57 protein-coding genes and 1 pseudogene (2 of these 58 cut by a window edge) are annotated in these 54,999 nt (G+C 59.6%); 17 read left to right on the forward strand and 41 right to left on the reverse strand.

Features of this window, described 5'->3' with window-relative positions:
- On the reverse strand, positions 1-151 hold the 5' end (the start) of the coding sequence (locus tag B9Z49_RS09345) for a MerR family transcriptional regulator (RefSeq protein ID WP_158273465.1). The gene continues 833 nt to the left of window position 1, outside the view; the window shows 151 of its 984 coding nt (coding positions 1-151); the start codon lies at positions 149-151; its stop codon lies beyond the left edge, outside the window.
- A gap of 119 nt (positions 152-270) precedes the next feature.
- Here B9Z49_RS09345 and B9Z49_RS09350 point away from each other — a divergent pair, with 119 nt between their 5' ends.
- Positions 271-762 (forward strand): Rrf2 family transcriptional regulator, encoded by a 492-nt coding sequence (locus tag B9Z49_RS09350; protein WP_158273466.1) that lies wholly within the window; start codon positions 271-273, stop codon positions 760-762.
- Between the two features lie 36 nt (positions 763-798).
- On the forward strand, positions 799-1,422 hold the full coding sequence (locus B9Z49_RS09355) for a bifunctional 2-polyprenyl-6-hydroxyphenol methylase/3-demethylubiquinol 3-O-methyltransferase UbiG (protein ID WP_108353175.1): 624 nt from the start codon (positions 799-801) through the stop codon (positions 1,420-1,422).
- Positions 1,423-1,563: 141 nt separating this feature from the next.
- On the opposite strand, the gene fba is transcribed toward B9Z49_RS09355, so the two are convergent.
- The 9 genes from fba to B9Z49_RS09400 form a co-directional block, all read right to left on the reverse strand.
- Entirely contained in the window at positions 1,564-2,604 is a 1,041-nt protein-coding gene (fba, locus tag B9Z49_RS09360; protein WP_108353176.1) for a class II fructose-bisphosphate aldolase, read from the reverse strand.
- 37 nt (positions 2,605-2,641) lie between these two features.
- Positions 2,642-3,838 (reverse strand): phosphoglycerate kinase, encoded by a 1,197-nt coding sequence (locus B9Z49_RS09365; RefSeq protein ID WP_108353177.1) that lies wholly within the window; start codon positions 3,836-3,838, stop codon positions 2,642-2,644.
- Positions 3,835-4,851, reverse strand: coding sequence for a type I glyceraldehyde-3-phosphate dehydrogenase (gap, locus tag B9Z49_RS09370; RefSeq protein WP_108353242.1), 1,017 nt, complete (start codon positions 4,849-4,851; stop codon positions 3,835-3,837). Before gap ends, B9Z49_RS09365 begins: the two co-directional genes overlap by 4 nt.
- A 134-nt stretch (positions 4,852-4,985) precedes the next feature.
- The gene (gph, locus tag B9Z49_RS09375) at positions 4,986-5,651 is read right to left on the reverse strand and encodes a phosphoglycolate phosphatase (protein ID WP_108353178.1); all 666 of its coding nucleotides are present in this window, start codon (positions 5,649-5,651) and stop codon (positions 4,986-4,988) included.
- A gap of 29 nt (positions 5,652-5,680) precedes the next feature.
- On the reverse strand, positions 5,681-7,777 hold the full coding sequence (gene tkt / locus B9Z49_RS09380) for a transketolase (RefSeq protein WP_108353179.1): 2,097 nt from the start codon (positions 7,775-7,777) through the stop codon (positions 5,681-5,683).
- 17 nt (positions 7,778-7,794) lie between these two features.
- A complete protein-coding gene (locus tag B9Z49_RS09385; RefSeq protein ID WP_108353180.1) occupies positions 7,795-8,679 on the reverse strand; it encodes a phosphoribulokinase in 885 nt (294 codons plus the stop codon).
- A gap of 42 nt (positions 8,680-8,721) precedes the next feature.
- The gene (locus B9Z49_RS09390) at positions 8,722-9,819 is read right to left on the reverse strand and encodes a class 1 fructose-bisphosphatase (protein WP_108353181.1); all 1,098 of its coding nucleotides are present in this window, start codon (positions 9,817-9,819) and stop codon (positions 8,722-8,724) included.
- A gap of 50 nt (positions 9,820-9,869) precedes the next feature.
- Positions 9,870-10,556, reverse strand: coding sequence for a ribulose-phosphate 3-epimerase (gene rpe / locus B9Z49_RS09395; RefSeq protein WP_108353182.1), 687 nt, complete (start codon positions 10,554-10,556; stop codon positions 9,870-9,872).
- Positions 10,553-11,278 carry an HAD-IA family hydrolase gene (locus tag B9Z49_RS09400; RefSeq protein ID WP_108353183.1) on the reverse strand — a complete coding sequence of 242 codons (726 nt, stop codon included), beginning with the start codon at positions 11,276-11,278 and terminating at the stop codon, positions 10,553-10,555. The genes rpe and B9Z49_RS09400 overlap by 4 nt, the downstream gene beginning before the upstream one ends.
- 262 nt (positions 11,279-11,540) lie before the next feature.
- On the opposite strand from B9Z49_RS09400, the gene B9Z49_RS09405 reads away from it, so the two are divergent.
- Complete coding sequence (locus B9Z49_RS09405; protein ID WP_108353243.1) at positions 11,541-12,842, forward strand: DUF3422 family protein; 1,302 nt, start codon at positions 11,541-11,543, stop codon at positions 12,840-12,842.
- A gap of 73 nt (positions 12,843-12,915) precedes the next feature.
- Here the strand turns inward: B9Z49_RS09405 and B9Z49_RS09410 are convergent, their stop codons facing one another.
- The 4 genes from B9Z49_RS09410 to B9Z49_RS09425 form a co-directional block, all read right to left on the reverse strand.
- Positions 12,916-14,649: a SulP family inorganic anion transporter gene (locus B9Z49_RS09410; protein WP_108353184.1), complete on the reverse strand. Its 1,734-nt coding sequence runs from the start codon at positions 14,647-14,649 to the stop codon at positions 12,916-12,918.
- Positions 14,646-15,524 carry an MBL fold metallo-hydrolase gene (locus B9Z49_RS09415; protein WP_108353244.1) on the reverse strand — a complete coding sequence of 293 codons (879 nt, stop codon included), beginning with the start codon at positions 15,522-15,524 and terminating at the stop codon, positions 14,646-14,648. Before B9Z49_RS09415 ends, B9Z49_RS09410 begins: the two co-directional genes overlap by 4 nt.
- A 93-nt stretch (positions 15,525-15,617) precedes the next feature.
- A complete protein-coding gene (locus B9Z49_RS09420; protein ID WP_090140118.1) occupies positions 15,618-16,244 on the reverse strand; it encodes a peroxiredoxin in 627 nt (208 codons plus the stop codon).
- A 206-nt stretch (positions 16,245-16,450) separates the two neighbouring features.
- Positions 16,451-16,915, reverse strand: a complete 465-nt coding sequence (locus B9Z49_RS09425) for a rhodanese-like domain-containing protein (protein WP_108353185.1) — start codon at positions 16,913-16,915, stop codon at positions 16,451-16,453.
- Positions 16,916-17,003: 88 nt separating this feature from the next.
- Between B9Z49_RS09425 and B9Z49_RS09430 the strand changes: the two genes are divergently transcribed.
- Positions 17,004-17,864 (forward strand): energy transducer TonB, encoded by an 861-nt coding sequence (locus tag B9Z49_RS09430; RefSeq protein WP_108353186.1) that lies wholly within the window; start codon positions 17,004-17,006, stop codon positions 17,862-17,864.
- 36 nt (positions 17,865-17,900) lie between these two features.
- On the opposite strand, the gene B9Z49_RS09435 is transcribed toward B9Z49_RS09430, so the two are convergent.
- The 5 genes from B9Z49_RS09435 to B9Z49_RS09455 all read right to left on the reverse strand — a co-directional run bounded on the left by B9Z49_RS09435 (position 17,901) and on the right by B9Z49_RS09455 (position 23,337).
- Positions 17,901-18,218, reverse strand: coding sequence for a hypothetical protein (locus B9Z49_RS09435; RefSeq protein ID WP_199225025.1), 318 nt, complete (start codon positions 18,216-18,218; stop codon positions 17,901-17,903).
- Positions 18,219-18,231: 13 nt separating this feature from the next.
- Entirely contained in the window at positions 18,232-20,589 is a 2,358-nt protein-coding gene (locus B9Z49_RS09440; protein ID WP_108353187.1) for a nitric oxide reductase activation protein NorD, read from the reverse strand.
- A gap of 13 nt (positions 20,590-20,602) precedes the next feature.
- Positions 20,603-21,406 (reverse strand): CbbQ/NirQ/NorQ/GpvN family protein, encoded by an 804-nt coding sequence (locus B9Z49_RS09445; RefSeq protein WP_108353246.1) that lies wholly within the window; start codon positions 21,404-21,406, stop codon positions 20,603-20,605.
- 126 nt (positions 21,407-21,532) lie between these two features.
- On the reverse strand, positions 21,533-21,886 hold the full coding sequence (locus tag B9Z49_RS09450) for a ribulose bisphosphate carboxylase small subunit (RefSeq protein WP_062402883.1): 354 nt from the start codon (positions 21,884-21,886) through the stop codon (positions 21,533-21,535).
- Positions 21,887-21,915: 29 nt separating this feature from the next.
- A complete protein-coding gene (locus tag B9Z49_RS09455) occupies positions 21,916-23,337 on the reverse strand; it encodes a form I ribulose bisphosphate carboxylase large subunit (RefSeq protein WP_089952944.1) in 1,422 nt (473 codons plus the stop codon).
- A gap of 171 nt (positions 23,338-23,508) precedes the next feature.
- Here B9Z49_RS09455 and B9Z49_RS09460 point away from each other — a divergent pair, with 171 nt between their 5' ends.
- A complete protein-coding gene (locus B9Z49_RS09460) occupies positions 23,509-24,405 on the forward strand; it encodes a LysR family transcriptional regulator (RefSeq protein WP_108353188.1) in 897 nt (298 codons plus the stop codon).
- Positions 24,406-24,445: 40 nt separating this feature from the next.
- Entirely contained in the window at positions 24,446-25,381 is a 936-nt protein-coding gene (locus B9Z49_RS09465) for a LysR family transcriptional regulator (protein ID WP_108353189.1), read from the forward strand.
- Between the two features lie 13 nt (positions 25,382-25,394).
- Here B9Z49_RS09465 and B9Z49_RS09470 read toward each other — a convergent pair whose 3' ends face one another.
- The 6 genes and pseudogenes from B9Z49_RS09470 to B9Z49_RS09495 all read right to left on the reverse strand — a co-directional run bounded on the left by B9Z49_RS09470 (position 25,395) and on the right by B9Z49_RS09495 (position 29,114).
- Entirely contained in the window at positions 25,395-25,718 is a 324-nt protein-coding gene (locus B9Z49_RS09470) for a hypothetical protein (RefSeq protein WP_108353190.1), read from the reverse strand.
- 28 nt (positions 25,719-25,746) lie between these two features.
- Positions 25,747-27,090, reverse strand: coding sequence for an NAD(P)/FAD-dependent oxidoreductase (locus B9Z49_RS09475; RefSeq protein ID WP_108353191.1), 1,344 nt, complete (start codon positions 27,088-27,090; stop codon positions 25,747-25,749).
- Between the two features lie 99 nt (positions 27,091-27,189).
- Positions 27,190-27,509: pseudogene (locus tag B9Z49_RS09480) on the reverse strand (type II toxin-antitoxin system YafQ family toxin).
- Positions 27,481-27,762: a type II toxin-antitoxin system RelB/DinJ family antitoxin gene (locus B9Z49_RS09485; protein WP_233254574.1), complete on the reverse strand. Its 282-nt coding sequence runs from the start codon at positions 27,760-27,762 to the stop codon at positions 27,481-27,483. Before B9Z49_RS09485 ends, B9Z49_RS09480 begins: the two are co-directional and overlap by 29 nt.
- Before the next feature lie 122 nt (positions 27,763-27,884).
- Positions 27,885-28,586, reverse strand: a complete 702-nt coding sequence (locus B9Z49_RS09490) for a Crp/Fnr family transcriptional regulator (RefSeq protein WP_108353192.1) — start codon at positions 28,584-28,586, stop codon at positions 27,885-27,887.
- A gap of 48 nt (positions 28,587-28,634) precedes the next feature.
- On the reverse strand, positions 28,635-29,114 hold the full coding sequence (locus B9Z49_RS09495) for a thioredoxin fold domain-containing protein (RefSeq protein WP_233254575.1): 480 nt from the start codon (positions 29,112-29,114) through the stop codon (positions 28,635-28,637).
- Positions 29,115-29,235: 121 nt separating this feature from the next.
- On the opposite strand from B9Z49_RS09495, the gene B9Z49_RS09500 reads away from it, so the two are divergent.
- Both B9Z49_RS09500 and B9Z49_RS09505 read left to right on the forward strand, forming a co-directional pair.
- A complete protein-coding gene (locus B9Z49_RS09500) occupies positions 29,236-30,300 on the forward strand; it encodes a YeeE/YedE family protein (RefSeq protein WP_233254576.1) in 1,065 nt (354 codons plus the stop codon).
- Between the two features lie 82 nt (positions 30,301-30,382).
- The gene (locus B9Z49_RS09505) at positions 30,383-31,480 is read left to right on the forward strand and encodes a YeeE/YedE family protein (protein WP_228763310.1); all 1,098 of its coding nucleotides are present in this window, start codon (positions 30,383-30,385) and stop codon (positions 31,478-31,480) included.
- A 64-nt stretch (positions 31,481-31,544) separates the two neighbouring features.
- Here B9Z49_RS09505 and B9Z49_RS09510 read toward each other — a convergent pair whose 3' ends face one another.
- The 9 genes from B9Z49_RS09510 to B9Z49_RS09550 form a co-directional block, all read right to left on the reverse strand.
- Entirely contained in the window at positions 31,545-32,165 is a 621-nt protein-coding gene (locus B9Z49_RS09510; protein WP_228763311.1) for a cytochrome c, read from the reverse strand.
- A 101-nt stretch (positions 32,166-32,266) separates the two neighbouring features.
- Complete coding sequence (locus B9Z49_RS09515) at positions 32,267-33,541, reverse strand: FCSD flavin-binding domain-containing protein (protein ID WP_108353193.1); 1,275 nt, start codon at positions 33,539-33,541, stop codon at positions 32,267-32,269.
- 11 nt (positions 33,542-33,552) lie between these two features.
- A complete protein-coding gene (locus tag B9Z49_RS09520; RefSeq protein WP_108353194.1) occupies positions 33,553-33,858 on the reverse strand; it encodes a c-type cytochrome in 306 nt (101 codons plus the stop codon).
- 52 nt (positions 33,859-33,910) lie between these two features.
- Positions 33,911-34,321, reverse strand: a complete 411-nt coding sequence (locus tag B9Z49_RS09525) for a DsrE family protein (RefSeq protein ID WP_108353195.1) — start codon at positions 34,319-34,321, stop codon at positions 33,911-33,913.
- Between the two features lie 85 nt (positions 34,322-34,406).
- Positions 34,407-34,736 carry a helix-turn-helix transcriptional regulator gene (locus B9Z49_RS09530; protein WP_108353196.1) on the reverse strand — a complete coding sequence of 110 codons (330 nt, stop codon included), beginning with the start codon at positions 34,734-34,736 and terminating at the stop codon, positions 34,407-34,409.
- A 209-nt stretch (positions 34,737-34,945) separates the two neighbouring features.
- Positions 34,946-35,521 carry a dCTP deaminase gene (gene dcd, locus B9Z49_RS09535; protein ID WP_108353197.1) on the reverse strand — a complete coding sequence of 192 codons (576 nt, stop codon included), beginning with the start codon at positions 35,519-35,521 and terminating at the stop codon, positions 34,946-34,948.
- A 77-nt stretch (positions 35,522-35,598) separates the two neighbouring features.
- Positions 35,599-36,696 carry a BMP family ABC transporter substrate-binding protein gene (locus B9Z49_RS09540; RefSeq protein ID WP_108353198.1) on the reverse strand — a complete coding sequence of 366 codons (1,098 nt, stop codon included), beginning with the start codon at positions 36,694-36,696 and terminating at the stop codon, positions 35,599-35,601.
- 92 nt (positions 36,697-36,788) lie between these two features.
- Entirely contained in the window at positions 36,789-37,838 is a 1,050-nt protein-coding gene (locus tag B9Z49_RS09545) for an adenosine deaminase (RefSeq protein ID WP_108353199.1), read from the reverse strand.
- Between the two features lie 2 nt (positions 37,839-37,840).
- Complete coding sequence (locus B9Z49_RS09550; RefSeq protein ID WP_108353200.1) at positions 37,841-38,077, reverse strand: hypothetical protein; 237 nt, start codon at positions 38,075-38,077, stop codon at positions 37,841-37,843.
- 191 nt (positions 38,078-38,268) lie between these two features.
- Between B9Z49_RS09550 and B9Z49_RS09555 the strand changes: the two genes are divergently transcribed.
- Together B9Z49_RS09555 and B9Z49_RS09560 are read left to right on the forward strand one after the other, a co-directional pair.
- Positions 38,269-39,246 carry a tripartite tricarboxylate transporter substrate binding protein gene (locus tag B9Z49_RS09555; protein ID WP_233254577.1) on the forward strand — a complete coding sequence of 326 codons (978 nt, stop codon included), beginning with the start codon at positions 38,269-38,271 and terminating at the stop codon, positions 39,244-39,246.
- A 7-nt stretch (positions 39,247-39,253) separates the two neighbouring features.
- On the forward strand, positions 39,254-39,790 hold the full coding sequence (locus B9Z49_RS09560) for a carboxymuconolactone decarboxylase family protein (RefSeq protein ID WP_108353201.1): 537 nt from the start codon (positions 39,254-39,256) through the stop codon (positions 39,788-39,790).
- Here B9Z49_RS09560 and B9Z49_RS09565 read toward each other — a convergent pair.
- The 5 genes from B9Z49_RS09565 to B9Z49_RS09585 form a co-directional block, all read right to left on the reverse strand.
- Positions 39,780-40,733, reverse strand: coding sequence for an NAD(P)-dependent oxidoreductase (locus tag B9Z49_RS09565; protein ID WP_108353202.1), 954 nt, complete (start codon positions 40,731-40,733; stop codon positions 39,780-39,782). The two genes, B9Z49_RS09560 and B9Z49_RS09565, sit on opposite strands and share 11 nt — an antisense overlap.
- Before the next feature lie 4 nt (positions 40,734-40,737).
- Positions 40,738-41,163, reverse strand: coding sequence for a heme-binding protein (locus B9Z49_RS09570; RefSeq protein WP_108353203.1), 426 nt, complete (start codon positions 41,161-41,163; stop codon positions 40,738-40,740).
- A gap of 129 nt (positions 41,164-41,292) precedes the next feature.
- A complete protein-coding gene (locus B9Z49_RS09575; protein WP_108353204.1) occupies positions 41,293-42,576 on the reverse strand; it encodes a malonyl-CoA decarboxylase in 1,284 nt (427 codons plus the stop codon).
- Positions 42,577-42,756: 180 nt separating this feature from the next.
- A complete protein-coding gene (locus B9Z49_RS09580) occupies positions 42,757-43,983 on the reverse strand; it encodes a benzoate/H(+) symporter BenE family transporter (protein WP_108353205.1) in 1,227 nt (408 codons plus the stop codon).
- 35 nt (positions 43,984-44,018) lie between these two features.
- The gene (locus B9Z49_RS09585) at positions 44,019-44,819 is read right to left on the reverse strand and encodes an IclR family transcriptional regulator (protein WP_108353206.1); all 801 of its coding nucleotides are present in this window, start codon (positions 44,817-44,819) and stop codon (positions 44,019-44,021) included.
- Positions 44,820-44,931: 112 nt separating this feature from the next.
- Between B9Z49_RS09585 and B9Z49_RS09590 the strand changes: the two genes are divergently transcribed.
- The 7 genes from B9Z49_RS09590 (at position 44,932) to B9Z49_RS09620 (ending at position 53,060) form a co-directional block, all read left to right on the forward strand.
- Entirely contained in the window at positions 44,932-46,374 is a 1,443-nt protein-coding gene (locus tag B9Z49_RS09590) for a carotenoid oxygenase family protein (protein WP_108353207.1), read from the forward strand.
- Positions 46,375-46,376: 2 nt separating this feature from the next.
- Positions 46,377-48,125, forward strand: coding sequence for a class I adenylate-forming enzyme family protein (locus B9Z49_RS09595; protein ID WP_108353208.1), 1,749 nt, complete (start codon positions 46,377-46,379; stop codon positions 48,123-48,125).
- Entirely contained in the window at positions 48,122-48,817 is a 696-nt protein-coding gene (locus tag B9Z49_RS09600) for an alpha/beta fold hydrolase (RefSeq protein WP_108353209.1), read from the forward strand. Before B9Z49_RS09595 ends, B9Z49_RS09600 begins: the two co-directional genes overlap by 4 nt.
- A gap of 28 nt (positions 48,818-48,845) precedes the next feature.
- Positions 48,846-49,823 carry a tripartite tricarboxylate transporter substrate binding protein gene (locus B9Z49_RS09605; protein ID WP_108353210.1) on the forward strand — a complete coding sequence of 326 codons (978 nt, stop codon included), beginning with the start codon at positions 48,846-48,848 and terminating at the stop codon, positions 49,821-49,823.
- Between the two features lie 11 nt (positions 49,824-49,834).
- A complete protein-coding gene (locus B9Z49_RS09610; protein WP_108353211.1) occupies positions 49,835-50,530 on the forward strand; it encodes a flavin reductase family protein in 696 nt (231 codons plus the stop codon).
- Positions 50,517-51,527, forward strand: coding sequence for a tripartite tricarboxylate transporter substrate binding protein (locus B9Z49_RS09615; RefSeq protein ID WP_158273467.1), 1,011 nt, complete (start codon positions 50,517-50,519; stop codon positions 51,525-51,527). Before B9Z49_RS09610 ends, B9Z49_RS09615 begins: the two co-directional genes overlap by 14 nt.
- Before the next feature lie 75 nt (positions 51,528-51,602).
- Positions 51,603-53,060 carry a carotenoid oxygenase family protein gene (locus tag B9Z49_RS09620; RefSeq protein ID WP_108353213.1) on the forward strand — a complete coding sequence of 486 codons (1,458 nt, stop codon included), beginning with the start codon at positions 51,603-51,605 and terminating at the stop codon, positions 53,058-53,060.
- 82 nt (positions 53,061-53,142) lie between these two features.
- Here B9Z49_RS09620 and B9Z49_RS09625 read toward each other — a convergent pair whose 3' ends face one another.
- Complete coding sequence (locus tag B9Z49_RS09625; protein WP_108353214.1) at positions 53,143-54,276, reverse strand: BMP family ABC transporter substrate-binding protein; 1,134 nt, start codon at positions 54,274-54,276, stop codon at positions 53,143-53,145.
- 45 nt (positions 54,277-54,321) lie between these two features.
- Positions 54,322-54,999, reverse strand: the 3' portion of a protein-coding gene (locus B9Z49_RS09630) for an ABC transporter permease (protein ID WP_108353215.1). 243 nt of this gene lie beyond the right edge of the window; only the last 678 of its 921 coding nucleotides appear in the window; its start codon lies off the right edge, out of view; its stop codon occupies positions 54,322-54,324.

Raw genomic sequence — 54,999 nt, forward strand, 5'->3', positions numbered from 1 at the left:
CAAACAAGCGTTGGTTGCCTTCCGTCTTGACCGGGGTGAAGGCGCCATAACGGGTTTGCCAGATGCGCAAAGTGGAGACCGGAACCTCGGTAGCCTTGGAGACGGCGCCGATGCGGTAGAGCGGTGACTGAGCGTTTGGGGTGTTGAGCACACAGATCTTTCTTTGTTCAGGTATTGCGTAGATTTTATGTCGAAATGTCTTATTCGATTAAAAATTAAGATATTTGAGGAGTTATTTATCGCAAAATCCTACTCATGGAGGGTTTACACATGATTTCCAACAAAACCATCAATGCCATGGATGTGTGCGTGCTGATCGCTGCACAACAAAATCTGGGCCGCGTCTCCACCACCGAGCTGGCCCGACGCCTGCATCTGTCGATCTCCAACCTGGAAAGCATTCTCAAGCCCCTCAAAGACCATCAGATCGTGTCGTCACGCAAAGGCCCGGGCGGCGGCTACGAAATCAGGGGCGACTTGGCGATGATTTCCATGTGGGACATTGCCGCCGTGTTCGAGCCCACCTTGGCGCAGCAGAGCAGCGAATCGCTGCCGCTTGAAGCAGCTGACTTCGAGTGGGGACTTGAGCGGGTGATCATCGACACCTTGAGTCAGTCTGCTTTGTCCGATTTTGTGGTGCTGCAAGCGATGGACATCCCGATTGAAGCGCCCATGGTCAACCGCTTCAAGTTCAAACCCCTGACAGCGCCCTTGGTGCCCAAGGCCCCTAACTCGGTGTTTCAGTTGCACATGGCCTTATAGGCTCTGCTAGCCTCTCGGGTTTGAAGGAGTCACCCGATGAGCACATTCAACAATCCCCTACAAACTTGGAACCAGCGCTTTGCCGCCGAACACTATGTGTTTGGCCAAGCGCCCAACGCGTATTTGGAGTCTCAAGCGGCCCATCTGACACCCGGGAACGTGCTCGCGGTGGCCGATGGCGAGGGCCGAAACGGCGTATGGCTGGCCGAGCAAGGCTTGCAGGTCGATGCCTTTGATTTCTCGGACAACGCCATTCGCAAAGCCCAAGCCTTGGCCCAAAGCCGACAAGTGAAGGTGAGTTTTGTGTGCAGCGATTGGCAGTCTTTTGACTGGCGGCCTGAGCATTACAACAACGTAGTGGGCATCTTTTTCCAGTTCGCCACGCCCGATGAACGCAGTGTCATCTTCACGCGCATGCTGGGCAGCCTCAAACCCGGCGGCACCCTGATCATTCAGGGCTACACGCCACGTCAACTGGACTTCAACACGGGCGGCCCTGGCAAATTGGCGCACCTGTACGACGAAGCCCTGATGCTGGACGCCTTCGGCGAACTGGATATCCTGGACCTGCGCACCTATGAGGCAGAGGTTTCCGAAGGCACGGGCCACCAAGGCATGTCGGGCCTGCTGGGCCTAACGGCACGCAAGCGCCTGGGTTGACTTGCAACTGGCGGCATTGGGGAGGTTGAAAAAAAGGGGGCTCCTGTGACAGAGCCCCCAATCAGGGTGTATGTACCAAACACACCCTAAACCACAATGCCTCAACCATAGAAGAAATCACTTCATAGGCTTTGATCTGCCTCAATTCGTGTAACGCGCGGCCATGTCGTCGAGGCTGACAGGGCGGATTTTTTGGGCTTGACCGGCGCAACCAAAGGCTTCAAAGCGGGCTTTGACGATGCCCGCTGCCGCCTTTTTGGCAGCCGCCAAGGCTTTGCGTGGATCGAACTCCGAGGGCTGCTGGGCAAACACCTGGCGCATGGCACCGGTCATGGCCAAGCGGATGTCGGTGTCGATGTTGACCTTGCGCACACCGCTTTGGATGCCGCGCACAATCTCTTCGACCGGCACGCCATAGGTTTCCTTGATGTCGCCGCCGTATTGGCGAATGATCTGCAACCACTCTTGCGGCACGCTCGAGCTGCCGTGCATCACCAAGTGGGTGTTGGGAATGGCGGCATGGATGGCTGCAATGCGGTCCATGGCCAAAATATCGCCTGTGGGTGGACGGGTGAACTTGTAAGCACCATGGCTGGTGCCAATCGCAATGGCCAGCGCATCCACACCAGTTTGGGCCACAAAATCCTTGGCCTGTTCTGGGTCGGTCAGCATCTGATCGTGGCTGAGTTTGCCCTCAGCACCCACACCGTCCTCCTCGCCAGCTTCACCGGTCTCCAAAGAACCCAGGCAACCCAATTCGCCTTCGACGGACACACCCACCGCGTGGGCCATCTCGCAGACCTTTTGCGTCACACCCACGTTGTACTCGTAGCTGGCAGGCGTCTTGGCGTCGGCCATGAGCGAGCCGTCCATCATCACGCTCGAAAAGCCCGAGCGGATGGACTGCTGGCACTGCGCGGGCGTGGCGCCGTGGTCTTGGTGCAAAACAACGGGAATGTCAGGGTGCGTCTCGATGGCGGCTAACACCATGTGGCGCAGATAGGCCTCACCTGCGTACTTACGGGCCCCTGCAGATGCCTGCAAGATGACCGGGCTGCCCGTGGCTTGCGCCGCTTCCATGATGGCCTGTACTTGTTCGAGGTTGTTGACGTTGAAAGCGGGAATGCCGTAACCAAACTCGGCCGCATGGTCGAGTACCTGGCGCAATGAAACCAATGCCATGAGGGGCTCCTTGAAAAATTAAAAAGTTAAAAAAAGGTCATTCCGCCGCAGCGCGACCGCTCAAAATTTCGATGGCAGGCAAAGTCTTGCCTTCCAGAATTTCAAGGAACGCGCCACCGCCTGTGGAGATGTAGCCCAGCTGTTGCTCGATGCCGTACTTGGCAATCGCGGCCAAGGTGTCACCACCGCCCGCAATGCTGAAGGCGTCGGATTCAGCAATCGCCTGGGCGATCACTTTGGTGCCGTTTTCAAAAGCCGCAAATTCGAACACGCCCACCGGGCCGTTCCACACAATGGTGCCTGCCTGCTTGAGCTGCGCGGCCAGTTTGGCGGCGGTCTCGGGGCCAATATCCAAAATCATGTCGTCGTCGGCCACCTCAGTGGCTTTCTTCACCGTGGCCACGGCATCGGCTGCGAAAGTCTTGGCCACCACCACATCGGTCGGGATCGGCACTTCGGCACCCCGGGCCTTCATGGCCTCAATCACGGCTTTGGCCTCGCCCACCAAGTCGGGCTCGGCCAGGCTCTTGCCAATCTTGAGGCCCGCGGCCAGCATGAAGGTGTTGGCGATGCCACCACCCACGATCAAACCGTCCACGTTTTTGGCCAGGCTTTGCAAAATGGTCAGCTTGGTGCTCACCTTGGAGCCGGCCACGATGGCGATCAGTGGGCGTTTGGGCGCGGCCAAAGCCTTGGAGATCGCGTCCATCTCAGCAGCCAGCAAAGGGCCGGCGCTGGCGATGGGCGCAAAGCGGGCGATGCCGTGCGTCGTACCCTCGGCGCGGTGGGCGGTACCAAAGGCGTCGTTTACATAGATGTCGCACAGCGCGGCCATTTGGCGCGACAGGGCTTCGTCGTTTTTCTTCTCGCCCTTGTTGACGCGGCAGTTCTCGAGCAAGACCACTTGGCCGGGCTGCACGTCCACACCACCGACCCAGTTGGCCACCAGTGGGACATCGCGGCCGAGCAACTCGCTCAGTCGCTTGGCCACAGGAGCCAGCGAATCCTCGGGCTTGAACTCGCCCTCGGTGGGGCGGCCCAAATGGCTCGTGACCATCACGGCCGCACCGGCGTCCAAAGCCATCTGAATGCAAGGCACGCTGGCGCGGATGCGCGTGTCTTCGGTGATCCTGCCGTCGTCGGCTTGCGGCACGTTCAGGTCGGCGCGGATGAACACGCGGCGGTTTTCGGCAAAGCCGCTTTTGGCCACATCGGCAAAACGCAAGACTTTCATCGCGCACCTCCTGCTTGACCAGACACCACGCGGGCCATTTCCAGGCACTTGTTGGAGTAACCCCACTCGTTGTCGTACCAGGCCATCAGCTTCACAAAGGTGCTGTCGAGCGCCATGCCCGCTTCGGCGTCGAACACACTGGTGCAAACCTCGCCCCGGAAATCCGTGGACACCACCTTGGCTTCGGTGTAACCCAACACGCGCTTCAAAACCCCCTGGCTTTGCGTCTTCATTTCGGCGCAAATTTCGGCATACGTGGCGGGCGTGGCCAACTCCACCGTCAAGTCGACCAGCGACACATCGCTGGTGGGCACCCGCACCGACACGCCCGTGAGCTTGCCCTTGATCTCGGGAATCACCACACCCACGGCCTTGGCTGCGCCCGTGCTGCTGGGGATGATGTTTTCCAGAATGCCGCGCCCGCCACGCCAGTCCTTGTTGCTCGGGCCGTCCACGGTTTTTTGGGTGGCGGTGGCCGCGTGCACGGTGGTCATCAGGCCGCGCCGGATGCCCCATTTGTCGTTGAGCACCTTGGCCAAAGGGGCCAATGCGTTGGTGGTGCAACTGGCATTGCTGATGATGGCTTGGCCCGCATAGCTGGTGTGGTTCACACCAAACACAAACATGGGCGTGTCGTCTTTCGACGGGGCCGAAATCACCACCTTTTTGGCCCCTGCAGCCAGGTGCTTGCCCGCACCTTCTTTGTCGAGGAACAAGCCTGTGGCTTCGATCACCACCTCTGCGCCGACCTCGTTCCACTTCAGATTCGCAGGGTCGCGCTCTTGCGTCAGGCGGATGCGTTTACCGTTCACGACCAGGGTATTGCCTTCAACGCTCACGTCGCCGTCAAAACGGCCATGCACACTGTCGTACTGCAGCATGTAGGCCAGGTACTCGGGCTCCAGCAGGTCATTGATGGCGACGATCTCGACGTCGTCAAAATTTTGCACCGCCGCTCGGAACACCATGCGGCCAATACGGCCAAAACCATTGATGCCAATTTTTGTGCTCATGTCAGTCTCTTTCATTCTTCAAACAGTAATTTCGAATGTGCAGGCAGTGCGATTTCTGTAGGCGCTCGCCTTGTGGGTGATGGTTTAAAGGGCGTGTGCCACGCACATCGCCCACGGGGTGGGCTCCTACAAAATCACAGCAGCGCCGAAAAATCCTCGATCACGCGGTCCGGCGCACAGGCGTGCACCGACTCACCCATGTTGTAGCCATAAGGCAGCAACCAGACCGGCACACCCGCGTTGCGGGCGGTGGCCGCGTCGATCGACGAATCCCCCACAAACAGCGCTTGGGTGGCCTTCAGGTCCCAACGCTTCAAGCAGTCCACCACGCTGGTGGGATCGGGTTTTTTGACCGGAAAGGAATCGCCACTGACCACCACGTCGAAAGCTTCGTGCAGCCCGTGCACCCGCAGTACGGTGTCGGTGTAGCGGCCTTCCTTGTTGGTCACCACCGCCAGCTTGCAGCCGCGCCCGCGCAGCGCCGCGAGCACTTCGCGCACCTGTGGATACAAGTTACTGCGTGTGCCACAACGGGCTTGGTAGTAACGGTCAAAGATCGGCAGCGCCTGCTTCAGATCGGCCCCTTGCCGCACCGCGGCCACTGGAGTCTGGGTGACGCTGGCCAGCGCCTGGATCAGCAGCTCTTTGGTGCCGTGACCGATCCAGTCGTTGACTTGCTGCTGCGATACCTCGGGCCAATCGAAGTAGCGCAAGGTGTCGTTCACAGCGTCGGCAATTTCGGGCGCGGTTTCGACCAAGGTACCGTCGAGGTCAAAGAAATAGGCTTGTGGTGTTGGCATTTTTTCTCTCATTGCAACGGGGTCGCGACTCAGTTATCCGAGGGCACGATGTGCTCGGGCAGGGCTTGGGCTTGGCGGTGGGCGTGGCGGTGCACCAGGGTGCGCACGGCTTCACACACGCGCTCGCTGGTGATGCCAAAGTGCGCGTACAAAGCCGGGGCCGGGGCCGATTCGCCAAAGCTGGCGATGCCGATCACCATGCCCGTGCGGCCCACGTATTTGCGCCAGAAGTCGGGGTGAGCGGCTTCCACCGCCACGGTGGGCAAACCCAGCGGCAAGACCATGTCCTGGTAGGCCTCGCTTTGCCGGTCAAACACATTGGTGCAGGGCATGGACACCACCCGTGTGGCCACACCTTGCGTAGCCAGTTCGGCCTGCGCTTTCAAGGCCAAAGAGGTCTCGGACCCTGTGGCCACGATGATGGCTTGGGCGCCCGGCATGTCGCTCAGGATGTAGCCACCCTGGCGCACCTTGGCCGCGTCGGCGGCGTCGGTCAGCAGCTGCGGCAGGTTCTGGCGCGACAGCGCCAAGGCGCTCGGGCCGTCGCGGCGCTCCACCGCACAGGCCCAGGCCACGGCGGTTTCCAAGCCATCGGCGGGCCGCCACACATCCAGCCCCGGGATGATGCGCAAGCTGGGCACATGCTCCACGCTTTGGTGCGTGGGGCCGTCTTCGCCCAAGCCAATCGAGTCGTGCGTGAAGACATGGATCACGCGCTTTTTCATGAGCGCGGCCATGCGGATGGCGTTGCGCGAATAGTCCGAGAACGTGAGGAACGTGCCGCCATACGGGATGTAACCCCCGTGCAGCGCCATGCCGTTCATGATGGCGGCCATGCCAAATTCGCGCACGCCATACGAGAGGTGGTTGCCCCAGGTGTCGCGGCCGGCCTTGGTACAGGTCTTGAAGTTGGTCAGGTTGGAGCCCGTGAGGTCGGCGCTGCCGCCAAAAAACTCGGGCAACAAGGGGGCCAACACATCGAGCGCGTTCTGGCTGGCTTTGCGGGTGGCCACGGCATCGGGCTTGGCCACGATGGCGGCCAGGGCTTTTGCCAAGCCTTGGGCATAGGCCTCGCTCAAATCGCCTTTCATGCGGCGCTCAAACTCAGCCGCCTCTTGCGGGTAGCGGCTTTGGTAGGCGGCAAAGCGCTCACGCCATTGGCTTTCGGCTCGTGTGCCACTGGCGCGGGCATCCCAAGCACTGGCCACATCGGCAGGCACCTCAAAGGGGGCATAGGGCCAGTTCAGCGCTTCGCGGGTGGCGGCAATTTCGGCAGCGCCCAGCGCTGCGCCGTGCACATCGTGCGTGCCCGCTTTGTTGGGTGAGCCCATGCCGATCACGGTTTGGCAGCAGATCAGTGTGGGTTTGCCATTCGCACTGTGGGCTTGCGCCTTGGCTGCTTCGATGGCGGCGTTCACCGCTTGCGGATCGTGCCCGTCCACCTTGGCGATCACGTTCCAGCCATAGGCCTCAAAACGCTTGGGCGTGTCGTCGGTGAACCAGCCTTCCACATGACCGTCGATCGAGATGCCGTTGTCGTCGTACAGCGCCACCAGTTTGGACAAGCGCAAAGTGCCCGCCAGCGAACAGGCCTCGTGGCTGATGCCTTCCATCAGGCAGCCATCGCCCAGGAACACATAGGTCATGTGGTCCACGATGTCCAGGCGCTGGCCACCCTCCTCCCGGTTGAATTCATCGGCCAACATCTTTTCGGCCAAGGCCATGCCCACGACGTTGGTGATGCCCTGGCCCAGAGGGCCGGTGGTGGTTTCCACGCCAGGGGTGATGTCCACTTCCGGGTGGCCCGGGGTCTTGCTGTGCAGCTGGCGGAACTTTTTCAACTCGTCCATGGGCAGGTCGTAGCCTGTCAGGTGCAGCAAGGCATAAATCAGCATGGAGCCGTGGCCGTTGGACAACACAAAACGGTCACGGTCAGCCCACTGCGGGTTGAGTGGGTTATGTTTCAGATGCCGGTTCCACAGCACTTCGGCGATGTCGGCCATGCCCATAGGGGCACCGGGGTGGCCCGACTTGGCCGCTTCGACGGCGTCAACGGCCAGCATGCGCACGGCGTTGGCCATGCGGCGGGCCATCTCGGGGGTGGGGTGATTTGCAGCGGTGTTCATGGTGCTTTAACCCCGCTTCAAGCCTGGCCCAGAGCGCGTTTGCGGCGCTCCATCATTCGCCATACGAACGGTGTGAAGATGAGTTGCATGGCAATTTCCATCTTGCCGCCGGGCACCACGATGGTGTTGGCACGGCTCATCCAGGAGTCGTTGATCATGTTGAGCAAGTAGGGAAAGTCGATGCCTTTGGGGTTGGCAAAACGGATCACCACCACGCTTTCATCGGCCGATGGAATGTCGCGAGAAATGAAAGGGTTGGAGGTGTCGACCAAAGGCACTCGTTGGAAGTTGACATGCGTGTGCTCAAACTGCGGCACGATGTAGTTCACATAGTCGGGCATGCGGCGCAAGATGGTGTCGGTCACGGCCTCTGTGCTGTAGCCGCGCTGATGCTTGTCGCGCCAGAGTTTCTGAATCCATTCCAAGTTGATGACGGGCACCACACCCACGCGCAAGTCAGGGTGCTGCGCGATGTTGTGCTCGGGCGTGACCACGGCGCCGTGCAAACCTTCGTAAAACAGCATGTTGGTGTCGTTCGGCAGGTCTTCCCAAGGCGTGAACGTGCCGGGGTCTTGTTGGTAAGGCGCAGCTTCTTCGGCGTTGTGCAGGTATTTGCGTGACTTGCCTTGGCCTGTGGCACCGTAGGTGCGAAACAGGTTTTCAATCTCGCCAAACAGGTTGTTCTCTTCACTGAAGTGGCTGAAATGTTTGTTGCCATCTTTTTCAGCTTCAGCGCCACGTTGCTTCATTTCTTTGCGGTCAAAGCGGTGAAAGCTGTCGCCTTCGATGATGGCCGCTTTCACGCCTTCGCGGCGGAAAATGTTGGAGAACGTGCGTGTCACCGTTGAGGTGCCTGCGCCCGAAGAACCGGTGATGGCGATGATGGGGTGGCGTTCAGACATGGGAATCTCCTTGTTGTTTTTTCAATCGTTTTGAAATCGGGCTCAGTCGCGGAACAGGCTGCGTTCGGCAAACAGCGGGGCAAAACTGTCTTGCTTGGACGGTTCGGCGTGGTAACGCTCAATGCGCTCGACCTCGTTTTTGGAGCCAAACACCAGGCCAATTCGCTGGTGCAAGCTGGTGGGCTGCACACTCAACATGGGGACTTGTCCCGTGCTGGCGCGGCCTCCGGCTTGCTCCATGATGAAGCCGACTGGATTGGCCTCGTACAGCAGGCGCAGGCGGCCGGGCTTGCTCGGATCTTTGGTGTCACGGGGGTACATGAACACACCACCGCGCATCAGAATGCGGTGGGCTTCGGCCACCATGGAGGCGATCCAGCGCATGTTGAAGTCCTTGCCACGCGGGCCGGTTTTACCGGCCAGGCATTCGTCCACATAGCGCTTGACCGGGGCTTCCCAAAAGCGGCTGTTGGAGGCGTTGATGGCGAACTCTTGGGTGTCTTCGGGCACGCGCAATTCGGGGTGGGTCAACATGAACTCACCCATCACCGGGTCGAGTGTGAAACCAGCCACGCCATTGCCCACGCTCAGCACCAGCATGGTGGTGGGGCCGTACAAGGCGTAACCGGCAGCAATCTGACGGGTTCCCGGTTGGAAGAAATCAGCCTCGGTCAAAGGCCCGCCTTCGGCGGTGGCATCCGGTGCACGCAGCACACTGAAAATGCTGCCCACCGACACGTTCACGTCGATGTTGCTGGAGCCATCCAGCGGATCAAACACCAGCAGGTATTTGCCCCGGGGGTGTTGCGCTGGAATGTCGTAGGGCAAATCCATTTCTTCAGAGGCCATGCCCGCCAAGTGGCCGCCCCACTCGTTCATGCGGATAAACAGTTCATTGCTCACCACGTCCAGCTTTTTCTGAGTCTCGCCTTGCACGTTGATGCTGCCACCGGCATCGGCCGCGTGGTTGCCGTACATGTCGGCCAAAGCGCCATAGGCGACCGATTTGGCAATGGCTTTGCAGGCCATGGCCACATCCAAAATCAGGGCATTGAAGTCACCACTGGCATCGGGAAAACGGCGACGCTCTTCGATCAGGTACTGCGTCAAGGTGGGTGTGGTGCGGGGGCTCAAGGACATGGGGTCAACACTCTCTGAAGTTTTAAAAATTCTGGAATTCGGAATCCAACTCAAGCCACAGCGGCTTGCTTGAGGGCTTGCATCACACCCCGATAGCCCCCATCGGCGTCGGGCGCACCGAACACGGCGCTGCCCGCCACGCAGGTGTCGGCACCGGCCGCCACGATCTGGGCGATGTTGTCGGTCTTCACGCCGCCGTCCACCTCCAGCACGATGGACTGACCACCTCGGGCCACATGGGTGTTGATGCGCTGGCGGGCCGCTTGCAGCTTGGGCAAAGTCGAGGGGATGAATTTCTGGCCACCAAAACCGGGGTTGACGCTCATGAGCAAGACCACGTCCAAGCGGTCCATCACATGGTCCATCCACTCCAGCGGGGTGGCGGGGTTGAACACCAGGCCCGCTTTGCAGCCGTGGTCACGGATCATTTGCAAAGTGCGGTCCACATGGCGGCTGGCTTCGGGGTGAAAGGTGATGATGTTGGCCCCCGCCTTGGCAAACAAAGGCACCAAGGCGTCCACCGGTTCGACCATCAAATGCACATCGATCGGGATCTGGACATGCGGGCGGATCGCCTCGCACACCAGCGGGCCAATGGTGAGGTTGGGCACGTAATGGTTGTCCATCACGTCAAAGTGCACCCAGTCCGCGCCAGCGGCTTCAATGGCGCGGACCTCTTCGCCCAGACGGGCAAAGTCGGCGGACAAGATGGAGGGGGCAATGCGGACGGTGCTCATGCGGTGGCCTTGAAAGCGGATTGGTGCCATTCACGCAACTGCGCCAGCCCCACGCCATCGAGGCTGGGGCAGAGGCGCAATGCGCCTTTGAAATCGTGTTCGGCGGTGAAATCGTTGGGGGTGATGATGGTGGACAGACCCGCGGCCATGGCGGCTCGAAGACCGTTTTCGGAATCTTCAAACGCCAAGCAATGTTCTGGCGCCAAACCCAGGCGTGAGAGGGTTTGCTGGTAGACCATCGGATCGGGTTTTTTGCGCGGCGCGGTCGAAGCGTCTTCGATGACCGAGAAATTCAACTTCCAATCTGGACCGATGGCCTGTCGCAGCAAAGCCGCGATGTTGACGGGCGAGGTGGTGGTGGCAATGGCCAGCCTGAGCCCCGCCGCACTGGCCGCTGACAGCAGCGCCAGCACCCCGGGGCGCATCTGCACCGCACCGTCTTGCACGGCTTGCTCGTAAGCGGCGGTCTTGATCTCGTGCAGGTGGTCAATCGTCTCCTGCATGCCCGCACCCGTGATGTCCTTGGGCTGGGTCCCCAGGGTTTGCCAATACGCCTTGATGCGCTCTTTGCCGCCTGAGACGGCCAACAAGCGGGTGTACAGCGGCACATCCCAACGCCAGTCCAGCCCCATCTCGGCGAAAGCCTGGTTGAACGCCGCCAAATGCGCCATTTCAGTGTCGGCCAAGGTGCCGTCGACATCAAAGATCAGTGCTTGCAGCATGGGGTAAGCCCTACGTGGGAAAGAAGGACTCCACTTTAAGAAGGTCTGAGGCTCAGGACAATTCAATATTGCCAATCAATTAATTAAGCAATCCTTTAATGTCGCACGTCAAAGGCCCCGCGCCAGACGCAAGATTGCGGGGGCCAAGACGTCAGGATCTGCCCCGGGCTCGTCAAGAAGGCACAGCCCATGCTGCGCCTTGGCAGACGCCCCCCTCGCTAGAATGAATGCCCGAGTCCGCCCAGCCCACCAGAGCACCCCCATGAACACCCTGCCTGTTGACGACCCCTTGCGCATTGCGCTGCACAACGAGGTCCATGCCCGCCCCAGCGCCCGCATCCGCTTGCCAGCCTTCATCGTCTTGGTGGGTGTGTTCAACAACGGGGTCAGCCGCGAGCAGGAATGGGAGCACCTCCAGCGCCTTCAACCCGATTTGAAGCTCGAGGACATGCAAGGCAACTTTGTGCGCTTGCGCTTAGGGGCCTACACGCTCAAGTGGGAGCGGCACACCGAATTCACCCGCTACTCGCTGGTACAGCCGCTGCCGCAAGACGCGGGCCTGGACGCCCAGGACCCGGAACTGCTGTCCTTTTTGGCCTTGCCCGACGGTTGGCTGGCCGCCATTCCCGGGCGCACCTTCGCGGCGGTCAAGCTCATCATGCTGCACGACGACCTGAGCGACCCCCAACAATCCTTGAGCAAAGCGCGGAACTGGTTTGGCGAACACACGGTGGTGGCCTCGCGCATGGGCAACCCCGCGCACTCGCTGGTGGTGACCGACTTCCATTTGCGCCCCAGCGGTTTTGAACGCATCTTGGTGCTGGCCCCCGAATCCACCAGCGACACACGGGGCGGTCGTATCTCGCAGCGCCTGCTGGAGCTGGAAACCTACCGCCTGATGGCCCTGCGCGGTTTGCCTGTGGCCAAAGCCGTGGGCACGCAACTGGGCCAGGCCGGACGCGAACTGGCCGACATCACGGCCGCCTTGCAAAACAAGGCCGCGCAAGACCAGACCATGCTCGACCGCCTGATCGGTCTGGCCGCCTCGGTCGAACTCATCACCGCCGAACACGCGTTTCGCTTTGCCGCCACCGCCGCCTACGACAAGCTGGTGCGCGAGCGCATTGCCGAGCTGCGCGAGTCGCCCATCAGCGGCACGCAGACCATCGGTGAATTCATGCAGCGGCGTTTGTCGCCCGCCATGGCCACCGTGGCCGCCACGGCAAAGCGCCTGTCCGACTTGTCCGAGCGCATCAGCCGCACCAGCGCCTTGCTGCGCACGCGCGTGGACATCGCGACCGAAGAACAAAACAGCCAGCTGTTGGCCAAGCTCACCAAAGGCCAAGAGCTGCAGCTGCGCTTGCAAACCACGGTGGAAGGCCTGTCGATCGCGGCCATCTCGTACTACGTCATCAGCCTCTTGCTGTACCTCGGCAAAGCCGCCAAAGCCGCTGGCCTGCCCATCCACCCCGAAATGGCCGCAGGCGCTTTTGTGCCCCTGGTGCTGTGGTTGGTGTGGCGCACCAACAAGCGCATCCACGACAAACTGCGCAGTGAGGGCTGAGCCGCGGCGATTCAACCCAGGCGCTTGAGCGGGTGGTTGAACCGCCGCTGGGGAGTGCCATCGCCCTGGAAGGCTAATGCGACAAGGCCTGCACCGCTTGATGGTGCGTCAGGAACACCTCACCACTCAACTCCGCCAGCAAATGGCTGCGCTTCAACCGGTCGTGCACGGGGCCCTTGACCTCGGACAGGTGCAGCTGCACACCTGAAGCCTGCAAGCGGGCGTTGATGGTTTCCAGGCTTTCGAGTGCGCTGGCGTCAATGTCGTTGACCGCCGAGCATTGCAGCACCACATGCCGTACACCTGAGCGCATGGCCACCTGGGCCGCGATGGTGTCTTCAAGGAAACGGGCGTTGGCAAAGTACAGGCTTTCGTCCACGCGCAGACCCAAAATGCCCGGCTGCTCCAGCACGGCGTGACGCAGCACATTGCGGTAATGCTCCGTGCCCGGCACCTGCCCCACCACCGCGATGTGCGGGCGGCTGGTGCGGTACAGCAGCAACAGCACCGAGGCGCTCACGCCCGCGATCAACCCCGCCTCTACACCCACCGCCAAGGTCAGGCCAAAGGTCAGGAGCAAGGCAATGAAATCGGCCTTGGCGTAATGCCAGGTGCGAGCAAACACCCCGACATCGACCAAGGTGAGCACGGCCACCATGATGGTGGCGGCCAAGGTGGCTTGGGGCAAATGGAAGAGCCAAGGCGTCAAGAACAAAGCCGCCAGCGCCAGCCCGACAGCGGTGTAGATGCCTGCGGCAGGCGTGCGTGCACCCGCATCAAAATTGACCACCGAACGCGAAAATCCGCCCGTGACCGGAAAGCCACCAGACAGGCCTGCCCCCAAATTGCTCAGGCCCAGCGCACGCAACTCGGCATCGGGGTCGATGCGTTCGCGCCGCTTGGCCGCCAAGGACTGCCCCACCGACACCGACTCCACAAAGCCCACCAAAGAGATCAACAAAGCAGGCACCCACAAAGCCTGGGCCAGCGCCCATGGGGCGGCCCACCCATCTATCGATCCACCCGGCAGTGTGAGCGGCGGCAAGCCTTGCGGCACCGTGCCCACCACCCGCACGCCCTGCTCGGCCAACTGCCACACGGCTGACAAGGCAATGCTCAAGAGCAGCACCGCCACCGGGGCCGCCTTGGCCGCCAAATCGGCCGCACCCGCCAAGACCCCCAAGCGCTTGAGCCAGGGCTTGAGCTGACGGCGCACCAGCAGCAGCAAAGCCAAAGCCCCCAGACCCATCGCAGTGGTGGGCACATGCAGGCTGGGCAAGTTTTGCCACAGCTGCGGCAGCAGTTGCAGCAAGTTGTCACCCTGCAGCGGCACGCCCAACAAATGTTTGAGCTGGCTGGCCGCGATCAGCAAACCCGACGCCGAGACAAAGCCCGAGATGACCGGGTGGCTCAAAAAGTTGGCCAAATAGCCCAACCGCGCCGCGCCCATCACCAGCATGATGGCCCCGCTGAGCAGGGCCAGCATCAAAGCCGCCTCGGTGTAAGCCACGCTGCCTTGCGCCGCCACCGCGCCCACACTGGCCGCCGTCATGAGCGAGGTCACCGCCGCAGGCCCCACGGCCAAGGTGCCGCTGCTGCCCATCAGGGCGTACAGCACCAAGGGGGCCATGCTGGCGTACAGGCCCGCCTGCGCGGGCAAGCCCGCCAACAGCGCATAAGCCAGGCTTTGCGGAATCAGCATCAGCGTCACCACCACAGCGGCCACGCCATCGGCCGTCAACAACGAACGGTTGTAGCGCCGCCCCCAATCCAGAATGGGGAACCAGCGCTCAAGTGCCGAACTCACAAAGCGTCCACCGGAATCTTCAGGTAACGCTGGCCGTTGTCTTCGGGCGGTGGCATGTGGCCAGCACGCATGTTGATTTGTACCGAAGGCAAGATCAACACGGGCATGGACAAAGTGGCATCGCGCTTTTCGCGCATGGCCACAAACTCGGCCTCACTCACGCCTTGGTGCACATGCACATTGGCCTTTTTCTGCTCGGCCACGGTGGTCACGCACTGGGGCTGGCGGGTCTCGGGCGGGTAGTCATGGCACATGAACAGCTCGGTGTTGTCCGGCAAGCTGAGCACTTTTTGGATCGACTGGAACAACACGCTGGCACTGCCCCCAGGGAAGTCGCAGCGCGCCGTGCCGTAGTCGGGCATGAACAAGGTGTCGCCCACAAAAGCCACCTGCCGCGCAGGATCGACACTGGCATCTGTGACCACATAGGTCATGCACGCCGGGGTGTGGCCGGGGGTGTGCAGGGCCTGGGCCTGCAAAGCACCAATCTGAAATGTTTCGCCGTCATTCAGCAAACGGTCGAACTGGCTGCCGTCGCGGGCAAATTCGGTGCCCGCGTTGAACAGTTTGCCAAACACGTTTTGCACCGTGGTGATGTGCGAACCAATGGCCAATTGGCCGCCCAACTGCTTTTGCAAATAGGGCGCGGCCGACAAATGGTCAGCGTGCACATGCGTCTCCAAAATCCACAACACACGCAGGTCCAGCGCCTTCACACGCGCCACCAACTGGTCGGCGCTGGCGGTGTGGGTGCGGCCCGACTTGGGGTCGTAGTCCAGCACGCTGTCGATCAAGGCGCACTGCCGAGTGCTCAGGTCGGCCAGGATGTGGCTGAAGGTGAACGTGGCCGGATCAAAAAACGATTCGATGTGCATGTGGGCTGAACTCATGGTGACTTCCTTGGCAGTGGAACAACAAAGGTCCTTGGCACCCCTTGCCGCTGTGCGGCAAGGGGGCAAGCCTTCAACTTAGAGGGACTTGGTCGAGAAATACCAGTCCTTCATGGCATAACCCTCGCCTTTGCGCTTGGCAATGGCTTCGGGGGTTTTGGGTGGTGGCACGATCACGTCGCAACCGGGCGTCCAGCCCTCGGGGGTGGCGATCTTGTGGGCATCGCTGGTCTGCATGGCTTGCAACAAACGCACAAACTCTTCGATCGAGCGGCCGTTGCTCATGGGGTAGTACACCATGGCGCGCAGCTTGCCTTCGGGGTCAATGAAGAAGGTGGCACGCACGGCTTGGGTATCTGCAGCGCCGGGGTGGATCATGCCGTAGGCTTGGGCCACTTCCATCTTGATGTCGTCGATGATGGGGAAGGGAATCTCCACACCAAAGTTGTTCTGAATGCTTTGCATCCAGGCCAAGTGCGAGTAGATGCTGTCGATCGACAAGCCGAGCAATTCGCAGTTCATGCTCTTGAACAACTCGGCACGCTTGGCAAAACCGATGAATTCGGTGGTGCACACAGGCGTGAAGTCGGCAGGGTGCGAGAACAAGATGAGCCACTTGCCTTTGTAATCGGCGAGGCTTCGGGGGCCGTGGGTGGTGTTGGCGCTGAAGGCGGGAGCGGCTTCGTTGATGAGGGGCATGGACATGGCGGGTTTCCTTTGAGGTTGACTATCGGTTTTCGAAATCGAGAGATTTATTCAATCGACAGGGTCAACTGTACATACCCCTGAAGGTATTGGGCATGAGTTATCGCAATGAATGGCATAGTGACAATTGCGGTCGTGAAATCGACAAAATTGATCCATCGCAATCCCTCAAGGTCTTATCCATGCTTGGCCCAAAACCACAGGCCTCAATGCTTGGCTGGCCCTGCGGCTTTGGCCGCCGCATCAAAACCGCCCTTGGCCTGCCACTCTGCCATGCCGCCTTGCAAGATACGCACGTTCTCCCAGCCTGCGACCCGCAGGGCAAAACCGGCCTGGGCCGACAGCGACCCGGTGTTGCAATAAATGAGCACAGGCTTGTTTTTGGGGATGGTGTTGCGCTTGGCCAGCACCTGTCGCCAGTCCATGTTGACCGCGCCAGGAATGTGCCCCTTGGCAAATTGCGCCGGGTCACGCGCATCGATCACCACCATCTTGGGCCACTCTGCTTTGGGAATTTGCTCGGCAAAAATCACCCCGCCGCCGTAGTCCACAAACTCCAGATAGGCCTCCATCTCGTCGGTGGCAATGGCCTTGTTGTCGGCGTGGGCCGCTGGGGCCAGCAGCAAGCTGCCAGCGGTAGCGGCAGTCAGAGCGAGGATGCGAAAGCGCATGGGTGTCTCCACTTCGTCAGGTAATATCAGTCAAAACGAATATTGTCGCCGAACGGTGGCAAGACCGCCAACAAACGCCTCGGCGCACATGTCCAGAGACAAAAACTTCATCGCGCTGTTGCTCACGCTGGCTTTGCATGCAGCCGTTTGGCTGCTGGCCAGTGGCTACCCGTTCCAACACGGCAGCCCACCGCAAGCGCCGCAAGCCGTTGAAAAAATCGTCTTTTTGGAACTGATCCCGCCGCCGCGCCAGCCACAGCCTGAACCGCCATCAGCGCAACCCTCAACACCCATCACTGCACCCGTCACGGTGCCCCCGCCCGACACTGCCTTGCCGGCTCCGACCCCAGCGCCCTCACCCGATCGCCCCCGCGCCAGCCTGGCCGCGCCCCCGCCACCCACCGCCGAAGAATGGGCTTTTGCCGCGAACTACACGAACAAAAACAGCAAGGGCTACCGCTACAGCTGGGGCCAGCAAGTGCGCAGCATGATGGGCACCGCTGTTGAGGGCCCCGTCCAGGGCGTGGTGCGCTTTCGCATCGAGATCGCCCCTGATGGCCGCTTGACGCAAGTGCAAACGCTGTGGACCACCTCGGCCAAGGCCGAACAACTCGCCCGCCAAGCCATTCAAAACATGCCGCCGCTGCCGCCCACCCCCACGGGCCAACCGTTGATTTTTGACAAGACGATTTCGTTTTCACCTTTTGCAAACGACGGGCCGCCCATTTACAGAGACGACTGCCTGCCCGAGCCGCCCGTGTTCCGAAACCCTTTTGCTTGGGACGGCAAATCGCCCCAAGTGGTGGCGGCCCCCACACCGACCGCCCCACTGGACCCGCAAGCGCTGGCCGACTGCCTGCGCCAGCTGCCCAAAGACAGCGTCGAAGCCGAAAGCGCCAGCGACCAAAGGCTGATGGACCAATGGGGTTCGAGCAAAACAGGGCGCTGAGCGCTTCGCGCAAAAGGGCCCTGTCGCCACACGACCTCAGTCGTCGTCGCCCAGCTCGGCATCCCAGCCCATGCCTTTGGCGCGCTGCAGGGCCTCGTCGTGGATGCGGGCGTGTTTGGCCGCCAGCTCAGGCGGCAAGCGGCTGGGCAGCTGACCGTAAGGTTCCCAAGCGGTGTGCACCGCTTCAAACAGGTTTTGCAACTCGCCCGCGTGTTTGCCGGCAAAGCCATCGCCTTCGGGCAACAAACCAAACACCCAAGCGTCGCGGATGATGCGCCCGGTCATGCTCATGCCGTGGTGTTCTTCGTGGTCGATGCCGGCGTAGGTTTGCTGGCGGCTGTGGATCATGCTCATGGGGGTGTCCTGGTTAACGGGTCAGTCCAGCATACAGGACGGGGAGTTTTTCGGGCAGGCGCTCGACCTTGTCGACCACCAGGTAATGGCGTTCGCCAAAAATGCGGCTGACGTATTGGTCGGCGCGGGGGTCCAAGCTCATGCAATAGGTGGTCACACCGTTTCGAGCGGCCGCCTCGACGGCTTTTTTGGTGTCGTGGCGCAGGTACTGCGGGTCGCGCACATCCACATCGGCGGGCTCGCCGTCGGTGATGACGAGCAAGAGTTTTTTGCTGCTGCGCTGGGCTTTGAGCGCGGCCGTGGCGTGCCGAATAGCCGCACCCATGCGGGTGGACAACTGACCTTGCATGCCCGCCAAACGGGCCTTGGCAAACTCATCGTAGGGCTGATCAAAATCTTTGAAGCGCCAGTAGTTCACATCGTGGCGGCCGTCTGAGCAAAAACCGTGGATCGCAAACGGGTCGCCCACCTTTTGAATCGCATCGGCCAGCAAAGCACAGGCCGAGCGGGTCAGGTCCAACACGGTGTGCTCTTGACCCGCCACCTTGTCGTTCGTGGAGTGCGACAGGTCAAGCAAGACCAGCACCGAGATGTCGCGGGTTTTGCGCACGCTGCGCATCATGATGCGCGGGTCGGGCTGACGGCCCATGCGCATCTCGATCACCGAAGCCAGCGCAGCGTTGAGGTCGATCTCGTCGCCATCTTCGAGCTTGCGGATGCGCTGCACCCCTTGGGGCTGCATGGCATCCAAAATGAATTTCATGCGGCCGATCAATCGGCGGTGCTCGCTCAAGATGCCATCGATCAGCGTCGGGTCGCCCGCTTTGGGCCGACGCTCTTGCACCGTGGCCCAAGCGGGACGCTCGAGCTGGATCATGTGGTCCCACTCGGCGTAATGCACGGGCGGCAGCACCGGGTCGCGACCTTCGCTGTCGTTGAAGGACACGCCCAGGTCTTCATAAGGGAACAACTCGGTGCCCAGCACCCAGACCTCTTGCGCGTCGTCGCCCGCACCCTCCACTTCCAGCTCGTTGACGAATTCCATCAGGTTGACTTGCTTGCGCACCTGTTGAGGCGGCTCGTAACCCGCGGCGACCGAACGCTCAAAGTCGTAGCCATCAAAGGCCCAAAAGTAACGGTTGTCGTCGCGGTAGACGGCCGCCTGGCCATCGGTTCGGGGGGCGAAGGCGGGGCCTTGGGTGAGCTCGCGGTAGCTGTGTGCCAACTGCACACCCATGGCCCACGATTCGCTGTTGTCGTGGGGCTGTGCCAGCAGGCGTGGCATGGCTTCGGCCATCAAGGCACGGCCTTGGGCAATCCAAGGGTGATCGTCGTCATACGTGGGGTCGATCCACGCCCGCGCCATGCGGGCCAACCAGTCCCCCGCTGTGGTTTGCTGCGTGGCGGGGGTGGTGTGCAACTGCGCCCACAAAGGCCGCATGCCGGGAAAACGCGCCACCGCCAAGGCTTCCACCCGCGCGTCTTCGGCCAAGGCCACCATGGCCATCTGCCACGGGTTGAGCGATTCGGCCGAGATCGCTTGGCGTGTGAACACCACATGGGCTGCGGCGTGGGCGCAAGCCGCGCGATAAAGCTGGGTGGCGTCCACCAGCCCATCATTGCCCTGCACGGCGTCCAAGGCGTCGGGCAAGTGGATGAAATAGTCCTCGATGAAGGGGCGCAAGCCTTCCCGGTTTTCAAAGTCACCGGCGGTGGGGCGCATGAAAAAGTCGCGGCCCCACAAGGCACGCAGGTACATGTTGATGCGCCGCTGCACATCGACCAACAAAGTACCTTTGCGCTCTTGTTGCAGCATGGCCAAAGACTCTTTGGACTGCAAACCGAAATAAGCGATTTGGGCCTCGTACTCTGTGCGGTGGGCTTGTGCACCCCAGGTGGCCCAGCGGCGCAAGCCCCCCAAAGTCAGCTGGCCCAACAGCGCATCGAGCTGCCCCAACATGGGCCGCAAACCGCGCGGGGCTTGCGCCACCAAAGTATTGAGAAACTGCAGGTACTGCATGAACAGCGCCGCGTCAGCCAATCGCTTGGCCGCGGTCGGTGCGGTGGCCAGCACCAACTCGATCACCGCACCCGAGGTTTTGGACGCCAAGACCAAGGCAGTGGTGGCCAATTCGCCGACCACATCCTCGCCAATTTCTTTGGCCACTTGCGGTGCGCCTTCGATCCAAGCGTTGACCAAGGCATGGCCACGGCCCAAACCGCGCAAGGCCGCAGCACCTTTGACGTAGTTGTCGAGCCCGCGGGCAGAAAACACCTTGGTGGCCTCGGGCCAGGTGTGTGTGAGCCTATCCACCGAAGCCGGGTCGAGTTGCTCGACCCACTCGGCGTGGTCTTGAAGCTGCACCGACATGGGGGTGCCTGCGTCAGAAGAACGTGGAAACAGCGGCGTCCAAGGCGTCGCGCATGTCGGGGTCGTCCGTGATCGGGCGCACCAAGGCCACACGGCAAGCGGCTTGTGCCGCCACGCCTTGGGCGATCAGGCTGCCCGCGTAAATCAACATGCGGGTGGAAATGCCTTCATCCAGACCATGGCCTTTGAGGTTGCGCGCCCGCTCGGCAATGCCCACCAGCTTGGCGGCCACGTCGGCGCTGACACCGGTTTCGTGCGCGACGATTTCGGTTTCGATGTCGTGTTCGGGGTAGTTGAAGTCCAGCGCACCAAAACGTTGTTTGGTCGACTGCTTGAGGTCTTTCATCAGGCTTTGGTAGCCAGGGTTGTACGAGATAACGATCTGAAAATCGGGGTGGGCTTGCACCAGCTCGCCCTTCTTTTCCAAGGGCAAAACACGGCGGTTGTCGGTCAAGGGGTGGATGACCACGGTGGTGTCTTGACGCGCCTCGACGACTTCATCGAGGTAACAAATCGCACCATGGCGGGCGGCCACGGCCAAAGGACCGTCTTGCCAGCGGGTGCCGTTGGCGTCCAACAAGAAGCGGCCCACCAGGTCGCTGGCGGTCATGTCCTCGTTGCAGGCCACGGTGATCAGGGGCTTGTTCAGCTTCCAGGCCATGTGCTCGACAAAGCGGGTTTTGCCGCAGCCGGTGGGGCCTTTGAGCATCATGGGCATGCGCACCGAGTAGGCGGCTTCGAACAGCTCGACCTCGTCGGCCACAGGGCGGTAATAAGGTTCTTGGGCGACGCGGTAGGCGTCCAATGCTTCGCTCATGTTGGTCTCCACAGGTCAGGGCTGACAGTGCCCGATGCCATTCAATGGCAAGGCGCGCTTGTTTCAGCGGCACCTTGACATTGAACCCTGCACCACGGATGGCGGTGCAGGCTCCAAAGGGGGGACTTACACGGTTTTTCCGCGGAAGATCACCATCGACGCGCCTTGCGACTGCGTGAAGTTGTTGTAGCCGATCAAACGGATGTGGTTGTCCGGGTTGGCTTGGCGGCAGGCTTCGCATTCGGCCAGCACCTTGTCCACGTCGGTTTCACCGAACATGGGCAGCTTCCACATGTACCAGTAGGAGTCCATCAGGTACTGGGGTTCGGTGTGTTCGATGGCGGGGTTCAGGCCTTTTTTGACCAGGTATTCCACCTGTTTGCGGATCTCTTCCTTGGTCATCGCGGGCAGGTAAGAGAAGGTCTCGAACTTGCGGCTGGCCGGATCGGACAAGCGGGAGTTGTAGTCTTGCATGCTCATGGTGTGTGTCCTTGACTGTGTTTCGGGGGTTACTTGTGGGCGATGTCGAGCTTGTCGACGGTGTCGAATTCGAACTTGATCTCTTTCCAGGTTTCCATGGCGATCTTCAGTTCGGGCGAGTGCTTGGCGGCATCGCTCAGCACAGCCTTGCCTTCTTTTTCAACAGCCACGCCTTCGTTGCGTGCTTTGACGCAAGCTTCCAAGGCCACACGGTTGGCGGCAGCGCCGGCGGCGTTGCCCCAAGGGTGACCCAAAGTGCCACCGCCAAACTGCAAGACCGAGTCGTCACCAAAGATGTTGACCAGTGCGGGCATGTGCCAGACGTGGATACCACCAGAGGCCACGGGCAAGACGCCGGGCATGGAGCCGAAGTCTTGGTCGAAGAAGATGCCGCGGCTGCGGTCTTCCTTGATGAAGTCGTCGCGCATGATGTCGATCCAGCCCAAGGTGGAGGCGCGGTCGCCTTCGAGCTTGCCCACCACGGTGCCGGAGTGCAGGTGGTCACCACCCGACAAGCGCAGCACTTTGGTCAGTACGCGGAAGTGGATGCCGTGGTGCGGGTTGCGGTCGAGCACGGCGTGCATGGCGCGGTGGATGTGCAGCAGCATGCCGTTGTCACGGCACCAGTTGGCCAAGCCGGTGTTGGCGGTCAGACCCCCGGTGAGGTAGTCGTGCATGATGATCGGCGAGCCGATTTCTTTCGCGTACTCGGCGCGCTTGTACATCTCTTCGGGCGTGGGCGCGGTCACGTTGAGGTAGTGGCCTTTGCGCTCACCGGTTTCGCGCTCGGCTTTTTCAATGGCCTCTTGCACGAAGTCAAAGCGCTGACGCCACCGCATGAAGGGCTGCGAGTTGACGTTCTCGTCGTCTTTGGTGAAGTCCAAACCACCGCGCAGGCATTCGTACACGGCGCGGCCGTAGTTCTTGCCCGACAGACCCAGCTTGGGCTTGATGGTGCAACCCAAGAGGGGGCGGCCGTATTTGTTCATGATGTCGCGCTCGACCTGGATGCCGTGGGGTGGGCCGCCGCAGGTCTTGACGTAGGCGATAGGGAAGCGGATGTCTTCCAGGCGCAGAGCGCGCAAAGCCTTGAAGCCGAACACGTTACCGACCAAAGAGGTCAACACGTTGACGACCGAGCCCTCTTCGAACAGGTCGATGGGGTAGGCCACAAAGGCGTAAAAACAGGTGTCGTCACCGGGTACGTCTTCGATGGCGTAGGCGCGGCCTTTGTAGTAGTCCAGGTCGGTGAGCAAGTCGGTCCACACCGTGGTCCAAGTGCCGGTCGACGATTCAGCCGCCACCGCAGCGGCCAGTTCCTCGCGGTCCACACCGGCTTGGGGCGTGATCTTGAAACAGGCCAGGATGTCGGTGTCCTTGGGCGTGTAATGGGGTTCCCAGTAAGTGCTGCGGTATTCCTTGACACCGGCGTTGTAGGTTTTGGTGGCCATGCGTTGTGCTCCTGTTGAAAGTTGAATGTCTGGCGGATGGGCCCAAAGTGACCGAGGCTTTGCGGGGGGCAAGTGGGACCGTGGTGCTCTGAACTGATGCGAATTTTTAGACAGACTGACAATAAGTAAAAGTAAAATGTTTAGACCATCATCATTTACTTTAATAAAACAATGAACCTGAGACACGCCACCTTGCACCAGCTGCGGATTTTTCAGGCCGTGGCCGAACACAACAGCTTTGCCCGAGCGGCCGAAGCTTTGCACCTCTCACCCCCGACCTTGTCGCTACAGGTCAAGCAACTGGCTGAAACCGTGGGGCAGCCTTTGTTTGAGCAATTGGGCAAAAAGATTTTCCTGACGGCCGCAGGCAAGATCCTGGCCGAGGCCTGTCAGGACATCGCCCGGCGCATGGACCTGCTCAGCGACGACCTGGCCGCGCTGCAAGGCGTGGAGCGCGGCAGCCTGAAAATTGCCATCCTCACCACCGTGAAGTACACCGTGCCCAAACTGCTGGGCGGTTTTTGCGCAGCACACCCCGGCATCGACGTGGCCATGGTGGTGGGCAACCGCGAAAACCTGCTGCAGCGCCTGTCGCAAAACCAGGACGACCTCTACATCATGGGCCAACCACCTGAGCACATGGACGTGTTTTGTGAAGCCTTTGCCGACAACCCCTTGGTCATGGTGGCACCGCCCACCCACCCGCTGGCGGGCAAACGCCGCATCCGCCCCGAGCGGCTGCGCCACGAGCCCTTCATCATGCGCGAGCCAGGTTCGGGCACGCGCTTGACCATGGAGCGTTTTTTCAGTGAACACGGCGTGACGCCCATCAACCGGCTGGAGCTGGGCAGCAACGAGGCGATCAAAAAAACCGTCTCTGGCGGCCTGGGGCTGGCCGTGTTGTCGGCCTCCACACTCGACGCCGAATTGGCCCTGGGCGAGCTGGTTCAGCTCGACGTCGTGGGCTTTCCCCTCATCCGGCGCTGGCACCTGGTCTACCCCCGGGGCAAGCGCCAGTCGCCAGCGGCCCTGGCCTTCAAGGCCTGGTTGTTTGAGCACCGTCCATAATTTGCACTTGCCCTGCCCCGCTTGATCCAGGACCTGCCCGATGAAAAACGCCACCTTTCGCCAACTTCGCGTGTTCAACGAGGTGGCCCGTCACCTGAGCTTTGTGCGTGCCGCCGAAAACCTGCACCTGACCCCGCCCGCCGTGACCATGCAGGTCAAGGAACTCGAAGGCCATGTGGGCATGCCCCTGTTTGACCGGCGCGGCAAGCAAGTGAGTCTGACCACCACGGGCGAGTACATGCTGGTTTATGCCCGCAAAATTTTGGCCACCGTGAAAGATGCCGAAGACGCCGCGGCCCGTTTGCAGCGGGCCGAGACCGGGGTGCTGACGATTGGCTTTGTCAGCACAGCCAAGTATTTCTTGATGCGCTTGCTGGCCGAGTTTCGCATCCTGCACCCGGGTGTGGACATCCAGATCTCGATCGGCAACCGCGACCAACTCGTCAGCATGCTGCAAAACAGCGAGGTCGACATCGCCGTGATGGGCCGCCCCCCCAAAGAGCTGCAAACCCGGGCCGAGCCCTTTGCGGCGCACCCGCATGTGTTTGTCTCGGCCGTGGACCACCCACTGGCCCAGCGCGACCACCTGCGTGTGGAGGACCTGCGCCCCTATGACTTCATCGTGCGCGAAAAAGGCGCGGGCACCCGCGCCGCCATGGAAAAGTTCTTTGAAGACACACACGTCGAGCCGCGCATGAAGATCCAGTTGAACAGCAACGAGATCATCAAGCAGGCCGTGATGGCGGGGCTGGGCTTGGGCTTTTTGTCGCTGCATACCATTGGCCTGGAGCTGGAGCACAAGCTGATCTGCATGCTCGATGTGGAAGGCGCACCCGTGGTGCGCTCATGGAACGTGGTGCACACCCAATCCAAAATGCTCTCGCCTGCGGCCGAGGCGTTTCGCTACTTCATGCTCGAAGAAGCCGAAAGCCACCTGGCGCAGCGCTTTGGCATGCACTGGCCCAAGGCCACCTGAACGCTTGGCGTCTTCAGCGCTTGCGCATCGCCAGCACGGGCCACAGCAGCACCGCTGCCGCCACGCCCACACCAGCGGCCATGCCCAGCAAAGCGGCCCAGTCCACCCAATAGCCCATGTCAGACAGTGTGGACTGGGACAAGGACGGCAAAGCCAGCATCGCCGCCAGCGACACCAGCACCGCCACAGCCGCCAGAGCGGAGCCGCTGACCTGCGCCAGCTTTTGGCGGTTGACCGCCATGACCGCCGCCCACACCAGTGCCAAAGGCAACAGCGCGGGCCAGAGGCCCAAGGCGATTTCGTAAGCGATGTTCATCGCCAGCCAGATTTCATACATGTGCGTCTCCTGATGTTGTGAATGGGCTTCAAACCCGGCCCTTGAGCGTCGCCATGTAGGCAGGCTTGAGCAGCCGGTATTTCATCAGCCACGCAAAGTAGCCCGCCTGCAGCGGCTCGATCATGGGAAGCGATGGCGTGAGATTACCCGCATAGTCGAACTCGATCAGCATGGCCGAGCCTTCTTTCACGATCAGCGGGCACGAGGTGTAGCCATCGAACTTCTGGCCGGGCGTGCGGCCCGCGATCACGTCCACCACATGCTCGGCCACAATGGGTGCGCTCTTTTTGACGGTGGCCGCCGTCTTGCCACGCGGCGTGCCGTTCACATCGCCCACGCCAAACACATTGGGGTAGCGGCGGTGTTGCAGGGTGTCTTTGTCCACCTCCAGCCAGCCGCCTGCAGCAAAGGGGCCATCTTTCCAGGCCAGGTCGGAATTCTTGACCGCATCGGGCGCACGCATGGGCGGCACCACATGGATGAAGTCGTAAGGCACCTCGGTGCTTGCGCCTTCGGGCGAGACAAAACGCGCCCGCTGCGCACCGATGTCGATGCCCTGCAGCTTTTGCGTGGCCTCGACCGCGATGCCCAGATCTTTCCAGCGCGCGAGCACGTTGTCATTCACCACCTTGACGCCAAACACATTGCCCAGCGCCGAGTAAAACGTGACTTTGGATTGGCCCAGCGTGCCCGACTGCGCCAAGCGGTCGCGCAGCATGAAGGTCATCTTCAGCGGGGCGCCCGCGCACTTGAGCGGCGTGGCGGGCAGCGTCAGCACCGCATTGCCACCCTTGAGCCGAAACGCGTCCATGCTGGCCCAGGTGGCCTGCGCCGCCTCGGGGCTGGGATACACGCTGGTCAGCCCCTTTTGGCCAATGGCGTTCACATCCATGCCCTCGATCAGCGACCAATCTTGGTGCGTGCCCATGGCCACCACCAAGTAGTCGTACTTGACGCGCTGGCCCGAAGACGTGACCACCGCATTGCTGGCCGGGTCCAGTTCGCTGACCATGTCCTTGATCCAATTGAGCTGCGGCGGGTGAAAGTCGGCATTGCGGTCGCGCACCTTGCTCACCGGCCACACACCCGTGGCCACCAGGGTGTAACCGGGTTGGTAGTTGTGTTCTTCCTTGCGGTCGATCAGGGTGATCTTGGCCCCGTCGAGCAGGGTATGGAGCCGGTTGGCCACAGCAATGCCGCCCAGGCCACCGCCCAAAATCACGATGTGCGCCTGTGTTTTGGTTTTGGCCGCCTGGGCAGCCGGTGCGGCGCTGGCCAAAACGGCAGCGCCTGCCGAGCCCAGCAACCACTGGCGGCGTCTCAGCGCTGGGGTTGAAGCGCAGGTGGGGGTTGGGGTGGGATTCTTTGCCATGGTGTCTCCTCTTGCAGAGAAGGCATCTTGGCAGCTTGAAAAGCAAACGACTTGAGGCAAATCAATTTTGAGTCAGAAGCAACGTGTCTGCGCTCGAACTCAGCTGCTGAAAAGTTCTGAGTGCGTTCCGGAGCGCACAAAATTGATGGTGTTGGCCTCGATCTGGTGGATCAACAAAAAACACCTCCAATGTGGCACTCCCTGTGATCGGCCCAATCCCCTTTTAATGGGTGATCCAGCCATTCAGGGCCAAGAGGGGCATCGTTGGCAATCAGCAGCATCATGGCCTCTTTGAGCCGCACCAAATCGAAACGCCCGGAATGCGACAAGCGTTGCCAATCCTTCAGAAACGCTTTGGTGTAATCGGCGGCACGCGGTGGTGCCGCACGTTTACTTGCCGCTGTTTTTGTCAAGATCAGCAAACAGTTCGTCAGCACAAGCAAAGCGTGCGCGACGTGCTGACATCATGTCACGCGACTCTTGCATGGCTGCAAGGGTTTCGGCGTTAGGCACCTTGAGTTCAAGCGGGAAAGCCTGCTCAACGACCACTCGGTGCAAAAACAGACGCACCGCATCTGACACAGACAGACCCATTGCCGTCAAGGCCTGCGTTGCTTGCTCTTTGATGTCATCGTCCACCCGGATGTGGAGCATGGAAGTGTGTGTTGGCATGGCGGTTGCTCCTGGATTTTGCCCCATTATGTATCTCATTTGAGATCCAGTCAAGCCTGCATGGCCATGACAGCCTCCAGCCTTCGGCCCTATCAGTCGACATTGACACGCCGTCAACCCACTCAGCGTATCAACAGCAACTCGTTCGTAATTTCATAACTCCGGCCCTGTTTGTCGCAGGGCTTCAGCGCGCCGTCGCGCACCAAGCTGCTGATCTCGCGGCTGACGGTTTCGAGTTGGATGTCGAGCATGGCGCCCATGTCGTCGCGCGCAAAAAACGAGGTGATGCTGGGTTGGTCGGGGTCGCGCATTTTCAGGGCCAAGGCGGCCACGCGTTGGCGGGCCGATCCGAAGTTCAGGTCGGCCAGCCAGTCGTCGGCGTCTTTCAGGGCGTGCTGCCACTTTTGCATCAGGCGTTTGTGCAGACGGGGTGAATTGGCCGCAAGGTGGTGCAGCACCGCCAGAGGAATGCGGCAAACCTGGGCCTCGACCAAGGCGATGGCTTCGCTGTCGTAGCGGGCGGTCGCCAGGGCTTCGAGGCCGATCACATCGCCCGGGCGCAGCACGCGCACGATGCGTTCGCGGCCATCGGCTGTGGTGCGTACCAGTTTGACCATGCCTTTGCGCAGCGTGAACACGCCCACGGCGCTTTGGCCTTCGGTGTACAGCGCCGTGTCAGGCGCAAACACCATGTCGTCGATGGGGGTGTGGATTTCGCCAAAGTCCTGTTCGTTCAGGTCGGCAAAAAGCACCATGTCGCGGATGCCGCAGCTGCGGCAGTCCGAGGTGCCTTTCCAGGCCGAGTCAATCTTGATGGGGATCATGCTTTTGAATCTAGCATGCGCACCATGCCGCCAGCTGACGCCTCAGCTTTACAGCGCCTTGCGACCTTGCGCCATGCGCTCGTCCAGGTAAGGGCCATAAAAGTCGGGCAGGTAGGCCCCTTCCATGCGCTCGGCCACTTCTTTGCCGCCGGGCCCAAAAAACAGCAGCGTGGGCGTGATGGATACTTTCCACTGACGTGTGAGTTGATCGTGGGTGGTGAGCTTGCCCAAAAAGTCGAGCACGGGTTGGTTGTTGCGCATGTCCACCTGCACGATGGTGGTGCCTGCACGCGCCATGGGCGAGAGGTGGCTTTGCCGGGCCTGACGGCAAAACACACAACCGTCCAAGCTGACCATGACGATCAAGGGCTGCTTGTTTTTGAGGGCGCGGGCGAGTTCGTCGGGCAGCGATTGGGCAGCGGGCAAGGTGGCATCGCGGCCCGATTGGGCCCAAACGGGGGTGGCCGCAAACGATACCCCCACCCGTAAAAGCCAGTCACGACGGCGCAGATCAGACGAGGAAAACATAGTCAGGTTGAAAGCCTTGAATTGCGGACCGTGGACAATAGCGGGTTTTGCGAGGCGTGCTGACGCATCGCCAGACGCCGCATTTTTAATATAAGAAACCAATGAATTATTGGAGAAATCCGTGAATCTCGCAAGCTTGCTCGAAACCTGGGGAGACTCCAATGTACTGGCCATGGCAGGTGCATTGGTGGGCTTCATCTTTGGCCTGGCGGCTCAGCGCACCCGGTTTTGTGCACGGGCAGCCGTGGTGGAGTGTTGCGAGGGAAAAACAGGTGACCGTTTCAGCGTGTGGTGGCTGGCTTTTGGGGCGGCGCTGGTGGGCGTGCAGGCGCTGGTCTTGCTGGGATGGCTGCAGCCTTCGACCTCGCGTTACATCGGTTCGCTGGGCAGCATTTCCGGCGCCATTTTGGGTGGGCTGCTGTTCGGGGCCGGCATGATTTTGACGCGCGGCTGCGCCAGCCGTTTGCTGATTTTGTCGGCCAATGGCAATTTGCGCGCCCTGCTCGCGGGCCTGGTGTTTGCTGTCACGGTGCAAGCCAGCATTGCCGGATGGCTTGCACCTGCACGCCAGGCCTTGGCCAGCTGGTGGCCCATCGACGGCGGAGCAGGACGTGATTTTCTACAGCTGTCGGGCATCGGCCCCACGGGTGGGCTGGTGTTGGCGCTTTTGGCTTTGGGTACCGGGTTTTACTTTTTCTTCAAGACGCACCAGCGCCGCTGGGGCTTGGCTTTGGGGGCCATCGCTGTGGGCCTGAGCATCGCGCTGGGCTGGGGCCTGACGCAGGCGATTGCCTCGCAGTCGTTTGAAGCGGTGCAGATTCAGGGGCTGAGCTTCAGCAGCGCGTCGGCCGAGATGCTGATGCGGGTGCTGTCCAGCGCCACATCACCCAGCCTGGGCTTTGATGCGGGTTTGCTGCCCGCCACCTTTTTGGGGTCTTTGCTGGGCGCTCTGGTTGGGCGCGACTTCAAGTTCGAGGGCTTCAAGACCGAAAACAAGTTGGGCCATTACCTGATCGGCGCGGTGCTCATGGGTTTTGGCGCGGTGTTGGCGGGCGGCTGCACGGTGGGCGCGGGCATGACCGGAGGCTCGGTGTTCTCGCTCACAGCCTGGCTGACCCTGATCGCGATCTGGTTGGGCGCAGGTCTGGCCTGGCGCATCAACCGCAGCATGGGCTGGCCGATCTGAACGCTTGATCCGCGTCAATTGCGCACTACCGGTTAAGGCGTACATTTCATATCAGCAATCACTGATATGAATGGAGAGAACCATGTCGATGGCGCAATGGTTGGAAACCTATGGACAAGGCACCGTGCTGGCTGCGGGAGGGGGCCTGCTGGGTTTGTCTTTTGGATTTTTAGCGCAGCGCTCTCGCTTTTGCCTGCGGGCGGCGGTCATCGAGTTTTGGCACCGCCGGTTTGGCGAAAAGCTTTCGGTGTGGCTGCTGGCTTTTGCCTCGGCCGTCATTGGCGTGCAGTTGATGGTGTTGATGGGTTGGCTGGACACAGGCAGTGCGCGCCAAATTTCGGCCAAGGGCAGCATCTCGGGGGCTTTGATCGGTGGCTTGTTGTTTGGCGTGGGCATGGTCATGACGCGGGGTTGCGCCAGCCGTTTGCTGGTGCTGTCGGCCAATGGCAATTTACGCGCCTTGCTATCGGGTCTGATTTTTGCGGTCACGGCCCAAGCGGCTTTGGGCGGCGCTTTGTCACCGCTGCGCACGCACATCAGCAGTTGGTGGACCGTTGAGGGGGGGGCGCCACGCGACTTGTTGGCCCTGACGGGCATGAACCACTGGGCGGGTTTGGCCATGGGTGGCGTCTGGTTGGCTGCTGCCTTGTTTTTTGCCCTGCGCAGCCCGCAGCGCAATGTGTGGATGTGGCTGGGCGGCATTGGCACAGGTTTGTCCGTGGCGGGCGCATGGGGCTTTAGCCAATGGGTGGCCGCTGAGTCTTTTGACCCGGTGCAGATTCAGGGTCTGACGTTCAGCGGCCCTTCGGCCGAGTGGCTGATGCGGGTGATGCACTGGCCGGCCCCGGCTGTGGGCTTTGACTTTGGCCTGATGCCGGGGGTGTTTATCGGTTCCTTGATCGGAGCACTGGTGGGCCGCGACTGGAAGCTGGAGGGTTTTTCAGACGGTTACAGCATGCGCCGCTACATCGGTGGCGCGATCTTGATGGGCTTTGGCTCCATGCTGGCAGGCGGCTGTGCCGTGGGCGCGGGCGTGACGGGTGGGGCCATTTTTGCGCTGACCGCTTGGCTGAGTTTGGTGGGCATGTGGACAGGCGCGGGCCTGACGGACCGCTGGCTGGACGGTGGCGCTTCGGCCAAACCGACCAGCCTGCCCGCCGAGGGTTTCAAGCGGCCATAAGTTGGCGCTTGGGCGCAGAGCAAGCGCCCATCGCACACAGGATGGGCGCTTGTACAAAGCTCGCTTATTTACCGCTCAGATATTCCGCCACAGCGGCCATTTCCAAAGGTGACATTTTGCTGGCAATCGCGTGCATCACAGCGTTGTCGTTGGTGCGCTCACGCTGATTGAACTGTTTGAGCTGAGTTTCGGTATAGCCCGAATACTGCCCGGCCAGACGCGGCAATGACGTGGTGCCTTTGGCCTCGGCACCGTGACAGCTGGCGCACGAGGCCAGGCCGCTGAACTTATTACCGTTGTGATAAATGTATTTGCCGACAGCCGCCAAGCCAGCATCTTTGGCGGGCTCTGTAGCCGCTGTTTGCTTTTCAAAGAACTTGCCCAGCGCCACCATTTCATCGGGGGTGAGCTTGGCCACCATGTCGGCCATGGCGGTGCTCTTGCGTTTGCCGGATTTGAAGTTCTCGAGTTGCTTGGCGGTGTATTCCCAGTGCTGGCCCGCTAAGCGCGGGAAGACTTCGCTGGACGATTCGCCCTCGGCACCATGGCACACAAAACAGGAGCCGCCCACGATCTTCTTGGCGCGGGCCTCATCGGCCTGGGCCATGGCCGATGGCGACAACCAGGCTGCGCAGAGCAACAAAACGGCAGGGGCCAAACGGCCAAGGGTAAAGCGTGTGTTCATGATCCACCTCGACATCGAACGCATGGGAGAAAAATTTCAGAAAAATTTGCCGTAAAAAAACGCCGCGAGTCGGGTGACTGCGGCGTTTTGGGCAAGCGCCATCAAGCCAGTGTGTCGGCCCAGATGTTGCGGGCCCAGGCGTGGGCATAGCGGCCTTCGAGCTCGTTGGCTGCGCTCGACACGCCACCCGAGCCGGGAACGGTCAGCATGGTCTTCTTCTCGGCGTCGTACTTGTGCACGCTGGCGACGTGGACCACATCTTCCGAGCTGACAAAGCTGTAGCAGGTGTTGTTGTAAATGGGCATGGGGTTGACTTGTTTGCCCATCAACAAGGCCACCACAGCAGCGGCGCAGGTTTTGCCATGCTGGTTGGCCATGTGGCCAGATTTGGGCATACCCGGCGCGATCTGGATCGAGTCACCCAAAACGTGCACGTTTTTAGCCGCCTTGGATTCAAAGGTGAGGAAGTCCACTTCGCACCAGCGCTTGTTGGCGGTGGCCAGACCAGCGTTGACGGCGATGTCGCCGGCACGCATATTGGGGATGACGTTGAGCACGTTAGCCTTGATGTCGTCGTTGAACTCGAACTTCAAAGTGTTGGTGGCGGCGTCCACATCGGTCACACGATGCTTACCACGGTACTCAACGATGCCTTTGTAGCGCTCGGCCCAGGCTTTTTTGAACAGCGGACCTTTGGAGGTCACGTCGTCGTTGGCGTCCAAAATCAGCACCTTGCTCTTGGGCTTGGCTTTGCTGAAGTACTCGGCCACCTGGCAGGCACGCTCGTAGGGGCCGGGAGGGCAGCGGTAGGGGGCCAGCGGGATGGACATGGCGAAGACGCCGCCGTCCGGCATGGCTTCGAGTTGTTTGCGAAGGGTGACAGTTTGTGCGCCAGCTTTCCAGGCGTGCATGACTTTGTCCTTGGCATCCCCCTTGTTCATACCAGGCAAGGTTTCCCACATGAAGTCGATACCAGCAGAGACGATCAGGCGGTCATAGGCCAACTCGGTACCACCAGCCAGCTTCACGATGCGCTTGTCAGCATCGATGCTGTTAACGCGGTCCTTGACCACCTTCACGCCATGACGCTTGGTCAGGTTGTCATACGGGGTGGTGATGTCGGCGATGGTCTTGCTGCCACCGATCACCAAGTTGGAGATGGGGCAAGAAATGAAGGCATCGTTGGGCTCGACCAGTGTGACTTGGATTTTGTGCTCAGACCACATGCGCAGGTATTTGGCGGCCGTGGCGCCGGAATAGCCCCCACCAATGACCACCACCTTGGGGCCGCTGCCGCCACCCACGGTGGCACAGCCCGAAACCAGTCCCATGGCACCCAAAGCGGAGCCAGTCTGCAAAAAATGACGACGTTGCATGGCGGTTTTCCTTATTTCTTTTGTGCAGCAAAGTAGCCTGCGATGGCGACGATTTGCTCGTCAGAATAGCCCTTGGCGAGCTGATGCATGATCGTGGCAGGCTTGCGGCCAGCCTTGAAGTCGAGCATTTTCTTGACCATGTCATCTTTATTGGCACCGGCCAAAGACTCCATGCCTGGCTGGGCACGGCCATCGGTGCCGTGGCAAGCCGCGCACGATGCGGCCCAGCTGCGCACATGCAGCGGATCGACCTGGGCTTGGGCCAGGCCAGACAAGGCGACCAGGGCGGCCGCTGTCAAAGCGTGTTGAATCTTCATGGGAAAAATCCTCGTAAAAAATAGACGGGGCGAATGAAACGTTTCGTGCCGATCAGGGGCGCAAATATACAAATTTTTCGTTGGCCTGCAGCTTGGCCACTTCGGCCACGCCAGAAGGCACCACTTTGGCTTCCATCAACAATTTGTTGGCAGAGATTTTGCGCGACACCAGGGTGTTGTTGCACACACGAAATTCCACGCCCTTGTTGACCAGGTCGCTCACGCCGCCGGCAAAAGGCTGGTCCATCTGGTTGGTGGCACCGTCGAGCAAAAAATCAATGCCCAGACCATGGGTGACGACCACAATTTTGGCGGTCGGGTCGGCAGCCAGGTGGTTGCGGATGTTGCCGATGGCCCGTGATGCCTGGGGGATGCCTTCGCTCAGGTGGTACACCACCTTGACCTCGGCCCAGCTCAGGGTACAGGCCAGCAGACCGGACATCAACAACAGATGTTTCTTCATTCGTTTCTCCTTAAGTATGGATATTAGTCGCATCAAGGCCAAATCCATGCCCGTGAAAACCCGACTTGAAACTGACGCCGATCTTTCAATCGCTTTCGCTGGCGATCTGCACGCACACCGCTCGGCAGAGGGTGACCACGCGGTCGTTGATGATGCGGTAATAAATTTGTACACCTTCTCGGCGCTTGCCCAGCACGCCCGCTTGGTAGAGGGTGTTCAGGTGCTGCGACATGTTGGGTTGGGTGGTGTCGATCTCGGCGAGCAGCTCACCCACGTTCTTTTCGCCATTGCAAAGGGCACTGATGATGCGCAAGCGCATGGGGGCCGACATGACGCGAAAGACCTCGGCGGCTTTTTCAAAAACCTCTTCCGATTCGGTCAGGACGTTGTCTTCTACTGGTGCTGTTTTGGCCATGGTGTCTTTTCTTCGAATGTCTCAAATACCGCACGATTGTCCTGCCAAAGGCCACGGGATCGGGCCGATGCGAAAGCAGCAGACCGGCGCGCGGCGACCTTGAAAGCCTGTAGCTTTGGCATTGTGGCCAATATTGGCAGGCTTTCCAACCAATGATTTGTTCTTTGCTTATACAAAAATAAAGATAAGCGGCCCAGTGCGCCAAGGGCTCAGGTTTTGGGCAGCGTCACGCCCACTTGGCCTTGGTATTTACCGCCCCGGTCCTTGTAACTGGTTTCGCAGACGTCGTCTTTGTCACTCTCGAAAAACAGCACTTGGGCGCAGCCTTCGCCAGCATAAATTTTGGCAGGCAGCGGCGTGGTGTTGCTGAACTCAAGCGTCACATAACCTTCCCATTCAGGCTCGAAAGGGGTGACATTGACGATGATGCCGCAACGGGCATAAGTGCTTTTGCCCAAACAAATGGTCAGCACATTGCGCGGAATCCGGAAATACTCCATGGTGCGGGCCAACGCGAAACTGTTGGGCGGGATGATGCAGACATCGCTGTGGATGTCCACAAAGCTGCGCTCATCGAAGTTTTTGGGGTCGACCACGGTGCTGTAAATGTTGGTGAACACCTTGAATTCAGGGGCGCAACGGATGTCGTAGCCATAACTGCTGGTGCCGTAGCTGACGATTTTTTGACCCGTCGCGTCCTGGCGGATCTGGCCCGGCTCAAACGGGGAAATCATGCCGTGCTCTTGCGCCATGCGGCGGATCCATTTGTCGCTCTTGATGCTCATGGTGTGCCCTTGTTGAATTGGGCTATTTTAGGGGCTGACCCGGGCTTGGGTGCCCGGGCTTGCCGCTTGCAAGAAGCTCAACGGCCGACGCGCCCCAACACGCCCTGCACCAAGTAGTTCATGTTCAGGATCTGGGGGTCGCTCAGGGCCTGTCCTGCGGGCAACACCAGCTTGCCCTCGTTGTCGGTGATCGGGCCGGCAAACAGCAGCAGCTTGCCAGTGCCCAGGGCTTTTTGCTTGGCCACAATCTCGTCTTGCACGGCCTTGGGCACCTTGGGGCCAAAGTCGCCGACGCGAATCATGCCGTCCTTCACGCCGCCCCACACGCTGCCGCTTTTCCAGCTGCCGGCCAATGCCGCCTTAACACGGGCGGTGTAGTAGTCGCCCCACTGGTGGGTCACGGCAATGATCTGCGCATCAGGCCCGATTTTGCGCATGTCGGAGTGGTAAGCCACGGCCATCTTGCCGCGCTCTTGCGCCGCGGCCATCACGGCAGTCGATCCGGTGTGGAATGCGATCACATCCACATCCTGGTTGAACAAGGCCATGGCCGCTTCGCGCTCTTTCGGTGGATCAAACCAGGCGTTGAGCCAGACCACCTTGACGGTGGCTTTTGGGTTGACCGAGCGCATGCCCAAGGTGAAGGCGTTGATGCCTTGCAGCACCTCGGGGATCGGGAAACCCGCCACATAACCGGCCACATTCGTTTGGGTCATGCGGCCCGCGGCGATGCCCGCAAGGTATCGGCCCTCGTAATAACGGGCGTTCGATGCGGCCACGTTGGGGGCAGTTTTGAAGCCGGTGACCGACTCGAACTTCACATTCGGAAACTCTTTGGCCACCTTGAGCGTGGGCTCCATGTAGCCAAAGCTGGGGGTGAAGATAATTTGATTGCCCTGTTGGGCCAAGTCACGAATCACGCGCTCGGCATCAGCGCCCTCTGCCACATCGGCCACAAACGTGGTTTTGACCTGATGGCCCAAAGCCCGCTCGACCGCCTTGCGGCCCTCGTCGTGCTGACGCGTCCAGCCCGCTTCGGTGATGGGCGAGACATAGACAAAACCAGCCTTGATGGACTCGGTGGATTTGGCAGGCGCTTGATGGGGAGTTTGCGCCTGAATGGCGGATAAGAAAAAGCAGGCGGCCACAAGCGTGACAGCGAGGTTTTTATACATGGTAGTCCTCTACATGGCCCCGGTGATACACAAAACAAAGCCCGCCGAGACAGCGGGCTTCATTCACAATTTTAACCACCGCGCGGGCAAGTTCAGTCCTGTTCAGAAAACCCCTGAAAACACGCTTTCAATTCATGCAACCACCGGTGCTTGTCCGCCTCGGGCGCAAAGCTCGCTTCGATGCTGTTGGCGGCCAGTTTGTAGGCTTGTTGGGTGTTCAGGTGCAAAGCAGCAAAAGTCTGCAGGTAGTTGTCGTTCAAGTAACCGCCAAAGTAGGCCGGGTCGTCCGAGTTGATGGTCACGCACAGACCGGCGTCCAGCATCTGCCCCAGGTTGTGATCGGCCAGACTTTTGAACACGCACAGCTTGAGGTTGGACAGCGGGCAGACCGTGAGCGGCATCTGGCTGTCGGCCAGACGCTGCATCAACGCGGCGTCGTGGATGGCCTGCACACCGTGATCGATGCGCTCGACCTGCAGCACGTCCAAAGCGCTCCAGATGTAGGCGGGCGGGCCTTCTTCGCCCGCGTGGGCCACGCAGTGCAAGCCCAGCTCGCGGGCGCGGGCAAACACACGGACAAATTTTTCGGGCGGGTGGCCCAGCTCGCTCGAATCCAGGCCCACGCCGATGAAGTGCTCACGCCAGGGCATGGCTTCTTCCAGCGTGGCCAGTGCTTCGTCTTCAGACAGGTGCCGCAAAAAGCACAAGATCAGATCGGCACTGATGTTCAACTGGGTTTGCGCATCGCGGCAAGCGCGGCTCAGGCCTTCGATGACCGCGCCCATGGCCACGCCGCGGGACGTGTGGGTTTGCGGATCAAAAAACAGCTCGGCCCGCACTACATGATCGGCCTTAGCTTTTTCAAAATAAGCCCAGGCCATGTCGTAAAAATCCTGCTCGTGCAGCAGCACGCTGGCACCGGCGTAATAGAGGTCCAGAAAGCTTTGCAGGTTGGTGAAGGCATAGGCGCTGCGCAAGGCGGCCACATCGGCATAAGGCAGTTGCACCCCATTGCGCTTGGCCAGCGCAAAGATCAACTCGGGCTCCAAAGAGCCTTCGATGTGGATGTGCAGCTCGGCTTTGGGCATGATCCGCAGCAACTTGGGCAAACGCGAAGCGGAAACCGCGTGGACTTTGAACATGCTCATTCCTCCTTGAAAAACGCTGCCCGAATCAGGGCTTCGTCCAGTTGGTCAAACGTGGTGTTGTGCCGATCGGTCAAAGGCCCGTAGCCGGGCATCACCTGACCCGACGGCCCGTAACCCACAGCCTTGAACTTCCACTGGCCTTGGATCCACTTGAAGTTGCCCACATGCAGGCCGGCGGGGTTGTGCAGGGCGCAGATGCCGTTGTTGACCGAGGTACGCAAAATTGAATTCATGCCTTATTTTGCATGCACCGCCGGATCCAAAACACTGGGCCGAAAGTGTCAGTGCAGGGTGACCACTGAAAAGCCCTGTCAGCAGCAAAGCCTGTTGTGTTTTGTCGCCCAAATTACAGCGCATTCCAGTCTTTGTGCAAGTATCAGGTGTTATCCCTCTTTGAAATCTGCACAACCTCACTGGAGTTCCAATGACCCGCATGACCAAGCCCCTGCTAGCTCTTATGTCTAGCCTGTTATTGGCTTTTGCCTCACCGCTGATGGCGCAGACTTTTCCCAGCAAACCCATCCGCATCATCGTGCCGTTTCCACCGGGTGGTGGGAACGATGTGATTGCGCGGGTGGTGGCGCAAAAACTCAACGAACGCTTGGGCCAGCAGGTGGTGATCGACAACCGGGCTGGTGCCAATGGCATTGTGGGTCTGCAGGCCTTAATGCAAGCGCCGGCGGACGGCTACACCCTGGCTGTGGCCGCCGCTGGGCCCATGGCCGTGAACCCCAGCCTCTACGAAAAACTGCCTTATGACCCTTTGAAGGATTTCGCCCCCATCACCAACATGGTGAACTTTCCACTGTTGCTGGTCACGCACCCCTCGGTTCCAGCCAAAACAACGCTGGAGTTGATCAACCTGGCCAAATCCAAGCCCAAACAGTTGTTCTTTGCATCCCCCGGAAGCGGCAACTCGGGCCACTTGGCAGGCGAGTTGTTCAACGCGATGGCCAGCGTGCAAACGGTGCATGTGCCCTACAAAGGTCAAGGTCCGGCCTTGACCGATTTGCTGGCTGGACAAGTTCAAATGCTCTACAGCAGCATCCCCTCCGTCATCAACCAGGTGAAATCGGGCCAGCTCAAAGCGATTGCCGTGGGCAGCGCCAAGCGGGTGCCTTCGCTGGCCGACATCCCCACAATTTCAGAAAGCGGCTTGCCCGGCTATGAAGCCTATTCGTGGGTCGGCATCGTGGCACCGGCCAAGACACCGAGAGACATCGTAATGCGGCTGAACCGTGAAATTGTGGACATTCTCAAGTTGCCCGATGTGGCCGAAAAATTGAACCAGCAAGGCGCCTTGCCAGTGGGTGACACGCCCGAGCAATTTGCCAGCTACATCAAGGACGAAATCGCCAAATGGGGCGCTGTCGTGCGCTCGGCCAACATCAAAGCAGATTGAAAATCCAATGAAAAAATCTACCAACAAGAAGCCCAGCACTCAACCCCCATCCGAGGGCTACAAAGCAGGCTTGGCCATGCGCAAAAAAGTGCTGGGTGATGACTACGTCGAGCGCTCATTTGCCAACGCCGATGACCTGAATATGCCATTTCAGGAACTGGCCACCGAGTTCGCCTGGGGCAAAGTTTGGACCCGCCCGGGCCTGACCCTGAAAGAGCGCAGCCTGGCCACGCTGTCGATGTGCATCGCCTTGAATCGACCCGCCGAGATCAAGATTCATCTGCGCGGCGCTGTGCGCAATGGCGTGTCGCGCGAAGAATTGCGCGAGCTGATTTTGCACTCCTTCCTTTACTGCGGTGGTCCTGCGGCTCTGGACGCCTACAAGGCGGTGCGCGACGAGTTGCCCTTGATCGAAGCAGCGGAAAAAGAAGCTAAGAAACTGGCACGCCCTGCCAAGACCAAAGCTGTCAAAAGTCCTGTGGAAAACCCAATCAAAGCCAAAGCCAAAACCCAATCAACGGCCAAAGCCAAGATCAAGACTTGACCGGTTTTTTGCCCCGGCCCTTGGCAGGCGCAATGCCCGCCATGGCCGACAGGACCTCGGCAGTCGACGCCGTGTCTTCCATCGCCAGTCCCAAGGCCATGGCGCTGGTGTAGACGGCGGCGCAGGTCGAGAACAACGGGGTCGGACAGTCCACCGACTTGGCCATGTCGCCAATCACCTGCATGTCTTTTTGCCAAACCTCGACCTTCATGGTTGGTGGGCTGTACTGACGCTCCAGCATCATGGGCATGCGCAGCCGCATGACCCCCGTGCCCAGCACCGGGCTATTGCCAAAGAGATCAAGAACGTCTTGGGGATTCAGCCCCATTTTGCGGGCCAGCGTCACCGATTCAGCATAGGCCACGTTGTAAATGGCCACCAGATGGTTGGCCGCAAACTTCATTTTGGTGCCATTGCCGTAAGGCCCCACAAAGGATACTTTGTCGGTGAACACCTGCAGCACGGGCAAGACTTTGCGGTAGGCCGTTTCCTTGCCACTGACAAAAAACGTCCAAGCTCGCTCTTTGATGCGCACTGCCGTGCCGCTGATGGGTGCATCCAAGGCGGTGATGCCCAACTTGCCCAAGGCTTGGGCGCAAGCATCTTTGTCCGCCATGGGCAAGGTGCTGGTCTCGATGAAGATAGGCTTGTGAGCCCATTGCGCCTTGGGGATAGAAGCGATCGATTCGGTCACCTGGGCCAGCGCCTTCGAGGTCGACAAAGACACGATCACCACATCCGATCGACCCGCCACCTCGGCCGCACTGCTCAGGCACACCCCACCTGCACGCTTGAGGCGGGCTTGGGCTTTGGCATCGATGTCGCAGCCGCAAACCGCATAGCCCTGTTTCAGCAAAGCCTCGGCCATGGTGCCTCCCATGATGCCCAGACCCACAATGCCCACGCGAGGCAAAGCCGCCTTGGTTTTTCCGGACGCGGCCATGGGCTTAACCCGCCACCAGGCCAGCAGCCTTTATGCCGGCGATGCAGATCAGCTCATCCTCATCGCCTGTGCCGCCACTGGCCCCGGCAGAACCCAGGATATGGCCGGCAGAGTCCTTGATGAGAACGGCACCGGGTTGAGGCAAAAACTTGCCCTCAGCGGTAGCGGCCAAGGCGACAAAAAAGTTCGGGTTGTCCTTGGCCCGCTCGGCCAGCGCACGGCTCGACGAACCCATGCCCACGGCGCCCCAGGCCTTGCCGCGCGCGATGTCGAAGCGGAACATGCTGGCACCGTCTTCACGCGAAAAAGCCACCAACTGCCCCGAGGCATCGAGCACCACGATGCCCATGGGTTTGTAATTGGCAGCCCGAGCGGCCTGGATGGCACCTTGCAAAATTTGATGGGCTTGGTTCAAAGTCAGAGCGTTCACAAAAAAATTCCCGATAGAAATAAAAGATGGATTCAGACTATCAGAATCACATGCCAAGCCTGTCTTTTGCTTGACAAAGGTCCGACGCAAAGTGTCATCGCGCAGCGCCTTCAGGCTCTGAGCACCCAGTTAAACCAGCTTGTCCACGGCGCGTGAAGAACTGACCTTCTTTTGGCTAAAGGCCTCGTGTTGCTCCTCCACTTTGTCCAATTCATACAGGTAATTGACCATGAGTCCACCGGCCTGTTGCAGCCCCTTTTTGGACAGGTCAGCGGCCCAATTGATCTGGTGCAGGGTCGCCCCATTGCTCAGGTGGAACTTGCCGACCGCATCGCCCCGGGCTTCGGGGGTCTTGTGCATCAGGTACAGGGCGCACAGGCGCAAGATCGCGGTTTTTTCCTCATCGGCACAGCGATCGGGGTGCCAGCCGGTCTTCAGACGGTCGGCCCAGTTCATGCCGCCCATCGACAGGGTTTTTTGGGCTTCTTGCCATTTTCTACGCTGCACAGCACTGAGCTTTTCTTCAGGTAAAGGCGCACCCCCGTCCAGCCATGCACTCCAACCTGGAATGGGCGACAAGGTAGAAAAAGTTTTCAGGGAAGGCATCTCTTCAATCAATTTTTGCGCCACACGCTTGATCAAAAAATTGCCCAAGGACACCCCTTTGAGGCCGGGTTGGCAATTGCTGATGGAGTAAAAAATGGCAGCCTTGAAACTTTTGGGTTCGCCCACCGGGGTCTGTTTGTGAATCAGCCCCGCAATGTCTTTGGCGATGCCAGGCACCAAGGCCACCTCGACAAAAATCAAGGGCTCACCCGGCAGTTGTGGATGGAAAAAAGCAAAGCAGCGGCGGTCCGGTTGCAAGCGGCGGCGCAAATCGTCCCAGCCATCGATGGCATGCACCGACTCGTGCGCAATGATTTTCTCGAGCAGCTGGGCTGGCGAGTTCCAGGTGATTTGGTGCAACTCCAAAAAACCGGGGTTGAACCATGAGCTGAGCAGGTGGTGCATGTCGGCATCTGTGGCGGCAAAAGCCGGGTGCTCTTTAAGATAGGTCAGCAAGGTTTGGCGCATCTTCAAGATGGTCGAGGTGCCCGCAGGTGCCCGGTTCACGCGCCGCAGCAGCTCTTGCCTAGGCGGCTCTACGGCCTGGCACAAATGGATCAGGCTGGCCTCATTGCGTTCAGCGTTGTATTTGTTGGCGGCATCCAGAACCATGGCCGGGTCCGGGTTGAACTGGCTGGACAGGAAATGGAAAAAGTCGATCTGGCTGCGCTTGTCCAGGTGCTCGTAATGGTCGATCAACTTCACGGCCATGCTCTGCGCATTGGCCTCTCCCCTTGCACTCAGCAGCTTTTTGGCGCTGAGTTTGGCCGCATCGAGTTGCTTGTTTTGAATGAAGCGTTCCAGCATGATGGCCCTTTGGTGTCTCGGTAGTTGGTTTGATTTGATGCCGATAGATATCAACTCAGAGCTTACTCCTCACACAACATCAATAGCCTATTTTTGACGCTAAATCACGGAGATAGCGTCAAATAACGACAGTAGAGCCATTTTTATTATGCACACGCGAATTGTGTGCATCCCAAAGTCTCAACGGTTTTGAAAATCGCCCCGCTCCATCCACCACGACACCGCAAACCCGACCACCAAAGCCCAGAAGGCCGCGCCGATGTTGAAAAGTCCGATGTCTGCCACTGTGACCAGTAAACTGACCAGTGCGCCCAGCGAAAATTTGCCCGCACCAAACGAGGCCAAAAACGCGCCTTGCAGTACGCGCAACATGGCCAGACCACCCAGCACCATGATGAATTCTTTGGGCGCGGCCAGCATGAGCCCGGTGAAAGTGGGCGCCATGAGGCCAAACAGCACCGCCAGCACACCAAACATCAACGCGCCTGTGTAATGGCGATGCTTGTCGCCCGACGAGGTGAGCAACCCATTGGTGGGGCCGGTCAGGCATGTGCTGACCGCGCCAAACACCGCGCTCACCGCCGCGCCCACACCGCAGGCCACGGCAATCATGTTGACGGGGGGCTCGTGCCCCGCGTTTTTGAGCACCGCCACACCCTGCCCGTTTTGCACCACCAGCACGGTGATGGCCAGCGGCACCACCAACTCCAGCATGGCGGCAAACGACCAGACTGGCACTTGAATGACCGGCTGCACCAAACTCAGCTGCCCCACGGCCGAGGCGTCCAGCCTGCCCGACACCGCCACCGCCAAAGCCCCCACCAACAAAGCGCCGATGACAGGCGGCAGGCGCCTGCCCCAATCGGCACGCGCGGAGAGCAACAAAAACACGGCCACCATCGGGGCTGCAATGGCCACATCGCTTTGCAGCGCCCGCACGATGTCGAGGCCAAAGCGCAAAAACACCCCAGCCACCATGCCCATGACGATCGGCATGGGCAAAGCCGCCATCAAACGCTTGACCCAACCACTCAAGCCCAACACCAGCACCAAAGCACTGGTGACATAAAAGGCACCGATCACCTCGGGAAAGGTCAGGTGCTGCAAGGCCGGGCCGACCAGCACAGAGCCCGGAATCGTCCAGCCAAAGGCCAGCGGCGTGGTGTAACGCCAGCTCATCAGCATGCTGACCAGGCCGTTGACAAAAAACACCCCGAACACCCAGGACGCCAACTCTTGTGGCGACAAGCCACCCCGGGTGCCCACCGCCAACATCACCGCCACAGGGCCAGTGGCCGCAAAAATAAAGCCAATCAGCGCATTGGCGGCGTAGGTGCTGCCAAAGTCGGACAGGATTTGTCGCCAAGTGCGTTGGGGCAACAGGGGGTTTTCAAGTTGATTCAGCAAAGACCATTCCCTTCAAAAATAAAGCCGCAACAGACTCAAGTCAATTGCCGCACCACAGCTTGTAACTGCGGCGCAATGTGTTGGCGCAACCAGGTCTCATCGAGTTCACGCCCTTGAAAAGAGCAGTTGATGGCGGCCAATTCCCCACGGTTGATGCGCCCCAAAGGCACAGCCACGGCTTGAACATCGGCGAAAACTTCCCCCACGGAAACGCAGCAGCCATATTTTGGATATTGCTGCAAATTTTCCATCAATTTGCCTCCGTAGCGCTGCCAGTCTAGGGGGCTTTTGACCTGAATCTGGTTGAGCAAGGCCTCGCGCTCAGGCGGGCGGCAAGACATCAAGTAAGCACGGCCAATCGCCGTGCCCGCCATGGAGTGGCTGGTGCCAACCTCTAAGGGATAAATCCGCTTGTTGAAGGAGCGTACTGCCTCGATGTACACAATGGTCAAACGGTCCCGGATACCGATGGAAATGGACCCACCCGTCGACTCGGCCAACTCCTGCATCAAGGGCCTGGCTTGTCGGCGCAGGGTGAACTGCGACAACAAGGGATAGCCCAGAGAAATCACGGCCGATCCCAATTGGTATTTGCCGTAATGCTCGGTCTGGGTCAGATAACCCATGCACATGAGGGTGTAGGTCAAGCGGGACACCGTGGCAGCCGGCAAACCCAGTTTTTGCACCAAATCCTTATTCCCCAGCACGGGCTGCTCAGGCGAAAAACACCGCAGCAACTCCATGCCCCTGGCCAAGGTGGTGGCAAATTGCTTGTCCCCAGCGTACTCCTGCAAGCCCGCTGGAACGCGGTGGATGGCGGCATCAAAATTCAACATAGCGGAATAATATTCAATATATCGAAATTTGACAAGGATCAAAAACAGTAACTCATTAGACTTGAGTGTTGAAAAAAGTCCTCTGCTAGAAGGGGCTCACAGGAGACAAAGCATGCAATTGAATGATTTGCCGGTGCACGACATTCCGGCACTCGATGGCAACAACGGCCCCATCCACCAGGAGGACGTGTTCACCAGCCTTAAGGTCATTGGCAAGGTACCCACGGACCTCAATGGCTTGTACGTGCGCAACGGCCCGAACGCGTTTTACACACCTGACTGGCGCTACCACGCCTACGATGGCGATGGCATGTTGCATGCCGTGCGCTTCGAAAATGGCCAGGTCACTTACAAAAACCGCTGGGTTCAAACAGCGGCCCTGCAGGAAGAGCAAGCTGCCGGGCGCGCTTTGTGGAAGGGTCTGAAAGAACCCTGGCGCGAAGACCGTCCCGACGAACCTCAGAAAAACACCGCCAACACCGATGTGAAATACCACGCGGGTCGCCTGATCAGCATGTGGTACCGCTCCGGCATGCCCTACGCCGTCGATCCTGACACCCTTGAAACCCTGGGCAAAGCCGACTTTGATGGGGCGGTCAGCCGCATCTCTGCGCACTCCAGGCCCGATGAGCACACCGGAGAGTTGCTGTTTTTTGACTACAGCCTCCAAGCACCCTTCATGCAATACGGTGTGATCGGACCTGACCGGCAGCTCAAGCACAAGATCGATGTCGATCTGCCGGGCCCCAGCTTGCCGCATGACATGGCCATCACCGAGCACTACACCATCTTGCATGACTTTCCGCTGCGCCCCGACCCCGAGGCCCTGCAGGCGGGTCGTTACAAAGTGCGCTTTGATGCCACCCAACCCTCGCGCTTTGGCGTGCTGCCACGCTATGGGCAAGCCCATGAAATTCGGTGGTTTCTGGCCAAACCAACCTACATGCTGCATGTGGTCAATGCGTGGGAAGAAGACGAAGAAGTGGTCATGGTCGGCACTCCCTACCGGTTGCATGAAGATGAGAATGGTCAGCCCGATGGCCGTCGACTGGAAAAAACCATCCATCTGCGCCAGCGCGATTTCATGCTGTACGAATGGCGCTTCAACCTGGTCACGGGTGAAACGCATGAGCGTGTGATCGATGACGTGCTCAACACCGAGTTTCCGGTCATCAACAGCCTCTACCAAGGGCGCAAGAACCGCTACTCCTACAACATCATCTTCCCTCTCGGCGGCAAAGAGGAGCCGCGCTTCCCGGGACTGGTCAAGTACGACCTGAGCACGGGGGGCTATTTGGCCTACAGCGCAGGGCCAAAGTACTTTTACAACGAACCCGGCTTTGCGCCACGTGACAACGCGCAATCCGAAGACGACGGGTATTTGGTGGTCCCGGTCTGGAACCCGGATGATCAACGCTCTGAAATCCAGGTTTTCGATTGCAAAGGCGCACGCATCGCCGAGGGCCCTGTGGCCCGCATCCTCTTGCCACGGCGCATGCCCCATGGATTTCACGCCACATTTGTCAGTCAGAGCACCTTGAACCGCTGGAAATAAACATGATTTTGGTGTCACCCGAAAAAATAAAAGCCTATGTAGAGCAGGGCTGGTGGACCGAAGAAACCATGGGCGAGCTGTTCATCAGAACGGCCGAGCAGCAAGCCCAAGACATGGCGGTCGTGGACCCCCCAAACCGTCGCAGCATCAGCGGCGACGATCCCCAAAGCTGGACATGGGCGCAGTTGCTGACGCAAGTCGGACGCTATTGCGCCTTGTTTTACTTGCAAGGGCTGCGCAAGGACGACGTCATCGTCATGCAACTGCCCAACTGCGTGGAAATGCATGCCATTTACTTGGCGTGCGCCATCAATGGCATCGTGGTCTCACCTGTGCCGGTCCAATACCGAACGCATGAACTGACGCATGTTTTCGCCATCACGCATGCCAAACTGGCCATCACCACCCAGCACATTGGCAACTACCCGGCGGCCCAGCAATGGGCCCTGCAAGCGAAACACTTTGACGGCTTGCAGCACATCTGGTCGCTGGGTCAAGACCTGCCAGACGGCGTGACGAGCCTGTCCCAGTTGCTGGCCGATGCGCCGACTTGGAGCGCCCAGCAATTGCGCCAGCACAGCCATGACATGGACGTCACCGCTCACGATGTGCTCACGATCTGCTGGACCTCCGGCACAGAGGCGCGCTCTAAGGGTGTGCCCAGGAATCACAACGAATGGCTGATCGCCGGGCAATCGGTCAGCCAAGCTGGGCAATTGCAACGGGGTGCCCAATTGTTGATTCCATTCCCCTTCGTCAACATGGCGGGGGTGTCTTCCAGTCTGGCCGCCTGGCTGGTCGTGGGGGGCACCTTGCACCACCACCACCCCTTTGACTTGGAAGTGTTTGTGGCGCAACTGCGCGCCCATCCGATGGACTACAGCGTGGCAGCGCCGGCCGTGCTGAACATGCTGCTCAAGCAGCCCGAAAAAATGCAAGGCGTTGATTTGAGCCGGCTCAAAAGCGTAGGCTCGGGTGGTGGCCCGTTGTCCGAGTGGATGATGGAGGAAATGAAGACCCAGTTCGACATCGAAGTGGTCAATTATTTCGGCTCCAATGAAGGCGCGGCCTTGAGTTCATCCCCTCTGGACATGCCCGAACGCCGTCAACGGGCCTTGTATTTCCCCCGCATGGGCGTGCCGGGCTTCAACTGGAATATGTCTGTGTCCCAGAAAATCCAGACAAGGTTGGTCGACATCGACACCGGCGAGGACATCCTGAGTGAAGGGCGCGTGGGCGAATTGCGCTTCAAAGGCCCCACCATTTTCAGCGGCTATTACAAAGCCCCCGAACTCACCGCTCGGGCCTTTGATGAACAAGGCTATTACTGCACCGGGGATCTGTTTGAAATTGCAGGCAATGAACTTCAGTTTTACCGCTTTTGCGGGCGACAAAAAGACATCGTGATCCGGGGCGGCATGAACATCTCCTCGGAAGAAATCGAAGGCCTTCTCATGAGCCACCCCAAAGTGCGCGACAGTGCGGTCATTGGCATGCCCGACCCGGTCATGGGCGAGCGGGTTTGTGCCGTGGTGGTGGCACAACCGGATCAAGACATCTGCTTGCAGGATTTGGTCGATTACCTGAAAAATGTCAAAGAAGTGGCCTCCTTCAAATGGCCCGAAAAAATGATCCTGCTTGACGAACTGCCCCGCAATCCGGTTGGCAAAGTCCTGAAGCGGGAATTGCGTGCATTGGTGGCCTCTGGCAGCCTGCCACAAACCTTAGCCTCCAACGAGGTCACCTCATGAAGCCGGTCTTGCTGCTGATCCCCGGCATGCTCAACGATGCCAGCGTCTGGGACGATGTGCTGCCTTGTCTGCCGGGCGACTGGACAGTGCGCATCGCCAATGTACAAACCCAGGAAAGCATTGCCGAAATGGCCCGCGATGCCTGGCAGCAGTTAGACGATGTTCCCCTGAGCACACCCGTCATGGTGACGGGGTTTTCTTTGGGCGGATATGTCGCCATCAAGATGCTGGCTCACCCACAAAGGCCTCTTTCGGCAGCCGCTTTGCTGTCAACCTCCCCACTACCCGAGTCGAACGACAGTCGCACTGTTCGTGAAAAAACCATGTCGGCCATGCAGGCCAATTTTCCGAAAGTGGTGGATGGCATCGTGAAGTTCGGAACACACGAAGCCAGCGAAGCCGTTCAGGAACGCTTGCGGCAGATGTTGTTGTCGGTGGGTTGCGAAACCGCCCTGCGCCAGACTCGCGCCATCATGGGCCGCGCCGATCACCGTGAGGCGCTGTCCCGACTGAGTTTGCCTGTGGCGCTTTTGTGTGGCGAACACGACCGTGTAACTCCGCCGCAGCTGACCCATCAATTGGCGCAATGCATTCCCCATGCCCAAACCTGCATCATTCCCAAAAGTGGTCACATGCTGCCCGTGCAGCAAGCGCCCGCAGTTGCCAAGGTCCTGGCGTCCCTCTTTCACTGAAGACATCCACTTATCACGAGAGAATCACATGCACAAACGCTCTGCTCTTTTCACCTTGGCCGCATTCCTGTTCGCGGGCACAGCCCTTGCACAGGCGCCCAATTTCCCAGAACGCCCCATCCGTGTGGTTGTGCCATTTGCACCGGGCAACACCCTGGACAACGCCTTAAGACAGGTGGCCGAGGAATTCAAGAAAAACACCGGCCAACCCATTGTCGTGGACAACAAACCCGGGGGGTCCGGCATCATTGCCGCTCAGAACGTGATGCAGGCCGCGCCCGATGGTTACACGCTGCTCCTGTCCAACACCAGCATGATGACCATCAACCCCTACACCTTTGCCAAATTGCCTTACGACCCTGAAAAAAGCTACAAACCCGTGACCGGATTTTTGGGGGCATCGCTGGTCCTGGCCGTGAATGCGGCCAATGTGCCTGCCAACAACGTCAAGGAATTCGTAGCCTGGGCCAAAACCCAAAGCGGTGGGGTCTCTTATGCCTCATTCACCGCCGGTAACTCCTCGCACTTTGCCGGGGTGATCATGAACCAGCGCACCGGCATGAACATGGTGCATGTGCCCTTCAACGGCACACCACCGGCCGTGCAGAACTTGCTGGGGGGTCAGGTGCAGGCCGCCTTTTTACCCCTGATGGCTGTCAAATCCCATGTGGAATCGGGCAAGATCAAAGTCCTTGCACTGACCAGCCCGCAGCGCTCGCCCCTGTTGCCCAATGTGGCCACATTCACCGAACAAGGTCTGCCTGATCTGGAAATCTACATCTGGTCAGGCTTGTCTGCGCCTGCAGGAACTCCCGATGTCATCATCAACAAACTGCAAACCGAATTCTCGAAAGTCCTCAAATCACAGACCATCATCGAAAAGTGGCGCGCCATTGACTTCGAGCCTTTGCCCTTTACTTCCGCTGAGTTCCAGACCTTTACCCGCAACGATGCCAAGCGTTGGCAAGAAGCGGTGAAGATCTCTGGCTTCAAGGCCAGCGAATAGGCTGCTCGATCATGTTTTATTCGCCCCAATCCGAAGTCTCTGGCCTGCCCTACAACCCTTTCAAGTCCTGTTGTGTGCCACGTCCTATCGGTTGGATTTCGACCGTCAGTGCCAGTGGGATTCACAATTTGGCGCCTTACAGCCAATTTCAGAACATCACCTGGGACCCACCCACCGTGATGGTGGCGGCCAATGCAAGAGAGTCCGGGCAGCTCAAGGACACCACGGCCAATATTCTGGAGACAGGCGAGTTTGTCTGGAACATGGCCACCTATGACCTCAAGGACTGGGTGTTGGGTTCTTCCAAAGACATGGCACCTGGGGTCGATGAGTTTGAGGCACTGAACATTCCATGGTTGCCATCTCGGCATGTTCAAGCGCGCAGGGTCAAAGGCTCACCTGTCCACTTTGAATGCCGACTGACGCAAAAACTGCATGTTCCTGGCCGCGGCCTGGACGCATCGGCATGGATTTTGGTGGCTGAGGTCGTGGGGATTCACATAGAAGAAAGTGCCTTGACCGAAGATGGGCGCATCGACATCAGCCGTATCAGGCCTTTGGCCCGTTTGGGTTACCGGGATTACACGGATGTCAGTCACAGCTACGAATTGACAGAGTTAACAGGCAGAGACGCTGCAGGCATTTCACATTTGCATGAAACCCTGCCCCATCAGCTTCAAAACGGAGATGAAAATGAACCACTTTGAAATACCGCAACTCAAAACTTGCCGACATGCCATTCGTTTTTGGACGGGTATTTTTTTGGCCTGTTTGACAGGCTTGGTCTGTGCCCAATCGCCATGGCCCGACAAGCCCGTGCGAATCATTGTGCCCACAGCGGCGGGTTCTGGTTCTGATCTGATCGCCCGGACCCTGGCGCAGCGACTGTCCGAAATCTGGAAACAATCGGTGGTGGTCGAAAACAAAGCGGGAGCTTCGGGCATCATCGGCGTAGATGCCGTGGTCAAAGCCGCACCGGATGGTTTCACACTGCTGATGAGCTCGGCCTCACCCCTTGTCATCAACCCCGTCATTTTTCGAAAACTGCCTCACGATCCGCTCAAGCAACTGGCGCCGGTCTCGCACGTAGGCATTGCACCTGCTGCCTTTTTGGTCAACAGCACCACACCCGTCACCAACCTCAAAGAGCTGGTGGCATTGGCCAAAGCGCAACCCAAAAAATTAAGCTATGGCTCTTTTGGACAGGGATCGGGAGCGCATCTGGCCATTGAAGCCTTTAATCAGGGGGCTGGCATAGACATGATCCATGTGCCCTACAAAGGCACAGGGCCCGCCGTGAGCGACTTGATTGCTGGGCAAATCACACTGACTCTGGCCGACTTGGCGACAGCGCAATCCCAGATCAAAGCAGGCAAGCTCAGAGCCATTGCCATCAACGGGCCCGCACGGTCACCCTTGCTGCCGGATGTCGCCACCTTCACCGAGCAGGCTTATCCCGCCATGGAGGGCACCTATGCGCGTTTTGGTCTGCTCGCACCGGTAGGCACACCTCAAGCCATTTTGAACAAGGTGTCCGCAGACACCATCACGGCACTGAATGATCCCTCAGTGTCTGATCGGTTCACTTCACTGGGCTACACCTTGACAGGAAGCACACCCGACAAACTGAGGAATTGGCTCAAGGAGGATGCAGAACGTTGGGGCAAAGTCATCCAGGCAATCGGCGGCATTGTGCTGGACTGAAGCCCGTACCGATCCGATGGGCCTCATGAACTTTAAACACCCTTGAGCCCTTGGCCATTCCCCATAAAGCCACCTATGCACGCTGAACTCGTTGCTGAAATCCGGCCCACCCTGATTGCGGATAAGCATCCGCTGATGACCGGGCCTTTCACGCCCAACTACCAGGAATGGAATGCCACCGACTTGCAGGTCATTGGTGAAATCCCAGAACGCCTGAACGGTGTCTATCTGCGCAACACGCAAAACCCGGTGCACCAGCCCTTGGGCACCTACCACCTGTTCGATGGCGATGGCATGCTGCACATGATGCATTTTGAGCATGGCCGCTGCGAATACCGCAACCGCTTCATCCGTACCCAAGCCTTCATGGAGGAGCAAGCCGCTGGACAGGCTTTGTATGCCGGGCTGATCGACAAACCCTCGTTGGCTTTGCGCCCGGGTTGGGGCGCTCGTGGCGGCCTGCGCGACAGCTCGGCCACCGATGTGATCGTGCATGCCGGCATGGCACTGACCACGTTTTACCAATGCGGCGAGCCCTACCGGCTCGATGCCCGCACACTCGAGTTCAAAGGCGTGGACGACTGGGGCCGCCAAGTTCTGCCCGATGGCGGCATCAGCGCCCACCCCAAAGTTTGCCCCCGGACTGGCGATTTGCTGTTTTTCAACTACAGCAAGCAGGCCCCTTTCATGCACTACGGCGAGGTCGACCGCCACAACCATTTGGTGCACTACATCCCCGTGCCCCTGCCTGGCCCCCGCTTGCCGCACGACATGGTGTTCACCGAACACTTTGCCATCCTCAACGACTTCCCCCTGCACTGGGACGAAGATTTGCTGCCACAGGGCAAACACAAGCTGCGCTACTTTGAGCAGCAGCCTTCACGTTTTGCAGTGGTACCCCGACGAGGCGCACCCCAGACCGGCATCCGCTGGTTTGAGGCCAGCCCCACCTATGTGCTGCACTGGCTCAACGCTTGGGAAGAAGGCGACGAGATCGTGCTGCACGGCTACCACCAGAAAACCCCCATGCCCAAGGCTGGCTATGACAACTCGGGCAACACCTTGGGACCCGAACGTTACGGCCCCACCTTGTACGAATGGCGGTTGAACCTGCGCACTGGGCAAAGTTCAGAAAGAAGGCTGGATGAAAGGCATCTGGAATTCGGCATGATCAATGCCGCTTATTGGGGTCAGCCTTACCGCTATGCCTACAACATGATCGCGCACCCGGGCTCGTTCCTGTTCGATGGCATCCTGCGGTACGACCACACCACTGGGCAATCGCAAACCTACCTGTTCGGCGAAGGCCGCTTTGGCAGCGAGTCCCCCATGGCACCCTGCCACGATGCCCAAAGCGAAGACGACGGCTATGTGGTGAGCTTTGTGACCGACATGAACACCGATCAATCGGAATGTGTGGTGCTGAATGCGCAGCACATCGATGCAGGCCCGGTGGCGCGCATCATCTTGCCCCACCGCATCAGCAGCGGCACCCATGCCTGCTGGGCCGATGCGCGTGAATTGAGGCCGTAACGCGCTGAACCTGCTCCAACAAAAAAGGCTGTCCATGGACAGCCTTTTTCAATGGCGGCCCGAAGGCCGCTGTGTGCACCCATCACTTGCCTGGGATCTTGCCTTCCACGCCCTTGACGTAGAACATCACGCCGCCCAGGAACTTATCGTCGGCGACAGCGTCTTTGGCCAGCATTTCTTTACCGGCCTGGTCCACGATCGGACCCTTCCAGATGGAGAAGGTACCGGCTTTCAAACCTGCTTTGATTTCGTCGATCTTCTTCTTGGTGTCTTCTGGCACGTCAGCGGCCACGTTGACCATCTCGATCGCGCCTTCTTTCACGCCCCACCAGCTCGAACCAGTGCTCCACTTGCCTTCCAAAGCTTCACCCACGGCCTTGACGTAATAAGGACCCCAGTTGATCACGGCCGAACCCAGGTGGGCCTTGGGGCCGTAGGCGGTCATGTCAGAGTCCCAACCGAAGGCACGCTTGCCCATTTTTTCGGCGGTCTGCAGCACAGCCGACGAGTCGGTGTTTTGCATCAGCACGTCCGCACCACCGTTGATCAGCGACGTGGCGGCTTCGGTTTCTTTCGGTGGGTTGAACCACTCGTTCACCCAAACCACCTTGGTCTTGATCTTAGGGTTGACCGACTGCGCGCCCATGGTGAAGCTGTTGATGTTGCGCACCACTTCAGGGATTGGAATCGAAGCGACTACACCCAGCGTGTTGGTCTTGGTCATCTTGCCGGCGATCACGCCCGCCATGTACGCGCCTTCGTAGGTGCGGCTGTCGTAAGTGCGCAGGTTATCGGCGGTTTTGTAGCCGGTGGCGTGCTCGAACTTCACGCCCTTGTTGTCTGCAGCGACTTTGAGCATGGGCTCCATGTAGCCGAAGGTGGTACCAAAAATCAGCTTGTTGCCTTGTGCCGCCATGTCGCGGATCACGCGCTCGGCGTCAGCGCTTTCTGGCACTTTTTCAACGAAAGTGGTGACCACTTTGTCGCCGAAGGCTTTTTCTATTTCCTTGCGGCCGTTGTCGTGCGCAAAGGTCCAGCCGCCGTCGCCCACAGGGCCGACGTAGGCAAACGCGATCTTCAAAGGCTCAGGCTTGGCCGCAGCGGGTGCTTCAGCTTTTGGGGCTTCTTCTTTTTTGCCACAGCCGACCAGTGCGGCGGCGGCCACAGCGGTCAGGGCCACCATCTTGACGATGGAGCGCTTGGAGAGGTCTGTCATGTCAGTTCCTTTAGGACAGGGTTACGGGGGGTTGAAAAAAAGCAATTATGAACCGGGATAAAAGGGCTTGCCCAGCGAGGCTGGCATGTTCACGCGAATCCATGTCGGATTGCGCGAGATCAGGGCCAGGACCACGATGGTGGCGATGTAGGGCAGCGCCGTGAGCAACTGGCTGGGCACTTGCACGCCCACCCCTTGCAAATGGAACTGCAGCATGGTCACACCACCAAACAGGTAAGCCCCAAGCAATACGCGTGCCGGACGCCAGGTGGCAAAGGTGGTCAAGGCCAGCGCAATCCAGCCCTTGCCCGCCACCATGCCTTCGACCCACAGCGGGGTGTAGATCACCGAGATGTACGCCCCGGCGAGGCCACACAGTGCGCCACCAGCCACCACCGCCGCAAGGCGAATTCGGCGTACCGGGTAGCCCAAAGCATGCGCCGAAGCTGGCGACTCACCCACGGCGCGCAGCACCAAACCGGTGCGGCTGCGGTACAGGAACCAAATCAGTGCCAACACCAGCAGCATGGCGCCGTACACCAGCGGGTGCTGTTTGAACAAAGCAGGACCCACCAGCGGAATGTCGGCCAGATAAGGCACCGCAAAATGGGGCCGGTCGGGCAATATTTCTTTCACATAGCCAATGCCCACAAAGGCCGAAAAGCCCACGCCAAACAGACTCAGCGCCAAGCCAGTGGCGTACTGGTTGGTGCCCAGCCAAAT

Source organism: Limnohabitans sp. 2KL-51, assembly GCF_003063645.1.
GTDB lineage: Bacteria > Pseudomonadota > Gammaproteobacteria > Burkholderiales > Burkholderiaceae_C > Limnohabitans_A.

What these genes read in the sequence shown, in the direction of transcription:
- B9Z49_RS09350 (WP_158273466.1), top strand. Translation starts at nt 271, where the DNA reads ATGATTTCCAACAAAACCATCAATGCCATGGATGTGTGCGTGCTGATC.
- B9Z49_RS09355 (WP_108353175.1), top strand. Translation starts at nt 799, where the DNA reads ATGAGCACATTCAACAATCCCCTACAAACTTGGAACCAGCGCTTTGCC.
- fba (WP_108353176.1), bottom strand. Translation starts at nt 2,604, where the DNA reads ATGGCATTGGTTTCATTGCGCCAGGTACTCGACCATGCGGCCGAGTTT.
- B9Z49_RS09365 (WP_108353177.1), bottom strand. Translation starts at nt 3,838, where the DNA reads ATGAAAGTCTTGCGTTTTGCCGATGTGGCCAAAAGCGGCTTTGCCGAA.
- gap (WP_108353242.1), bottom strand. Translation starts at nt 4,851, where the DNA reads ATGAGCACAAAAATTGGCATCAATGGTTTTGGCCGTATTGGCCGCATG.
- gph (WP_108353178.1), bottom strand. Translation starts at nt 5,651, where the DNA reads ATGCCAACACCACAAGCCTATTTCTTTGACCTCGACGGTACCTTGGTC.
- tkt (WP_108353179.1), bottom strand. Translation starts at nt 7,777, where the DNA reads ATGAACACCGCTGCAAATCACCCCACCCCCGAGATGGCCCGCCGCATG.
- B9Z49_RS09385 (WP_108353180.1), bottom strand. Translation starts at nt 8,679, where the DNA reads ATGTCTGAACGCCACCCCATCATCGCCATCACCGGTTCTTCGGGCGCA.
- B9Z49_RS09390 (WP_108353181.1), bottom strand. Translation starts at nt 9,819, where the DNA reads ATGTCCTTGAGCCCCCGCACCACACCCACCTTGACGCAGTACCTGATC.
- rpe (WP_108353182.1), bottom strand. Translation starts at nt 10,556, where the DNA reads ATGAGCACCGTCCGCATTGCCCCCTCCATCTTGTCCGCCGACTTTGCC.
- B9Z49_RS09400 (WP_108353183.1), bottom strand. Translation starts at nt 11,278, where the DNA reads ATGCTGCAAGCACTGATCTTTGATGTCGACGGCACCTTGGCCGACACT.
- B9Z49_RS09405 (WP_108353243.1), top strand. Translation starts at nt 11,541, where the DNA reads ATGAACACCCTGCCTGTTGACGACCCCTTGCGCATTGCGCTGCACAAC.
- B9Z49_RS09415 (WP_108353244.1), bottom strand. Translation starts at nt 15,524, where the DNA reads ATGCACATCGAATCGTTTTTTGATCCGGCCACGTTCACCTTCAGCCAC.
- B9Z49_RS09420 (WP_090140118.1), bottom strand. Translation starts at nt 16,244, where the DNA reads ATGTCCATGCCCCTCATCAACGAAGCCGCTCCCGCCTTCAGCGCCAAC.
- B9Z49_RS09425 (WP_108353185.1), bottom strand. Translation starts at nt 16,915, where the DNA reads ATGCGCTTTCGCATCCTCGCTCTGACTGCCGCTACCGCTGGCAGCTTG.
- B9Z49_RS09430 (WP_108353186.1), top strand. Translation starts at nt 17,004, where the DNA reads ATGTCCAGAGACAAAAACTTCATCGCGCTGTTGCTCACGCTGGCTTTG.
- B9Z49_RS09435 (WP_199225025.1), bottom strand. Translation starts at nt 18,218, where the DNA reads ATGAGCATGATCCACAGCCGCCAGCAAACCTACGCCGGCATCGACCAC.
- B9Z49_RS09440 (WP_108353187.1), bottom strand. Translation starts at nt 20,589, where the DNA reads ATGTCGGTGCAGCTTCAAGACCACGCCGAGTGGGTCGAGCAACTCGAC.
- B9Z49_RS09445 (WP_108353246.1), bottom strand. Translation starts at nt 21,406, where the DNA reads ATGAGCGAAGCATTGGACGCCTACCGCGTCGCCCAAGAACCTTATTAC.
- B9Z49_RS09450 (WP_062402883.1), bottom strand. Translation starts at nt 21,886, where the DNA reads ATGAGCATGCAAGACTACAACTCCCGCTTGTCCGATCCGGCCAGCCGC.
- B9Z49_RS09455 (WP_089952944.1), bottom strand. Translation starts at nt 23,337, where the DNA reads ATGGCCACCAAAACCTACAACGCCGGTGTCAAGGAATACCGCAGCACT.
- B9Z49_RS09460 (WP_108353188.1), top strand. Translation starts at nt 23,509, where the DNA reads ATGAACCTGAGACACGCCACCTTGCACCAGCTGCGGATTTTTCAGGCC.
- B9Z49_RS09465 (WP_108353189.1), top strand. Translation starts at nt 24,446, where the DNA reads ATGAAAAACGCCACCTTTCGCCAACTTCGCGTGTTCAACGAGGTGGCC.
- B9Z49_RS09470 (WP_108353190.1), bottom strand. Translation starts at nt 25,718, where the DNA reads ATGTATGAAATCTGGCTGGCGATGAACATCGCTTACGAAATCGCCTTG.
- B9Z49_RS09475 (WP_108353191.1), bottom strand. Translation starts at nt 27,090, where the DNA reads ATGGCAAAGAATCCCACCCCAACCCCCACCTGCGCTTCAACCCCAGCG.
- B9Z49_RS09485 (WP_233254574.1), bottom strand. Translation starts at nt 27,762, where the DNA reads ATGCCAACACACACTTCCATGCTCCACATCCGGGTGGACGATGACATC.
- B9Z49_RS09490 (WP_108353192.1), bottom strand. Translation starts at nt 28,586, where the DNA reads ATGATCCCCATCAAGATTGACTCGGCCTGGAAAGGCACCTCGGACTGC.
- B9Z49_RS09495 (WP_233254575.1), bottom strand. Translation starts at nt 29,114, where the DNA reads ATGTTTTCCTCGTCTGATCTGCGCCGTCGTGACTGGCTTTTACGGGTG.
- B9Z49_RS09505 (WP_228763310.1), top strand. Translation starts at nt 30,383, where the DNA reads ATGTCGATGGCGCAATGGTTGGAAACCTATGGACAAGGCACCGTGCTG.
- B9Z49_RS09510 (WP_228763311.1), bottom strand. Translation starts at nt 32,165, where the DNA reads ATGAACACACGCTTTACCCTTGGCCGTTTGGCCCCTGCCGTTTTGTTG.
- B9Z49_RS09515 (WP_108353193.1), bottom strand. Translation starts at nt 33,541, where the DNA reads ATGCAACGTCGTCATTTTTTGCAGACTGGCTCCGCTTTGGGTGCCATG.
- B9Z49_RS09520 (WP_108353194.1), bottom strand. Translation starts at nt 33,858, where the DNA reads ATGAAGATTCAACACGCTTTGACAGCGGCCGCCCTGGTCGCCTTGTCT.
- B9Z49_RS09525 (WP_108353195.1), bottom strand. Translation starts at nt 34,321, where the DNA reads ATGAAGAAACATCTGTTGTTGATGTCCGGTCTGCTGGCCTGTACCCTG.
- B9Z49_RS09530 (WP_108353196.1), bottom strand. Translation starts at nt 34,736, where the DNA reads ATGGCCAAAACAGCACCAGTAGAAGACAACGTCCTGACCGAATCGGAA.
- dcd (WP_108353197.1), bottom strand. Translation starts at nt 35,521, where the DNA reads ATGAGCATCAAGAGCGACAAATGGATCCGCCGCATGGCGCAAGAGCAC.
- B9Z49_RS09540 (WP_108353198.1), bottom strand. Translation starts at nt 36,696, where the DNA reads ATGTATAAAAACCTCGCTGTCACGCTTGTGGCCGCCTGCTTTTTCTTA.
- B9Z49_RS09545 (WP_108353199.1), bottom strand. Translation starts at nt 37,838, where the DNA reads ATGTTCAAAGTCCACGCGGTTTCCGCTTCGCGTTTGCCCAAGTTGCTG.
- B9Z49_RS09550 (WP_108353200.1), bottom strand. Translation starts at nt 38,077, where the DNA reads ATGAATTCAATTTTGCGTACCTCGGTCAACAACGGCATCTGCGCCCTG.
- B9Z49_RS09555 (WP_233254577.1), top strand. Translation starts at nt 38,269, where the DNA reads ATGACCCGCATGACCAAGCCCCTGCTAGCTCTTATGTCTAGCCTGTTA.
- B9Z49_RS09560 (WP_108353201.1), top strand. Translation starts at nt 39,254, where the DNA reads ATGAAAAAATCTACCAACAAGAAGCCCAGCACTCAACCCCCATCCGAG.
- B9Z49_RS09565 (WP_108353202.1), bottom strand. Translation starts at nt 40,733, where the DNA reads ATGGCCGCGTCCGGAAAAACCAAGGCGGCTTTGCCTCGCGTGGGCATT.
- B9Z49_RS09575 (WP_108353204.1), bottom strand. Translation starts at nt 42,576, where the DNA reads ATGCTGGAACGCTTCATTCAAAACAAGCAACTCGATGCGGCCAAACTC.
- B9Z49_RS09585 (WP_108353206.1), bottom strand. Translation starts at nt 44,819, where the DNA reads ATGTTGAATTTTGATGCCGCCATCCACCGCGTTCCAGCGGGCTTGCAG.
- B9Z49_RS09590 (WP_108353207.1), top strand. Translation starts at nt 44,932, where the DNA reads ATGCAATTGAATGATTTGCCGGTGCACGACATTCCGGCACTCGATGGC.
- B9Z49_RS09595 (WP_108353208.1), top strand. Translation starts at nt 46,377, where the DNA reads ATGATTTTGGTGTCACCCGAAAAAATAAAAGCCTATGTAGAGCAGGGC.
- B9Z49_RS09600 (WP_108353209.1), top strand. Translation starts at nt 48,122, where the DNA reads ATGAAGCCGGTCTTGCTGCTGATCCCCGGCATGCTCAACGATGCCAGC.
- B9Z49_RS09605 (WP_108353210.1), top strand. Translation starts at nt 48,846, where the DNA reads ATGCACAAACGCTCTGCTCTTTTCACCTTGGCCGCATTCCTGTTCGCG.
- B9Z49_RS09610 (WP_108353211.1), top strand. Translation starts at nt 49,835, where the DNA reads ATGTTTTATTCGCCCCAATCCGAAGTCTCTGGCCTGCCCTACAACCCT.
- B9Z49_RS09615 (WP_158273467.1), top strand. Translation starts at nt 50,517, where the DNA reads ATGAACCACTTTGAAATACCGCAACTCAAAACTTGCCGACATGCCATT.
- B9Z49_RS09620 (WP_108353213.1), top strand. Translation starts at nt 51,603, where the DNA reads ATGCACGCTGAACTCGTTGCTGAAATCCGGCCCACCCTGATTGCGGAT.
- B9Z49_RS09625 (WP_108353214.1), bottom strand. Translation starts at nt 54,276, where the DNA reads ATGACAGACCTCTCCAAGCGCTCCATCGTCAAGATGGTGGCCCTGACC.